This is a genomic window from Paenibacillus radicis (ex Gao et al. 2016), assembly GCF_014641555.1.
Taxonomy (GTDB): Bacteria; Bacillota; Bacilli; order Paenibacillales; family Paenibacillaceae; genus Pristimantibacillus; species Pristimantibacillus radicis.
Genome location: NZ_BMHY01000001.1, coordinates 173,015 through 230,685 on the forward strand (window position 1 = coordinate 173,015; position 57,671 = coordinate 230,685).

Consider the following 57,671-nt stretch of genomic DNA (forward strand, 5'->3'; position numbering starts at 1 on the left):
ACGATTACGAGCCGGTCGATTACTGGAAATTTGCTGAAGCTTTCGATTTCATCTCTTGGGATGCTTATCCGACTTGGCATGATGCGGAAGACGAGAGCGGCCTTGCGGCAGCTTACGCGTTCAACCATGACTTCTTCCGTTCCGTGAAGGGCGGCAAGCCGTTCATGCTGATGGAAAGCACGCCAAGCACGACGAACTGGCAGCCAATCAGCAAGCTGAAGCGTCCAGGCATGCACTTGCTGTCGTCGCTGCAGGCCATCGCTCACGGCTCCGATACGGTTCAATATTTCCAATGGCGCAAAAGCCGCGGCTCCAGCGAGAAATTCCACGGCGCAGTTGTCGATCATGTCGGTAATGAGCATACGCGTGTGTTCAGCGATGTGACGGATGTCGGCAATGCGCTGGAGAAGCTGACCGAAGTTGTTGGCACATCGGTACGCCCGCAAGTTGCGCTTATCAGTGATTGGGAGAACCGTTGGGCGATCAAGGATGCGCAAGGTCCCCGCAACAGCGGCATTCATTATGAAGAAACGATTCAAAGCCATTACCGTCCGTTCTGGGATCTTGGCATTCCGGTAGACATCATTAACTCCGAGAGCGAGCTGGATTCGTATAAAGTACTCGTAGCTCCAATGTTGTATATGGTTCGTGCTGGCGTAGGCGAAAGAATTGAGAAATTCGTCGAAAACGGCGGTATCTTGATCACAACGTACTGGTCAGGCATCGTCGATGAGAATGATCTTACGTTCCTCGGCGGCTTCCCGGGTCCACTGCGCAAAACATTGGGCATCTGGTCGGAAGAGATCGATTCGCTATATGACGGCGAGACAAACCGTGTCGTTACGACTCCGGGCAATGTGCTTGGCCTGAGCGGCGAGTACGAAGCACATGAGCTTTGCGACCTGATCCATCTGGAGGGCGCGGAAGCTCTGGCTCATTACGGCGATGATTTCTATGCAGGCCGTCCGGCTCTAACGGTTAACCGCTTTGGCAAAGGTAAAGCGTACTATGTAGCATCCCGCAACAAAGAAGCGTTCTTTACCGATTTCATCTCGGCAATCGCAGCGCAAGAAGGTATCGAGAAGGTCATTGACACGACGCTGCCTAAAGGCGTGACGGTTCAGCTTCGTACGGACGGTGAGCATGATTATGTATTCGTTCAGAACTACAACGGAGCTGAAGCAACAATTACGCTGGACAGCGACTTGTATGAAGACATGCTGGAAGGCGGGAAGGCTCCCCTTCAGCTTCCATTGTCCGCTTACGGCGTTCGCGTATTGAAGCGTACAGCACGTTAATGAAATAGAGGCTGCACCTCGAATTAATTGTGCAGTAATTGTAAAGATCGAGCAGGCTTATGCCTGTTCGATCTTTTTTTTGCGTAAATTAACATTCTGTTAACATTTCCAAGCATTGGAGTTGATGCTTTAGGCCTATATTGATGTCGAGAGTATTCGAATGAAGAAGGGTGGAACCATTCAGATGACGATATCTGTGCTGGACCTTCAAATGGAAGGCGTCTCGACAAGCGCTGACCGCAAAGCCGGAGCGGTCGGGGACAAGCATGTACAGGACACGAAAGCGAACCCTGGCCGAAAGCAGGCAGCAACGTCCTCTGTGAGACTTGCTGATTTTATTCGTGAAGTGCCTATTCTGCACGCCGATCAGAGCTGCAAAGAAATGATCGCGTCATTCAAGCGGAATGAGGAGAGCGAGTGTGCCATCATTTGCGGCGACGACGGAGCTCCGGTCGGGTTAATGATGAGAAATCAGTTTTTTATGCGGCTCAGCCACCGTTTTGGAGCCGATTTATTTTATGAGAAGCCGATAGCCGGGCTGATGGATTCCGCGCCGCTAATCGTCGATAGCGAGCAGGAGCCTCAATTGATTATCGATCAGGCGCTAAACAGGCATGAAAGCCTATTGTACAACTGCGTTATCGTCACACACGGAGGCAGGACGCTAGGCACGCTGACGGTAGCAGACATGCTGCGCATTTCCAGACAGCTGCAGCAGGAAGCGATAGATGGACAAGTACAAATGATCCACGGCGTAGGCCAGCGGATTAAAGATATTGATGCGGCGTTTACCGTCGTCCGCGAGTCGTCCAAGCAGGGGGAAGCGACTTCGGCGGAGATGGTCGATATGACCTTAAGCGGGAAGAACGAGCTGGACAAAGTGACGGATGCCTTCCGCCGTCTGGCAGACAATTCGAAGCAGCAGGAAGAGCAAATGAGCGGTCTTCAGGCGGAAGCCGGTTCGATTAGCCGCGTATCCAGACTCATTCGAGAGCTGGCGGAGCAAAGCAATCTATTAGCTATCAACGCTTCTATTGAAGCGGCAAGAGCGGGCGAGCATGGCCGAGGATTTGCTGTCGTAGCCAGCGAAGTAATGAAGCTTGCCCAGGAAACGAAACGTTCGGCAGAAGAAATTACAGAATTGACAGGCACGATTCTGGACGCTATCGGACGTACGGCCGCGGTTGCCCATGATGGTAAGGCGGAAGCCGCTGCAAGCGAAATATGCGTACAGGAAGCGGGGCGCGTCTTTGCAGATCTGTTCCGGGCTGCTGCGGGCAGCAAGAGCAGTACCGAGCAGATTGGCCAGCAGTCAGAGCAGGCGTACGGTCAGATGAAAAAAGTGTCGGAAGAAATCGACAAATTGCTGCAATCTTATTTTTTACATGAAGTTAACAAAACAACAATACTCGATTAACAAACGACTAGTAGGATAGAGTTCGTAGGGAAGATACAACAAGAAGAAAGTTAAGAGGAGTGGTTGAGTTGTTGAAAGGTAATGGCTTCAAGGGGATCTTAATGTCGGGTATGGTAGCAGCTCTCGTATTTGCAGCAGCATGCGGAAATGGCGGAGCGGGTACAAATAACGGTAACAATAAAGGTGGTTCGGAGCAGCCTGCAGCTACAGAAGGTGTTAAACTGTCAGGCGATGTGAAAATCGACGGTTCCAGCACAGTGTTTCCACTGACGGAAGCAGCGGCAGAAGAATTCAATAAAGAACACCCGGACGTTCGCGTACCGGTAGGCGTATCGGGTACAGGCGGCGGCTTCAAGCAGTTCTGTGCAGGCGAGATTGCAATTGCAGACGCATCGCGTCCGATTAAAGACGAAGAAGCTGCTACTTGTAAAGCAGCAGGCATCGAGTACACAGACCTTTCGGTTGCATTTGACGGACTGTCCGTCGTTGTGAGCAAAGACAATGATTTCGTTGACCACTTGACTGTGGAAGAGCTTAACAAAATCTTCACAACAGGCAGCACGGTATCGACTTGGAAAGACGTTCGTCCAGAATGGCCGGCTGAGAAAATCGTAATGTTCTCCCCTGGCGCTGATTCCGGCACTTATGACTACTTCAATGAAGCGATTCTTGAAAAAGCAGGCATTCGCAACGATAAGCAAATCAGCTTCAGCGAAGATGACAACACGCTTGTACAAGGCGTTTCCGGCAGCAAAGGCGGCATTGGCTACTTCGGCTTCGCTTACTTCGAAGAGAACCAAGACAAGCTGAAATTGGTTCCAATCGATAGCGGCACAGGCCCAATCGCTCCTTCGCATGAAACGATCAAAGACGGCACTTACGCTCCGCTGTCTCGTCCGCTCTTCATCTATATCAACAAAAAAGAGCTTGAGCGTCCTGAAGTAGATGCATTTGCTAAATACTACATCAACAATATCGGACCTTTGGCAGACGAAGTTGGCTACATTGCCCTTCCAGATGAGCAGTATGCAAAAGAAGCAGCTAAACTTCAATAAAATAATTAAGTAATCGCGACTCTTGGTGTGAATGTGGTGTCTCGTGGGACATCACATTTTTCACGCCGCATATGTTAACGATTTGTAAAGGCAAGGAGAGGACGCCGACATGCAGAGCGATACGCCGCAGGCAAACCGTAAGGTGCTGAACACTAGTACGTCCATAACAAGCCCGAATGCGTTCAAGAATAACCGGGTAAGCGTAATGAACAAAATGATGCCAATCATTCTGTTTCTATGCGCATCCGTCTCGATCTTAACGACAATCGGAATCGTCATCACTCTATTCTCGGAAACGATTCAGTTTTTTCAAAAAGTACCGATTCTTGAATTTATATTCGGCACCAAGTGGTCGCCGCTCATTACGCCAAAAAGCTTCGGTGTCCTTCCGCTGCTGAACGGTACGCTTATGATTACGCTTATCGCCTGTCTCGTAGCGATTCCGCTGGGACTTGCGAGTGCCATCTACTTATCGGAATATGCGCCGAAAAAAGTGCGCAGTGCCGTTAAGCCAGTACTTGAGGTGCTGGCAGGCGTTCCGACAATCGTCTACGGTTATTTCGCGCTTAGCTTTATTACCCCTCTGATCCGCGATATTTTTCCCGGAGCGGGCGTGTTCAATGCATTAAGCGCAGGGATTGTTGTCGGTATCATGATTATACCGATGGTCTGCTCACTCAGCGAGGACGCGATGTCATCTGTACCGCGTGCTTTGCGGGATGGGGCGTATGCCCTTGGTGCAACGCGGCTTGAAGTCGCACTTAAAATCGTCGTACCGGCAGCTTTCTCAGGTATTGTCGCATCCGCCGTTCTGGCATTCTCCCGGGCAATCGGGGAGACGATGATCGTAACGGTAGCAGCAGGCGCTACGCCGACGCTTACCGGCAATCCGCTGGACAGCATCCAGACGATGACCGCTTATATCGTGCAAGTCAGCCTAGGCGATACGCCGCATGGCACGGTGGAATACGGAACGATCTTTGCTGTCGGCATGACGCTGTTCGTTATCACGTTCCTGTTAAATATTCTTGCCCAATATGTTGCGAGACGATTCCGGGAGGAGTATTAAGATGAACTCGATATTTCAAGACGCAAACCGCCAGCAAATCGCAAACCGCCGCCGCAAGGATGTCATCATACACCTGGTGTTCATTGTTGCGACATCTATCGGCGTCTTAGCCCTTTGCGCATTGATCATTGATATTCTGATGGACGGCTTGTCCCGGCTTCAGCCGGATTTGTTCACCAACTTCCCTTCGCGGAAGGCGGCAGGCTCAGGCATGAAGTCGGCAATTGTCGGCTCTATCTATATGCTGATTATTATGCTTCCGGTATCTTTCATTCTCGGGGTAGGCGCAGCCATCTACCTGGAGGAATATGCCGGGAAAAACCGCTTCACCCGTCTCATTCAATTGAACATCAGCACGCTCGCCGGCGTACCGTCTATCGTTTACGGTATTCTCGGTCTCACGCTGTTCGTCCGGCTGCTGGCGTTCGAGCGAAGCTTGCTGGCCGGGGCATTCACGATGACGCTGCTTGTGCTGCCGATCATTATCGTATCGGCCCAAGAAGCCATTCGGGCCGTACCGAAATCGCGGCGTGACGCTTCGTTCGCCCTAGGCGCAACAAAGTGGCAAACCGTATCGCGATCGGTCATTCCTTCGTCCATCTCTGGTATTCTGACTGGCGTTATTCTCGCTATGTCTCGTGCCATCGGTGAAACGGCACCGCTTGTGATGATCGGCGCGATGACGTATATCAACTTCTTGCCAACCAGCTTGAAGGATTCGTTCACCGTTATGCCGATCCAAATCTACAACTGGATATCGAAGCCTCAGCTGGAGTTCAAGGAGCTGGCCGCTAGCGGCATTATCGTCTTGTTGGCACTGCTGCTCATTATGAACTTCTCAGCTATTCTGCTTCGTAACAAATACCAGAAGAAATATTAATTCAACTCTTGGAGGAGATTGAGCCATGGCAACGGCAACGCAAGTGCAAGTACAGCCTTTAATCAGCATCGAGAAATTGAATCTGTTCTACGGAAGCTTTCATGCCTTGAAGGATGTATCGCTGACGATTCCGGAGAAGGCGATTACCGCATTCATCGGACCTTCCGGCTGCGGCAAATCGACGCTGCTCCGTACGCTCAACCGGATGAACGACATGATTCCGGGAACGAGAATCGAAGGAAGTATCGCCATTGGCGGAACAGAGCTGTATTCCAATGAGGTTGATGTGGAGACGTTGCGCAAAAAGGTCGGAATGGTGTTCCAGCAGCCGAATCCTTTTCCCAAATCGATCTACGACAACATTGCCTACGGACCTCGCCTTCATGGTATCCGCGGCAAACAGCAGCTCGACGAGCTCGTCGAGACCAGTCTGAAATCGGCTGTACTTTGGGATGAAGTGAAAGACCATCTGAAGCGCTCGGCTTTCAGTCTATCTGGCGGTCAACAGCAGCGTCTATGTATTGCACGCGCGCTTGCTGTAAACCCGGATATCCTGCTGATGGACGAAGCGACATCCGCACTTGACCCAATCTCCACGCTCAAAATCGAGGAGCTTGCGCAAGAGTTGAAAGACCGCTATACGATCGTCATGGTTACGCACAATATGCACCAAGCTGCGCGCGTATCCAATCAAACCGTATTTTTCCTGAACGGCGAAGTTGTGGAATATTCGGATACAGAGAAGCTGTTCTCGAATCCGACGGATCAACGTACGGAAGATTATATTAGCGGACGCTTCGGCTAAGCTTAGGGGGATATTGGCGATGATGACGACAAGAAAAGAATTCGATCACGGCTTGGAATTGCTTCACAATTTGCTGGTTGAGATGGGACATTTCGTAGATAAGGCGCTTGAGCAATCGATGAAAGCTTTAAGCGAAACGGATACACAGCTTGCCCAGCAGATCATTTCGGAAGATACGAAGCTGAACCAGTTGGAGCATGACGTGACCGAGCTCGGCTCGAAGCTGATCGCTACCCAGCAGCCAGTGGCAAAGGATTTGCGCCGCATTTTGTCCGCTTTCAAAATCGCTTCTGATCTGGAGCGGATGGGCGATCTTTGCGTTAACATCTCGAAGCTGGTCATTCGATTGGACGGTCAGCCGCTAATCAAGCCGCTTATCGACTTGCCTAGAATGTCGGCAATCGTACAGACGATGACCTACGAGTCGATTCAGTCATTCGTACAGGAAAACGTCGATCTTGCTTACAAAATGGCAGCAGACGACGATCAGGTTGATGCGCTTTGCGCACAAATTTCCCATGAGCTGCTTGCGCTGATGATGGAGAATCCGCGTAACATCTCGCAGGCATCTATACTTAACTTTGTAGCGCGCCATATTGAACGGATTGGCGACCATGCGACGAATATCGGCGAGAGCGTCGTTTATCTCGTGACGAACAGCCGTCCGGATCTAAACCGATAGTCCTAGGAAAAAAGCAGCCTTTCGCTTCTCAGCGAAAGGCTGCTTTTTTGTCGGCTTTGGCAGCGTAGCGCCTGTGCTAACGTGGAAATCAGCCAATACGCGCCTCCGGCCTCCCTGTATGCGAAACAAAATGTAAAAGTGCAGGTTGAGGAGGCTCAAAAGCTCCAAAATCGCGTTCAAAATGTAAAAGTACATTTGAGATTGCTCAATTTCGCCCAAAAGAGGCCTTTTAGGTCAATCAAACTGCACTTTTGCATTTTGATGCGATAAATCGACTAATAAGTGGAAAATGAAATGCAGTTTTGCATTTTGTTGAGATAGATCGATCAGAAATAGATGAACAAAATGTGGTTTTAACTTTTGACTACTTTTCACAGTCAACAGTCACCGTAAGTCTCGAAAGAGATTGAAAAAGGGCATTTATGTACGATGTGTACATGGGCAATCTCCTCATAAGGGGATATTTCCACTCAGGAGCAAAAAGCCTTTTAATTGTTCAAATGCCTTTCGCTCTTAGGCGAAAGTCTATTAATTGCCTAAAAGCTTTTCGCTTTTAAGCGAAAAGTCTTTTAACTTACTAAAGCCTTTTCGCTTTTAAGGGAAAAACTTTGTAGTGGTTCAAATGCTTTTCACTTTTAAGTAAAAAGTCTTTTAAATTGCCTGAAAGTTTTTCGCTTTGTAAGGGAAAAAATTTGTAATGATTCAAATCCCTTTCGCTTTTAAGCGAAAAGTCTTTTAATTGCCTAAAAGCTTTTTGCTTTTAAGCGAAAAGTCTTTTAATTTACTAAAAGCTTTTCGCTTTTAAGCGAAAAACTTTTTTGTTTTTGTAAAAGTTTTTTTACGTAAATTTTACGAAGCGTTATTCTTGTCCGTACAAAGTTTAGGTAATATGTACCATATAAGCGATAAGCACGATAATTGGACATCGAGGGGAGCCGTATGGGGGATATCGGGAGCGGTCTATTCAACCGGCAAATGATTCGGGCCATAGCGAGAATGAGGGAGCAGGGCGGTTTGCTGGGCGTATTAACCTTGCAGTATGCCAAGAAGGACAAGCAGGCGGAAGCGGAGGTGCAGCGCTGGGCGAAAGAGCAGAAGCGTCTGTTCTGGCAGCAGCAGCTGGGCGAGAGCCAATTGCTCTTGTTTTGCGGCAAGCCCAAGGGCGATCCGATAGACAAACTCATGAGTCAAGCCATGGAGGAGCTTCGCTCCCGGCTCGGCGAGAAGCTGCGACGCAGCGAAAGCGCCGTTCTTCCTTCCGGCTCCACAGGAGGGGAGATCGAGGCTGCGTTGTTCGCGGTGCTGCGAGAGACGGCAGCCGGCCAGCGGGCCGGTCAATCGGGGATGGCGATGGGGACGGGGAGTGAGCTGGCGCATACAATCGGCCAATTAGCCGCCCCTTTCCCCGTATTCCCTTCGCGGATGAAGGTGTCGGAGGTCGCCCATTACTTCGAGCTCAATCCGAAGGCTCAGGGCGCAGTCATAGCGGACGCGGGCATACCGAAAGGGCTGTTGATGAAAGAAAAGCTGCATCAGCTATTAGCCGGCCAATTCGGCCAGCCGCTGTACTGGACCCGGCCGGTCGAGAAAATTATGAATGGCAGTCCGCTCATGGTAGATGAGCATACGCCGATCGAACAGGTCTCCTATCTAGCCATGGGGCGCGACTATGCGCAGCTGTATGATGTGGTCATCGTAACGAGCCGGGGCGAGCTGCTCGGAGCGGTCTCCATTCGCGCCATATTGGAAGGGATTACCGCCCTTCGGACTAAGGCGGCGCGGGAGGCGAATCCGCTGACCGGCTTGCCAGGCAACGCAGGCATTCAGCAGGAGCTTCGCCGCCGCATTGAGGGCAATGAATCATTCGCTGTTATTTATGCGGATCTGGATTACTTTAAATGGTTCAATGACTGCTACGGCTTTGGACAGGGAGATGAACTCATTCGCTTCCTTGCGGAGCTGCTCCGGCAGGAGAAGGAACGCAGCAGCTGGCCCGATGATTTTATCGGCCATATTGGCGGGGATGATTTCATCCTCGTAACAGACGCGGGCAGCGGGGAGCGGCTTTGCGAACGATTGATCGAGCGATTTGATCTAGGCGTCAAAAGCTTCTACGGGGACGCCGGTGTACATGCTGTAGAGGATCGCCATGGCAACGTTGTGGATCAGGAGGGAGTAACCCTCTCGTTATCCTTAATGATTAGCCACCATCCGGCTTCGTTAACGCCGGATCTCATATCACGTCATTCCGCAAGGCTGAAGAAACGGGCAAAGGCACACAGGGGAAGCATTTACGTGAAAGAGACGTTAACCATACCGCAGCATAGAGAGGAACGGAATTAAGGTGAGAGTAAATCGGATGCAAGTGCGTAATCGGGTGCGTCATGCACCTATGGAATGGCGCGGAGGTCGCGGCGTCATTTATCTATCCTGGCATTCGGTTGCACCCGCGGGCTGGAGACGGTTTGCGGAGGAGGCGGTCGCCGCAGAAATCGAGAGAGCCGCGATTGAAGTAGAGGAGAAGTACTGGATACATAATGATCTGTTCCTGCTGCTTCGTCTTCCGACTGGAGGGCGAAGCAAGCTGGAGGGCTGGCTGCTGGAGCAGGCCATTAAGCAGCAGACCGAATGGGAGTCGCGGTTGCGGGCAACCGAGGCAACGGAAGCCCGGTTGCTGGCCGGCGTTTCTATCATAGAAGCCGAAGTCCCAGGTTCTTCAGCGCAGCCGGAAGAAGACGCCGATCGGGTCTATGAAGCGATGAAGCGCGCTATGGTGCATGGACAGCGGGACGGTTCGCTCGTAAGAAGCATGAAGCTGCGTGCCTTGGAGCAGCTGATCGCGGAGCATGCACTCATGTCCGTCTATCAGCCCATTATGTCTCTGCAATCAGAGGAGCGGCCGCTCTTTGGCTACGAAGCGCTGGCGAGATTCGCCAAGCAGGACTGGTTTCCCGGTCCCCAGCAGCTGTTCGCTTTCGCTGAGCAGGAAGGGTTGGCATACCGGCTGGACAGGCTGGCCCGGCGCAAAGCGCTGGATGGCATAGGCTCGCTCAAGCCTGAGCAGCGGCTGTTCATTAACGTGCAGGCGCAGATCATGAACGATCCGCATTTTACACCGGGACGGACGCTGAGCATGCTGGAGAGGAGAGGCCTGTCGCCGCATAACGTCGTGTTTGAAATTACGGAGCGGACATCGATAGACGATTTTGGGGCGATGAAGAAAGCGCTCCAGCATTATCGCAGCCAAGGCTTCCAGATCGCGATCGACGACGTTGGCGCAGGTTATTCATCTCTTCAATCCATTGTCGAGCTGCGCCCCGACTACATTAAGGTGGACCGTTCTATAATTGACCGGATCGACGAGGACGACGTGAAGCTGCATATTTTGCATACGCTGGTGCAGTTGGCCTATAAGCTGGATGTATCGATCATCGCCGAGGGCATCGAGCGGGAAGCGGAGCTGGCTGCGGTGAAGATGCTTGGCGTTCATTATGCGCAAGGCTATTTGCTTGGTCGTCCGGGCGGTATCCAAAGCTGAGATACTGCTTGGCGCACAGTTTTGAACGGTGAGCTTTTAGCCAAATTTAAAGTGTGAATATGTATTGTGACTAAGCTGAAAATCGGATTTCAAACCCCCGGACGGATGTTTTCCGTTTTGGGGTTTTTTTGCAGCCGCAGCAGGCCTTGCGCAGAGCAAGCAGGCTCCGCTTATGGTATGATAAGGAGTAGTAGAATCAATAGGTGAGGTGTCGGAATGGACAAGTGGATGTTGATAGACGGCAATAGCATCATATATCGGGCGTTTTTTGCAATGCCGCCATTAACCAATTCAGCAGGCTTGCATACGAATGCCGTATTCGGCTTTACAACGATGCTTCTAAAGTTGCTTGCAGATGAGAAGCCGACGCATGTACTGGTCGCTTTCGATGCGGGCAAGGCGACTTTCCGTCATGAGGGCTACACGGAATATAAAGGCGGCCGTGAAAAAACGCCGACGGAGCTTTCTGAACAGTTTCCTGTACTGAAAGAGCTGCTGAGCGCTTTCGGTATTGCCCAATATGAGCTGTCCGGCTATGAAGCGGATGATATTATCGGTACGTTGACGAAGATGGCGGATGAATCCAAGGTGGAGACGTTAGTCATTACTGGAGATAAAGATATGCTGCAGCTGGCATCTGAGCATGTGACAGTTGCGATTACGCGCAAAGGCATCAGTGAGGTGGAGCCATATTCCCCTGCTGCAATTCAGGAACGCTACGGCCTCAAGCCGCTGCAAATTATTGACCTGAAAGGGCTGATGGGCGATGCGTCCGACAATATTCCGGGCATTCCGGGTGTTGGCGAGAAGACCGCTCTGAAGATGCTGCATGAGTTCGGCTCCGTTGAAGAGGTACTGGCCCATACAGATAGCTTGAAGGGGAAAATGAAAGAGAAGGTTGAGGAGCATAAAGAGAGCGCCATTATGAGCAAAAAGCTGGCGACGATTTATCGCGAAGTACCGCTCGACAAGGGCGCAGATGAAATCCGCTATGCCGGGTACGAGGACGCAGCTTTGGCAGAAGCGTTTCGCAAGCTGGAGTTCAAATCGCTCATCGAACGGCTGGATCTGGGAAGCGCAGGCAGCGGGGGCAGCGAGAAGGAAGCGGCCGAAGCGGCAGCCGAGCTGAAGGTTGCGGTCATTGCCGGAGAGGACGATGCGGATACGCTGCGTGCCTTGCTGGATGATTTGAGCGGAGAAGAGGCGGCGAAAAAGTCAGCCGAAGGCGATGCTGCAGTTGAGGCTGACGCGATCAGCCACGGCTTTTATGTAGAAGCAATTGGAGACAATCCGCATCATGCCGAAGTGATCGGAATGGCCATTGCGGTCGGGGAGCAGGTCTATGTGATTGCCGCTGATGCGGTGAAGCAGCCGTTCGCAGAGCCGCTGCGGAAGTGGCTCGCGGATGCGGACAAGCCGAAATACGGCTTTGATACGCATAAGGCCGAGCTGGCCTTGGGCTGGAATGGCATTGTCTTTAACGGCGCTGTCTTTGACGTTCAGCTTGCCGCTTATTTGCTTGATCCGACGGATGCGAGCCTTACGCTCAGCGGAATGAGTCAGCGTTACGGGCTTACTGCTATAGCGGCTGATGAAGCGGTCTACGGTAAAGGCGCCAAGTTCAGAGTGCCGGATGCGGAGACGCTTAACCGTCATCTGGCGGTTAAGGCTGCTGCTGTACAGCGGATTGCGAAGCATCAACAGGGCGATCTGGAGAAAAGCGGCATGAGCAAGCTTTATTACGAGCTGGAGCAGCCGTTGTCCCGCGTGCTTGCTGCGATGGAGCAGCAGGGTATTCAGGTGGAATCCGCTGAGCTTGAACGTCTGGGCAGTGAATTGGAGCGTAATCTGTCTCAGATTATGAGCGATATTTATCGTCATGCTGGCATGGAGTTCAACATTAACTCGACGAAGCAGCTTGGCGATGTTTTATTCGAAAAGCTGGGTTTGCCGGTTATGAAAAAGACGAAGACGGGTTATTCCACCGACGCCGAGGTTCTGGAGCGGCTGGAGCCTTACCATGAGATCGTACCGCTTATTTTGCTGTACCGCTCGCTCGCAAAGCTGCAATCGACTTACGTGGAAGGTCTGCTTAAGGAGATTCGCCAGGAGACGGGCAAGATTCATACGTATTACCGGCAGACCATTGCCGCTACCGGCCGTCTGAGCAGCCAATTTCCGAATTTGCAGAACATCCCGATTCGGTTGGAGGAAGGCCGCAAAATCAGGAAAGCATTCGTGCCGTCCGAGCCGGGCTGGTACATTCTCGCAGCCGACTATTCGCAGATCGAGCTGCGCGTCCTTGCGCATATTTCAGGCGATGAGCGGCTGAAGGAAGCTTTTATCCAAGACATGGATATTCATACGAAGACTGCGATGGACGTATTTGGCGTAACAGCCGAGCAAGTCGATTCCAATATGCGCCGTTCCGCCAAAGCGGTTAATTTCGGTATCGTATACGGCATTAGCGACTTCGGCCTTTCGCAAAACTTGAATATTACGCGGAAGGAAGCGGGAGCGTTCATTGCGCAATATTTCGAGGTGTTCCAAGGCGTGCGCAAGTACATGGATGATATTGTCGCCCAAGCCCGTCAAGACGGCTATGTGACGACGCTGCTTGAACGCAGACGTTACTTGCCGGATATTAAGGCATCTAATTTCAATATTCGCTCCTTCGCAGAACGGACCGCGATGAATACGCCGATCCAAGGAACGGCAGCGGATATTATTAAGCTGGCGATGGTTCGTATGGACGAGACGCTGCGTGAGCGCAAGCTGAAGAGCCGCATGCTGCTTCAAGTACATGATGAATTGGTATTCGAAGTGCCGGAGGACGAGCTGGAGCTAATGAAGGAGCTTGTACCGACGGTAATGGCAGGTGCTCTTAAGCTGGATGTTCCGCTCAAAGCCGATGTTAATTACGGTGTGAACTGGTATGAGGCCAAGTAAATCATCCATGTAAAATGGTTGTTCAGTGATAGTAATGATGTGATTTGTGTGTATATACAGGAAGGACGTACGGTTGGTACAGCCTTCCTGTCCCGCTGCGGGTGAAATCGGGTATAATGGGATTGAGGTGAATAGCTATGCCTGAATTGCCAGAGGTAGAGACAGTTAAACGAACATTAATCGAGCTGGTCGCCGGTAAGCGGATTCAATCCGTAACGGTTAGACTGCCGAGAATTATACAGCGCCCGGAAGAGCCGGAACAATTCGCTGCCGCCTTAGAGGGCCACACGATTCAGACGGTGGAGCGCCGGGGCAAGTTTTTACGCATTATTTTGGACGGGCTGGTATTGGTGTCGCATTTGCGAATGGAAGGCCGTTACGGCGTATTCCCGAGCGAAGAGCCCATCGAGCTTCATACGCATGTTCTATTCCATTTCGATGACGGAACGGATTTGAGATATAAGGATGTCCGGCAGTTCGGCACGATGCATTTGTTCGAGACCGGCACGGATTTGGAGATGCAGCCGCTCAAGAAGTTGGGACTGGAACCGCTGGATAATCCGGACTTCACGCTGGATGCGCTCCGATCAAAGCTCGCCAAGCGCTCGACGAAAATTAAGCCGTTGCTGCTTAATCAAGAATATATCGTTGGCCTTGGCAATATTTATGTAGATGAAGCGTTGTTCAGCGCCGGCATTCATCCGGAACGTTCCGCGAATGAACTGAAGCCGGCAGAGTGGAAGAAGCTGCATGAATCAATTGTCAGCACGTTGTCCAGAGCAGTGGATGCGGGGGGATCCTCCATTAAATCCTATGTGAATGGGCAGGGGGAGATGGGGATGTTCCAGCAGCAGCTGCTGGTGTATGGCCGGAAGGACGAGGCTTGCTCCTCTTGCGGCCGTCCCATCGAGAAGTTTGTTGTAGGCGGCAGAGGCACGCATATTTGCAAGCATTGCCAGCCGCTTCCGAAAGCTCGTCAAAGCAAATAACGATTTTTATAGAGACTTGTACAACGCACCGTCATCCACCGCCTGCATATGCTGTTGTTAATATGAACAATAGGCGAATGTCTATATCGCAGCTGCTGTATTTGGAATTCATGCTGCTGCTGACGTTCGATATGCGGGGAGTGATGCGATTTGTTGGCGCATATTGTATCTTTGCTGGTGCTTGCTTTCGCTGTAAGTGTAGACGGTTTTGGCGTAGGTATTACGTACGGATTGCGGAGAATCCGAATTCCGTTGTTTTCCGTCCTTATTATTGCATTATGCTCGGGATTGATCATCTGGCTGTCTATGCAGGTTGGCTCGTGGATTACCGGCTACTTGCCGCCGATTGCGGCAAAGCTGACCGGCTCCATCATACTGATCGCCATCGGGATTTGGGCGCTGCTGCAATTGCGGCGCAACCGGAAGGAAGAGTCAGATGAAGCGATCAAGGACAATGCGGGTGTAGAGGGAGCGAGTGACGCTGCATCCGCAGAGCCAGCAAACCCTGTACTTGTCGTCATTGTAGAGCTGAAGCGTATCGGTCTGGTCATTCAAATTTTACGAACGCCGCAAGCTGCCGACGTCGACAAGTCGGGGACGATATCCGCATCGGAAGCTGTTATGCTCGGTTTTGCCTTGTCGCTTGATGCATTTGGCGCGGGCATCGGAGCGGCGATGATCGGTCTTCCTGCTTTGTGGACGGCAGTCGTTATTGCAGCGGCGAGCGCGTTGTTTCTGTTAACCGGGATCCGGTTCGGCTTCCGTTTCTCCAATTGGAAGGGAATGCGGGCGTTGTCGGTGCTTCCCGGCATTTTGCTCATCTTGATTGGCATTACGAAGCTTTTATAAGAACGGGGTGAAGGCTTATGAAGATCGGTTTAACCGGCGGTATTGCTACCGGCAAAAGCACCGTTGCCTCCATGCTAGTGGAGCGCGGTGCGCTGCTGGTCGATGCGGATCAGGTGGCGAGAGAGGTTGTTATGCCCGGTGAACCGGCTTTGGAGGCGGTCGCCTCTAAGTTCGGACAAGCCGTTATACATAAAGATGATGGCACGCTGAACCGTAAGGCGCTGGGTGCGATCGTATTCAATAACAAGGATAAGCTGGCGCAGCTGGAGGGGATTCTTCATCCCGCTATTCGTACCAGAATGCAGCAGCGGATTAAGCAATACGAAATCGACTTTCCGCAAAAGCTAGTCGTAGCGGATATCCCGCTCTTGTACGAAACGGGACAAGCATCGTTATACGACGGCATTATGGTCGCCTATGTACCGGAGAAGCTGCAGCTGGAGCGTCTTATGCTCCGCAATGCTATTGAAGCGGATGAGGCGCAGCGCAGAGTCAAGCTCCAAATGGATATTGAAGAGAAAAAGCGGCTCGCGGATTGGGTCATCGACAACAGCGGAACGCTGGAGGAGACAAGCCGCCAAATCGATCTTTTCTGGAAAAGCCAGGGTCTGCTATGAGATGGCTGCTGAAAAAACGGGTGTTTCTCGTATTGCTCATCGGCTTTATCGGTATGCTGTTTCTGAATTCGGATTGGATGGCGAGATGGATGTACCCGGTTCAATACCGCGAGGATATCCGGGCCAGCGCTTCAAATTATAAGGTTGATCCGCATCTCGTAGCAGCCATTATCCGGGCTGAGACTAATTTTTCGAATGGCAAGGTATCTTCTAAAGGCGCACTGGGCTTAATGCAAATTATGCCGGATACGGCAGACTGGATCGTTGAAAAGGCTGGCTTCGAGAAGGTAACGCCAGATATTCTGAAGCATCGGCCGGATGTGAGCATCGAGATTGGCACATGGTATTTGCAATCCTTGCATAAGCAATTTGGGCAAAATAAAATCGCAGCCATCGCCGCATATAATGCCGGTCCTGGCAATGTGCGCAAATGGCTCGACTCCGGGCGCTGGGATGGGCGCGAGGAAACGGTAAGCCTCATTCCTTTTGGCGAGACCCGGCACTATGTACAAAAGGTTATTTATTACTATAATAAGTACAAAGACCTTTATCCCGAAATGTAGCGTTTATTCCCTTTGCAAATAGAAGAAGCTTCGGCTTATCCGCGCCGCTTCAGGACGGGACAAGCCAAAGCCTCTAGTTATACATGACTGATGAAATCATTATTTACCGGCAAGGGATTGCTCGGCGATTTGCACCAGACGACGAGTGATGTTGCCGCCGATGTAGCCAGCATCTTTAGTCAAAAGGTTACCGCCGTATCCGTCTTGCGGAAACGCGATTCCCAGCTCTTGAGCGACCTCATATTTCAGTTGGTCAAGCGCTGCGGATGCTTGTGGTACAACTAGTTGGTTGCTGTTGCTCATTGTTTGTCACCTCCTTGCGGTTGGTAAAAGTATTATGTGCGAAATTTCGAACTTCATTACAGGTAAGGTTTGGAAAAAAGTAAATCTAGTCCAGAAGGAAGTGATGGATATGAAATGCCCTTATTGCGACAACTCCGGCACGAAGGTTCTTGACTCGCGTCCGGCTAACGAGAACAAGTCGATCCGACGCAGACGCGAATGCGAGCGGTGCAGCCGCCGTTTTACGACGTTCGAGATGATTGAGGAGACACCGCTGATCGTAATCAAGAAGGACGGCAGCCGCGAAGAATTCAGCCGCGACAAAATTTTGCGCGGATTGATCCGCGCCTGCGAGAAGCGCCCGGTATCGGTAGAGAACCTGGAGGTTATCGTCTCCGAAGTGGAGAAAGAGCTCCGTACCACGGCGCTGGCCGAAGTGGAAAGCCGTGATATCGGCGAGATCGTCATGGGCCAGCTCTATCCGGTCGATGAAGTTGCCTACGTCCGCTTCGCGTCCGTATACCGCCAGTTTAAGGACATCGATATGTTTATGAAGGAATTGAACAGCCTGCTGTCTAAGCACCCGTTGAATGGGAATGGCCAGGTTTAGTTGACTCTTACTTGTGTGGACCGGTGAGGTCCGTGGGAAGAGTGGAGAGTTAGAGTACGGCTAAGAGTAAGCGAAGAGAAGATGATGGAGATAAGCAGCATGCGATGCGCATGGTGCTTATTTTTGTTGTGTGCGGGTGTGGGAAGGGGGATTGTTGGAGGAGAGGGTCAGGGAGGTTAAGTTGGCGGGAAAGAGAGGGCAGTCATTGTAGGAGATGATGATTGCTTTCGTGTCTTGTGTAGCTTTGAAGAGATGATCTTTGCCGGTGGACTTTGTTCGGGTGACAAGACTATGGTCGTGAATATAACCTTTAGTTTCGCCGATGCGCTAAAGTAACTTATTTCTCTGTTGAGTAACTAATTTCTTTATTTCTTGTGAAAAAAGCTCTCCAATTGAGGATAAGGATTAAAAGTTCATAAGAGCGGAAATGAATTTCGCAATAAGGAAAATTAGTTGCTTAGTTGAGTGGGAGGGTGAATCAACTTCTCCTCAGAGAGAAGTTTTATAGCACTATTGACTTCGATAATGGCAGCGTGCTAATATAAAACTTGTCGCTGCTTTCGTGAGAAGATAAGCGGTTACACTACTAAATTCCTTGAAATTCGGGGCCTTAGCTCAGCTGGGAGAGCGCTTGCATGGCATGCAAGAGGTCAGGGGTTCGATCCCCCTAGGCTCCATACAAAAAAAAACGTCATCACATATCGTGATGGCGTTTTTTGTATGGATTGCCTGGGGGAGATAAACCCCTGAAGGGTTCGCCGCGCGGACGTAGCGAATGCGGAGGAGCATGACGTCTGAATCTACCTCTATAAGTCTTCGTCGAGTAAGCATCGTCAGCTATTTGATCAGAATTCATACATCCCAAGATGAATAGACGAGCAAGCGCGAGGCATTTCCCCTAGGCTCCACCATACTTTAAATCAGAAATGGCAGAAGTATCGTTTATGTATTAGGAGATAACTTGATTGCTTTTATACAGTCACAGAGTCTTGAAGTGGCAAGAGGCATAGACTGCGTCGCGGGAATAAAACAATTTCCTTATCCGATTTGAATAGAATAGCAAAAACTAGGGTGCCGTAGATCAGCAGCCTAGTTTTTTGGAGAAGATTTGAATTACGCATTCATCTTAATGAGGTTGCATTTCAGTTCTTCGCGGCGTTTGCGCGAGTAGGAAATACGGAAGAAGGTAGCGGCAGTTGCAGCAGCTAGAATGACGCTCGTTGCGCCGATCCAACTGATGTAGCTCAGTGATGCCTGCTCGACGACAACACCGCCAAGACCAGCACCAACGGCCATGCCAAGATGCAACACGGAGGTATTCATACTAAGCATAATGCCGGATGCCTCTGGAGCAAGTGACATTAGATGAAATTGTTGAGTAGGGCTGGAAGACCACACTGTGAAAGACCAAAACATCAGAAGCGGGAATACGATCAACGGCGATTGTCCAGCTAGTGAGAGCAGAACTAGAGCAATGGTATTAAACAGCATTCCGATGACTAATGTGCGGGGAGCTCCCCATCTATCGGTGCTGTAGCCGCCGAATTTAGAGCCAAACAAGCTGGCGATACCGAAAGCGAAAAGTGCGATGCTTACGCTTTGCTCGCTTAATTTGGTTATGGTCAGCAAGTAGGGCGAAATATAGGAGTAAACAACAGAGTATCCGCCAATCCACATGAAGGCGACAGCCAACGCGATCGCAATTTCAGGTTTCTTCAACAGTGTAAACTGTTTGCGAATCGGAACAGGCTCCTCGCCATTGGATTTGGGAATGGCAATAAGGATTAACAACATGGCAAGCACACCTAGTAGACCGATAACACCGAAAATGAGCTTCCAATCATAAACCGAAGCGGCGACTCTTCCAAGTGGAACTCCGATAATTAAGGAGGTACTGAAGCCCATTATAAGTGTTGCAATCGCACTACCTTGTTTGCCAGGTGCAGCGAGCTTGGCAGCAACCGTCAATGAGGTAACGAGAAACACGCCGGTACTAATCGCGAGAACAACACGCGATAAGAGCAAGAATGTAAAGCCGGGTAACGCTAAGGCAATTAGGTTGCCTACTGCAAATACACCAAGCGCATAAAGCAGAAGTTGACGTCTCTCCATACGTGCAGTGACGGCTATGACGATCGGTGTGCCTAAGGCATAGGCCAGTGAAAAAACGGTAATCAGCTGACCTGCGACCGATACGGAGACACCTACATCTACAGCCACCTTATCCAAAATCCCTGCAATAATAAATTCGGATGTCCCGACTAGAAAGCTGATAATAGCCAGCATATAAATTTTTAATACGTTCGACATACCAGTAAAGCTCCTCTCGATACTTTAATATTTTTATATTTCTAGTTCTATAGAAATAATGAAGAAAAAAATTACTCCAGCAAATAAGGCGCATATTTCTGTGCCATTTCGCGGTTTACGCTGTAGTAGATATATGTTCCGTCCTTGCGGAGGTTCAGCAGTCCACAGTCTGTCAATTGCTTTAAGTGATGGGAAAGCGTTGAACTGGCCACCGATTCCAGCTTGGACTCGATATCCGAGCAACACAAAGTTGTCTCCTCCGTAAGGAGCAGAGCAATTTTGATTCTCGTGGGTTCTCCGAGCGCTTTGTACACTTTAACAGCTTGACGTACGTTCGCATTTTCTTCTACCATCGTAAATTCACCTTTTCCAACTGTGGTTATTTCTATATGCGTAGAAATAATGTAGCATACCTTTATTTGTATGTAAACAAAGAATGTGAAGGTGTAGTTTATTTTAACAGATTAGTGGCTTGGGCTTTCCGTGAAATAACTATCAACATGCCAGGCTCCTATGTTGAATTAGTCTTCATTAGGAGGACGCTATTTTTCTTTTCATCTGAAGTGGTTTTTCTTTTCTTAGTGGGATCTAGGGTTCGTCCGAGCGCGCAGGATTCCGGTGTTTAAAAAACAATCGCCATTCTCTAATTTATAGAGAACGGCGATTATTTTATATGTTTATTTAATTTTACTAATTATAACTCGGCAACCCCCACAGGAGTTTCTGTACGATCGGCAGTGGTGCGTTTGAGCGTTACGGCTAAAAGCAGGCTGACTGCTGCAAGCGCGGCAAGTAAAACATAAGCATTATGATAAGCATGCGTCATGGCAGCAGACATTACGGTTTCACCTTGGCTTACATAATGGCTGGTACGGCTCACAACAAAGGTGGTAAGTCCGGCGACTGCGAATGAAGTAATAACCTGTTGAGCCGCGCTAGTTAGAGATGTAACCCGACCGACAAGTTCTCTTGGCGCGTTTTGAATCAGATGGGTGTTCAAAGCCAGGAACGACATGCCCATTCCAAGTCCGATCAAGGCTCGAGGAGCGAGGAACGTCCAAGGGCTATTGCTCGGGTCGATGAACGAGAGCAGAAAAGCTCCGATTCCCGCAAACATTAGCCCGGTAAAGACGAGAGGCCTTGCGCCAACCCGGTCGTATAGACGGCCGCCGATTGGCATCGCGATTCCTGCTGCAATCGCGTGAGGCAGTGTCCATAAACCGGCTTTTAGAGCGCTCATTCCCATTAATTGCTGCATGAAATACGGTACGGCAAACACAATTCCAAACATCGTGAACTGCAAAGCCCACTGCAGCAGAATTCCTCGTGTAAATTGGGAGGAACGGAAAACTCTCAATTCAAGTAAAGGTTCACTTTTGCGGGTCAGTTCGACAATGACAAACAAGATTAATGCGGCTGCGCCAACGGAAAGACCGATGATTGTCTTCGCGGAATGCCAGCTTGTGCCTCCCTCGCTTATGCCGTAAGAAAGGCCTCCAAAAGCAAGCGGCGCGAGCGCCATGCCGAGTAAATCAAGCGGAGCCGAAGCTTTCTTTGCCAAATTCGGAAGCGTCGTCATACACATGATTACGCCAATGATACCAATCGGAACATTAATCAGAAATATCCACTGCCAATTGACATAGTCAATCAAATAACCAGAAACAATCGGCCCAAGAGCTGGTGCAAGCAGAACGGGGATGCCCATCATGCCCATGATGCGGCCGACTTTATCGGGAGGGCTGAAGCGATACGTCATCGAAAAGGCAATTGGCATCACCATGCCTCCGCCAAGGCCTTGCAAAACCCGGAAAAAGATAAGCTGCTCAGCTGAGCCGGCAAACGCGCATAAGATCGAACCAAGCGTGAACAAAATGATGGAAATAATAAATATTCGTTTAGCGCCATATCGGTCCGACATCCAGCCGGCAAGCGGGATAACCGCCGCTTGTGCGAGCGCATATCCGGTAACTGTCCATTGAATGAGGCTTAGCGTGCTATTGAAGTCTTTTGCGAGTACAGGAATGGCGACATTGACGGCCGTCGTGTCCAGAATAACCATAAACATGCCGATAATTAAAGCGATCAATGGGGCAACTAACGATCGCATGGACAAGGGCTGTTCGGAGCCAAGCGACTCGGATGTAGACATGATGATCTCTCCTTATGTGTATTGATTTCATATGAGTAATTTAGCACAGACCTCGAACTATGTAAACTAAAAACGTAAAATTAGTTTATTTCGTTTAAACGGTGTACATATTGTTGATTTACGATATACTTGTTTACATAGGCAGGAGGCGGGATTATATGATGGATTGCGAAGGTTTGGATGAAGCAGAAGCCAAGAAGCAAACAAATAAATTGAAATTTATTATTAAAATACTACCTTATATTCAAAAAAACGGGTTCAATTCATTGAAAATGGATGATGCCGCTAAATATATGGACATAAGTAAAGCAACGATGTATAAATATTTTTCTTCCAAGGATGAAATCATTGAATCCTTGGTTCTTCAGAGCGTTACCTACATCGATCAACTGTTGCTGGAGGAAGTGCCTTCAAAATTAACGGCACAATCGGAACCTACACATAGGGAGCTGATGCTCTATGGAGAAACATTCAACATCACTTTTAAAATATCGATGAAGCTGGCTTATTATTTAAGTGATGCTCTTCTTGATGATTTAAACAATGCTTATCCTGAATTAGCGGCAAAGCTTGCAGAAGGATTGGAGCGTTGCCGGAAAAAGCTTATGTCTTATTATGACAGCGGGATGGAGCTTGGTGTTTTTCATCGGTTGAATTCTAGAGTCTTGCTTATCCAATTAGACGTCGTATTCAGAGAGTTGCTTGATCCTAAGCTTCTCATGCTGCACAATATGACATTAAAGCAAGCTTTGCTCGATTTCTATCAAGCCATGAAGTGTCAGGTATTTAAAGAACAATGGATTCACGAGGATCAGCCTGGGATTGAGCCTTACATCCATGAATTCATTTTAAGAAAGTTTTCCAATGAATAGCCCCTAACAATTAGTTAACGATGACACGCCAACTAGGCGTGTTTTTTTGTATGGTGGACTCTAGGGGAGATTAGACCCGCATGTCGCAATTTCATACATGAAAGGCATCAAGTTATAGTAAACATTATCGCCGCTATATGCTATTGTCATTTCATATACATTCATAGAAAGAAGGACTGGATAATGAGCAAAAATTTGCGTATAGGAATTATTGGAACAGGCGGCATAGCTAATGCCCACGTTGCCGCTTATAAAAAACTGCCATATGTAGAGATCGTAGGTGTGGCGGACGTGATTCCAGATAAAGCTGCTGCTTTCGCACAGGCGCAGGGCTTGACGGAAGCGGCTTCATTCGACAGCCATACTGAGCTGCTTCGTATGGAGCTTGATGGCGTCAGCATCTGTACGCCAAACATTTCCCATCATCGGACAACGGTCGATTCCTTGCGCAGCGGCAAAAACGTGCTGCTTGAGAAGCCGATGTCGATCACTTTGCAAGAAGGAATCGAAATGACGCAGGCAGCGAAGGAAAGCGGGAAAATGCTGACACTGGGTTTCCAACCGCGCTACGATCCGAATATGAAGCTTCTGCAAACGATTGTGCAATCGGGGCGTCTCGGCAACGTATACTACGTTGAGACAGGCGGCGGACGCCGTCGCGGCATGCCGGGAGGCACATTCATCAGCAAAAAGCTCGCGGGTGCCGGCGCTATGGCCGACATTGGCTGCTACTCACTGGATATGGCGTTGAACACGCTTGGCTATCCTCGTCCGGTTTCCGTATCTGCGTTCACGTCGAACCATTTCGGGACCAATCCCTTGTACCATCCGGAAGCGAGCAAGTTTGAGGTTGAAGATTTCGGCGTAGCTATGGTTCGTTTCGAGAATGATCTCGTGCTGCAGTTCAAAATTTCTTGGGCCATGCATATGGATTCGCTCGGTGCGACGATGTTCCTCGGCACGGACGCAGGCCTGAAAGTAACACCGGCTGGAACTGGGCCATGGTCGGGCGTATGGGATGGATCTGTTGGTTCTATCACGTTGTATCATGATGAATACGGCACTCAAACCTCAACGCCGATTCCGACCATTGGGCATCAATTGAATCTGTTTGACCGGAAAGTACATGATTTCGCAGAAGCAGTTAGAGATGGCAGAGAGGCTCCAATTCCAGGCGAACAAATCCTCATCCAGCAAGCAATTATCGACGGGGTGCTGCGCTCAGCGGAAGCCCGCCGCGAAGTATCGATCGAATTGCCTGATTTCCGTTAAGCCTATAATAAAAGCAAAAGAACCGGCTTCGTGAGAAGCGGGTTCTTTTGCTTTTGTCAGGATATTGTATATTCAGTCCATATACGGACTCAGCAGCGTGGCAAGCTTTTCTGCAATTTTGACATGTCCGGCATCGCTTGGATGCGTACCGTCTACCGTATCCGCCGCCGTGATCCAGCCGGTTGTATCGATGTAATGCAGCTTGTTGTCCCCTCCGTTATGGACGGTATTGAAGGCCAGTAGTGTCGGTAAAGACATGGAGCCAATGAACGTTTTCATTACAAAAATGTCCGCCAACGGATACTTGGCTCTTATATTTTGCAAGAAGGTGATATACGTTTGTTTGAAGTCGTTGTCTGTCACATTAAAGCCGCTATCGTTCGTGCCGAGATTGATCACGACTGCACGCGCTTGATAAGTATTGAAATCCCATAGCGTGGAGTCATTGTCATATACGGATCTCATCTTAAAGAACTGATTGCTCATGCCGACACTGTTCGGCGAATGGCATTGGATGTTATCCACCAGGCAGATACCCGGAAAAGCGATCTGGGTGTGCTCCGCACCGAGCTGTTCACCGACTAGCCATGCGTAGTCTGACAAGGCAATTTTCGAATTGAGGTAGCCGGATGTGATGGAATCCCCGATAAATTCAATTAAATGGCTGCTCAGTGCAGTTGCCTGTGTGTCTGCTCCCGCATCCAGCTCTAGGCTCTGAATTTCCAGCATATCATTCTCGGAGGCTGAGGTAATTCGCAGAGAGTGCGAGCCGCTTGCCAGGGCCGTTGGGGTCAAGTACACCGTGCCTGACACTTGGCTAAACAGAACATCCTCTCCACCGTCGATAGAAACGTAGATGCTGGCCGATCTGGCAAGCTTAACGGTAACATGAGTACCCGTAAAATTCGTTTTCATATACGAACCGCCCCAATAGCTCTTGTACACGGAACTTGAGCTCTTATCCCATCTGCCTACGAATTTAAGATTGGGGTCGGTAACGGAAATCTCTTTGCCGGGAAGCGGCTTGATTTTCTTGACAACGTTCACTGAAGCGATTTTCAACTCTGCGCCGGGATTACTTCCTCCCTGAATTGAAAATCGAAAGTCTGCCCCGTTTGCCCGGTTTCCAAAGTAAGCGTTCGTAAGCAGGTAGGTTTGTGTTTTCCAGGTATCCGTGCCGGTGAAGGAAATCAAAGGTGCATTTGTGAAGGCTGCCGTCGAGGAATCATATTGCATGATTAATTTCCCGTTGCCCGAATCGAAAAAGGTAACACTAACCTCTACATCAAATTCTGTATTGTTCTTGAGATACGTATCGCTGACGTTCATATACAAATAATTTGTGCGAGGCACGTCGGAATTTTTGTTCGTCTGCCAGTAGCTTTTTCCAGCTATTGTGCCCGTGATGAGTCCGGCCGGATTGTCTCCGGCAAAGGGATGAATGCCGTTCTCGATGGGGGTTCCGCCCAGTATGACGCTAACTTCTTCTACTTCTTCTTCGTTAGATGTGGCGTTGATTAGTTGATGCTGCGTGCAGGAGACGAGAATGAGCATGGAAATGATCAGAAGGCTGTTCACCCAAAAATGAATAGTGAACCGCTTGAAGCCGTAATGCTTAGTTGCCATTGAATTGTCCTCCTTTAGGGGAAGTGGTATTACCTTTCTACTGAAGTTCGTGTACGCCTTGTAGGTGTTTTACACTCTTGGTTATGGTATTGTAAACCATAAATGTAAGAATTCATATGCGATGTTTATAAACTATTATAGGGTAAAAGGAGTCAGGAAAAGTTGATGATCAAATTTGGTCTTGAACCTTTTAAATGGGAGCTTGCCATAGATTCGGTTGATTATTTGCTTTCCAGCCTGCAAGAGGATATCGATTTGGGGTTTAGGACGGATAAAGATATTGAAGCAATACAAAACAAAGCATATAAGTGCGAGACTGTAAAATTAAGCCCCGGTGAGGATACTGTTTATAATGTAAAGGTCGGAGATGTTTGGTTAGGCGAACTTGAATAGCAAATGAAAAGCCTCTAAGGAAATATTATAGGAATGATTGTTAAATTATTACTGTTAAAAACCGATATATATGGATATTAGAATCTGTTCTGAAGGAGCAACCATCATGTCAGTGTCAGGAATACAGCCAACCACAATTTATAACAAAAGTTCAATCTCAAACCCTCAGACCCCGCCAACAACTCAGATTAATCAATTGACGCAAGAATCTGGCGGCGATAATTCTGTAAATACGGATCCGGTGCAGTCCACGTCTTCCTATGTTTTTGATAGCAGCAAGATTACGCAGGAACTAAGAGACGCAGCACTTGGTCCACTTAGTTCAAGTTCATATTGGAGTATAAAGCTCGAGAACTGGACCAGCAATTTCGTTGTGAAGCAAGCTTACCTGCGTGATCAGATTATTAAAAATACAGACGGTGAGGAACAGAAGAAGCAGCTTCAACGTTTTGATTATGAAAGTGAGCTATATGTTGATTGGATCGCCAATGTGGCAAGTAATTCGATCACCGATATTATGAATGGTGATGCACGGGTCATATTCAATGAGATTGAAAGCGAGAGGGAAAAGTTCCTTGAGAACTTCACTCCTATTTTTAATAAAGAAGGGCTAAAGCAGCAGTTTGTGGATATGATTCATGCTGAGCAGGAACTGTTTAGCCAGTCCAAGCCGAACGATGCCGAGTGGGACAAAATTTTGACTTCAGGCGGCGTGGGGTTAGAGCAGCTAGAAAAGAAACTTAAAACAGAAATGCTTAATCAACAAGCGGGGGATTCTGTTTCTTTTGATAAGCTGAATTACCGTGATCTTGTTGGAACATTTAATGCTTTTAAAATGGGTAGCTATGGATTATCCACTATAGGCTCAACAGAACTTATTTTTCCTAGAATTGGGCTTGATCAGGCCATGGTTGGTCTATATCTAGCGAATACATCAATGAGCTCGTTTGTCAAAAACAAAATTACTGAAACGCTCGACAGAGCAGTAGACAATAAAATCAAAATTCAAAATTTCCAGGATGCAATGTGGTCACTTCGTCTAGGAAGCGGAGGGAAGGAAAGATTTTCTTTTAACCAGCCCCTAACGGATGAATTGCGTTTGAAAGTAGAACGTTATATGAAGAGCGATGACTATAAAGCTTCCCCGTCCCAGATCATTCAAGAACAGCTTGCAAAGTTGAGCACCATCAATTCTAAATTGTTCGTACAAAATTTCCTCAATTTACAGCAACAAGTCAAGCAAAGTCTGCTTTCAGGTCCAGAGATTCTGGGGGATGTCGGGAAAGATAAGAAAGTAGCTTTTGCTGACAGCATCACTCGGGGCTATACTGACGATTGGAACAAATTCATTGATTACCTCTCTATAGATGAAAGTGCGAAAAAGGATTATTACGTACCGACACGCATTGGAGATACATTGGATGTAAAGGTCTAACTTGTCTTGAGTAGAATAACAGAACTCTACATATCTTAGATGCTTCGTAAAAAATAGATGAGATGGTATACTATATCTGTATCTATAGTGAGAGGATTTGAGTATGTAGTGTCCAACAATTTTTGGCGTGATTTACCACGGCCATTTTTTATACTTGCACCGATGGAGGATGTGACGGATGTTGTTTTCCGGCATGTAGTAAGTAAAGCGGGCAGGCCCGATGTGTTTTTTACAGAGTTTACAAATACGGAAAGCTACTGTCATCCTGAAGGGACTTACGGTGTACGAGGACGTTTAACATTTACGGAAGATGAACAACCAATGGTTGCACATATTTGGGGGGATAAGCCTCAATATTTCAAGGAAATGAGCATTGGCATGGCTAAGCTTGGCTTCAAAGGCGTAGATATCAACATGGGTTGTCCCGTGCACAATGTTGCTACGAAAGGCAAGGGAAGCGGCCTTATTCTGCATCCCGATCTTGCGGCAAATATTATTCAAGCTGCCAAAGCGGGAGGATTGCCTGTCAGTGTGAAAACTAGGCTTGGCTACAACGATCTAGAGGAATGGCGGGGCTGGTTAACTCACATTTTGGAGCAAGATATTGCGAATCTGTCTATTCATCTCCGTACAAGAAAGGAAATGAGTGTAGCAGATGCACATTGGGAGCTGATTCCGGAAATTAAGGAGCTTCGTGATCGTATAGCACCAGATACTCTTCTGACAATCAATGGAGATATTCCTGACCGGCAAACGGGCTTAAAGCTTGCGGAGCAATATGGTGTGGATGGAATCATGATTGGGAGAGGGATTTTCCATAATCCTTTTGCCTTTGAACAAGAACCGAGGGAGCATAGCAGTGACGAATTGCTTGATCTGTTGAACTTGCATCTTGATCTTCATGATAAGTATGCAGCAGAACTAACGCAGCGCCCATTTAAAGCACTTCTGCGGTTCTTCAAGATATATGTCAAAGGATTCCGCGGGGCAAGTGAACTGCGAAATCAATTGATGAGCACGAAGTCAACGGATGAAGTGCGTGAACTTCTTAGTACCTTTGAACAGAATGTTGATGCTGTGATTGAAGCGGATGCAATGAAGAATCAGCTTTAAGCATCCGCATTTATCTGTTTGAAAAGCCAGACAGCCTGAATTCCCTTGAATTCGGGCTGTATTTTATTCTAATCCTCATCCTGATCGATTTACTCCACACGTGTTAACTCCCCGTATATAGCGAGCAAGCGTTTTCATGAATGTAATATTGCCCCCGTAAAGGATAAGACTACCTCATTGGAACTCCATTACAACACTCGTATGATAAGGATATGGTAAGTCCACAATTTATAGTTTGCGTTTCGGGAACAGGGTTAAAAGAAGTAGTGAGATTACGTTATTTGCACGTACGCTTATCGCTTTTTGAATCCTGTTGTTTTTTTGAGCTCATGAAAACGCTAACATGGAGTCAATTGTGGACGAATGCGCTTTTACAAGATTAGACATATGGAAGAGTAGAGGTGATGCGGCGGCGAGCAAATAGGCGTGATAGTGATAGTTTCGCCTTAGTAATACTTTGAGCCACTGATAGATATGCAATCGTACATGTGTAGCCCTGTTTCTGCCTTTCATTCTATTGTAAAGGATCTTTTTTGTGTCTACATTTTATGCAACACTACAGGAGGTTTGATATTGAAGTGAAGAAGGTTTTAAAGAGTTAGAGGATATCTTCAAAACCTAAAAATATTAGTTATGGAGGAAATTTGAGAATGATAAAAAGACGGTTTTTAGCACTTTTACTCATGACGTCTATGCTATTTACTTTGGCTTCTCCGCCTATCAGGGTCAGCGCGGCATGGGGAGATAACATATCTCTTTTGACAGTAAATGCAGGAACGGATGGCAATACGGCGACAAACGCCGATGCCCCGGACGGACAGAAAGCATGGAGCTTAAACACTGGAACCTCAAAGGGTGGAGGCCCTTGGGATAACCTCTTCACGCCGAGTGTGGCTCCTCTGAAAGATGTATCCGCTTATAAAGACGGCTACTTCGTTTTCGAGATGTATATTCCGAATGCCAGCTTTAAAAACATGCAAGGGAACAACTGGCTCGTCATCGTAAGTGACAGTAATCCCGCTGTGGATAAATTTAACAATAACTCCCGTCTCCAATTGGATACGAGCGGGGTTGCGAATGCAGCAGTGGGCACATGGGCGACAGTCTATACGAAGCTGTCTTCGTCAAGCTCGGCAGTCGGGAATAATTTCAATGATGCCTGGCTGGACAAAGTAACTCAACTGGCGATGCATCTGCAATGGGATCCTAATGTTCCTAGTACTGAAGTTTTCATTAAAAACCCGCGTTTCCAGAAAAGTGCGCTGGGCGTTCCGGCATCCCCGTCAACGTCTCCAACACTTGATGTAGGAACACGAACAGTAACGGCGAATGCACCCGCAAGCGGGCAAGCGGTGGAATTCGCAATTAGCGAAGACGGTAACGCTCCTGCATCGGGTTGGGTGGATGGAAGTGCAACTGGCGGTGTGTATTCGCATCAATTTGCCGCATTACCTTCTGTAGACACCTATTATGTATTCGCTAGAGCGAAAGCAGACAGCAATTACAGCTTCATCGGCGCCTCAACAAGAACGACTATAACTTTTATTGATGAACAAACACTGGTCAATGATGCGGCGGCATCTCTGACATGGAATACGATTAAAGGCAGTAATACCGGGGAAAACGATGTAAAATCACAACTTAATCTTCCAACAGCAATCGGAACAACAAACGTAGCATGGTCTTCGGATAATGCAGCAATAAGCACTAGCGGAAGCGTAAATCGATTGTTGAACAGAGAAGCAGACAAAACGGTAGTACTCACTGCGACAATTACTAAGGGTAATGCAAGTGCTGTGAAAACTTTTACTGTGACGGTGAAAGCTGTGCCTGCGGCGGTAAACGCCCAGGCTGCGACGTTTTTCCCTAATATTGAAGAGGGAACGGTCACCACTGCTGCTCCTGACGGAAACAGTGCAGTTAAGCTGGGCGCTGGCAAAATAGGCGCTGGCGCTGAACGGCTTTGGGATGCCCGCTTTATTAATAGCAGCGGCAATCAGAATTTATTAGGCTACGCGAATCAATATTTTGTTTTTGATATGTATGTGACGCATGCCGATCTTTTGAATTTCAACGGTAATAACTGGGTTGCAATGGCGGCTGGCGGCAACAGCGTTGATACCAATTCACGTCTTAACTTTAATGTTAGTGAAATGAGAAATGGCAAGGTTAATGAATGGTTTACAGTGTATGCGCAATTATCATCAGCAAATTCTCCGAATGGTTTCAATCCCGTTAATTTGGATACGGTACAGGCAGCGAGACTGCAAATGCAATGGTCATCTGTGCCTCAAGGGGATATTTATATTAAAAACCCGCGTTTCCAAAGCTCCGCGGATTCGCCGAAGCCTGTTCCTGCAGCTGTTGAAGCAGCCGGCAACGTTACGTTAACGTCAGCAGCACCGGCAAACGGTCAGGCTGTTCAGTTTGCAATTAACACCACCGGCAGCGCTCCGGCAGAAGGAGATTGGACGACCGGTACTCTTAATGCAGGTGTTTATACTGCTACATTTACAAAACCGGCAGGCAGCACTTATTATTCATTCGCACGCACAGCTCAAAATACGCAGTATCCTTTCGCAGGAACGTATACAAGAGTTAAAGCGGAGCATCTTGACGACAATCAAGCAGTAGCTGATGCAAAGACGAAGCTGACATGGGACACGATCAAAAAATCGAACACACTTCAATCCGAAGTAAGAACGGAGCTGACGCTTCCGGCAACGGGAGCGAATGATACGGCTATCGTATGGTCGGCAGCGCCGACAGGTATTATTAATACCACAACTGGCAGTGTAACTCGCGACCCTGACGACAATAAAGCCGTAACCCTTACGGCGACAATAACGAAAGGCAATGCAACGCCTGTTACTAAAACTTTTAATTTGACAGTAGCCAGTATTTCGAACGAACTTGCTGAAGTGTTCATTGACTTCAACAATTCTGGAACATTCAATGCGGTTAATGCGATTGGAAGCGGGTTCGGCGACGGCGGAGATCCTGCCGGACCATTCCCAGGGCTTCAAGGAAACGGCATAGGCGTCAGCCTTACCGGAGACGGCGGCACTGCAGTGGAGACAGTCACTCAAAGCGGTACAGGTGCTGTGAAGATTGGCAACTTTATGTACGTCATTGTTGACAATCCTAAGCTTAAGCAAGCCAACAAGGTGGAACTAGCGGTCACATACTGGAGACCAAGCGCAGCGAGCGGAATTTCGCTGCAGTACAATACCATTTATCCTGGCAATTTCTCCGGATATGAAGCGTATCGATCCGCGAGTCTTCCGGCTGCAGGAAGTGGCAACGCTTGGGTAACGTCTAAAGTTGTGCTGAGCGGAGCTAATTTTGCGGTAGGCGCACAAAACCAAGGCGCGCATTTCCGCCTCGGCACAGCCGGAGCAATTATTCAGAGCATACGGATAACCGAAATTCCTCCAACGGATGAAGAAGCGGTACAGTTGGTCGCAAGTGCGCTGACATGGGATGCGATCAAGGGTACGAATACGAGACAGGATCTAGTGGAAACGGCTTTGACTCTGGCTAGCGCAGGCTCGTCGAATACGAGCATTGTATGGACATCGACCAATAACACGGTATTAAACAAAGACACTGGAGCAGTAGTTCGTCAGCAAGCCAATACGTCCGTAACCCTCACGGCGACGATAAGCAAAGGTGGGGCAGCACCAGTTGTCAAAACCTTTAATATAGTCGTTCGCGGTATGGGTGCCGGAACTGACGAGGATGCGGTAAATGAAATGTTGAACAAACTGACATGGGATTTAATCAAAGGCGTGAACGCGTCTGAAACGAATGTGACGACGAACCTCGTGCTTCCGTCAATGGGTGATAATATGACGGACATCACATGGACGACATCTGCGGCTAACCTCATTACAACTGCAGGCGTGATCCCGACAAACCGTCCGGACGGCGGCGGTAATGTAACGCTTACGGCGACGATAGCAAGAGGTCCGGTAGGGGCTCCGGTAACCAAGACCAAGACATTCGTCTTGACCGTTCCGGACCGGTATGATTATGCCAAACATATGAGAACGGCAATTACTCAGCAAAACGCTGCTAAAGATTGGGCAGTATCGGACTTTAACGTACTTGCTTTCGGTGCGAAAACAGTAGCGATGGCAGAAGCGGAAGGCTTAGTTGAATTCGATAACAGAGAGGCTTTCCAAGCAGCCATTGACGCAGCTTATAATGATGGCGGCGGTGTCGTATATATTCCGGCGGGAACCTATGCGTTCTATTCGGAAACTACCGGCACAATAGGCGTTAAGAGTACGACTGGAAATACAACCTACGAATACAAACAAGTATTGAATTTGCGGGCAGGCGTACAGCTTCGCGGTGAATGGGATAATCCGGATGCGAGTAATTATGACGGTAAAATCGACGGAACCATTCTCGCAGTTTACGCCGGACATAATTCCGCCAATTATGACACGTATGTAGATTCCGATGAGAGAGAAAATCAGACAGGCGGCAAAAAAGTAGCTAACGTGTCCGACAGATTTATTGACATGGAACAAGGCACGGGTGTAACTAATCTTTCCGTATGGTATCCGAATCAGGATATTAATGCTGAAACTGTTGTTGAGAAGAGAAACGCAGACGGCCAGAAGACTGGAGAATTTGAGACGATACATGGCATTCCGTATCCATGGACGTTCTATCAAAGAACCGGAAACAGCGCAACGCTGGATAACGTTACTCTCGTAAATGCATGGGGAGGCTTCATTTCCCTGCCGAGTGAAATGCATTATGTGGTGAACAGCAATATGACGGCTCTCTACAAGGGCATCGTCGTTCACACCTGTACCGATATCGGACGTATCGAGAACGTTAGTATTGATCCGAAATACTGGGCGAATTCAGGACTTGACGGTGCTCCGTCGCTGTCGGAAGTGAAAGCTTATACAAGAGCGAACGCTACCGGATTCATGATGCACCGCTCCGACTGGGAGTATGTAGCGGGTCTGTACGTTTCCGGATATAAAACGGGGATGTGGATCGGAAGAGAGCCTGGCGGCGACGAAGCTCCGAACGCACAATTCTACGGATTGAAAATAGAAGATAGTGAAACGGGTATATACATTGACAATGCTAACGGTTTCGGCCTGCTCTTCTCAGGCTCGGAGTTCGGGGGCGACACGGCTGTATATTTCAACGAACGTTTCAATACTTCGGTTCAATTCAACGGAGTTAAATTCAATGGTCCGATTGTGAGCGACGCCAGAGGCGGAGTAATATCCTTTGAGGATAGCACGTTCGACCAATATGATGATTTTGCGCTGAACTTCCGGGGCAAAGGCAATGCATTAGTCAGCCAAAGCAACTTTAAGAAGGCAAGCAATCACGTCAATCTCGGAGCAAACTTCGGAACGTTTAAATCGGTAAATTCCGGTTATAACCTGAACATCGAGAGCGCCAACCTTGCCGAGCACATCAATAACCTTAATCTTGACGTTCAGGGCGGCGGTACGAGCACCACCGTACAGGTCGTTAATGACGTGGAATATCTATTTGAACCGATTCCGAAAAACGTAAAAACAGATATTGACGTGCACCCAAAACCGGCATCAAGCGCTGTGCTCAGACTTGACTTCCCGCGCTCGTTAACAGGCAATGCACCGACCGTGGATATAGCTGCAAAATTGCAGGAAGCTCTTGACTATATTAAAACGAATCACGGCGGCGGTACGGTCTACCTGCCGGGCGGAAGATACAGGCTGAATAATCCTGTCATTATTCCAGAGGGTGTTGAGCTAAGAGGAACATGGGACGTACAGCACCATACACAAGGCGGCGGTACGGCCATATTTACAGCTTACACCGGCGGGGCTCAGGGAGAAAACGGAAGCTCTCTTATACAGCTTAAAGCAAATGCAGGTCTCAGAGGACTTAACCTGACGCAAGCGAATTTAACAAGCGTCAACCTGGATAACCCGAACCAGACGCTTAAAACTCCGTTCATGGTACAGGGACAAGGAGCAGGCGTATATGCAATCAACTTAACCATCCCGATCGGGGACAAAGGTATCGATTTGGCTTCCTATAAAACCGATGGCCATTATGTCGATTATTTAGGCGGCACGCTCTTGAGAGCAGGCATCTGGGTCGGCGGCGGCGCAGAAGGCGGATTTATCCGAAATATGCAATTCAATCCGCATTACGCGTTGAGACTTCCTGGAGGTCAAGGATACACGGCGCCTAGCGGCGATTTGTACGCTTTCGTACAAAGGTACAGCAGTGCGCTCAAATTCTCCGACGTGGAAGACCAGACGATTTTCAACAATTTCGTGTTCGGTTCGGTATACGGCATACACTTCCTGAAGAGAGATTTGGGTAATGGCCAATTCGCCTATCCAGGAAAAATGACGATGATCGGTCACGGCTCGGACGGAACTACGTACGCTTTGCATGTGGAAGACGCGGACGAACACACCAAAATAATTGCGATCAACTCGGAATTGGTTAATACGAATATCACGACGGAGCCGAACCGGGCGTATGTCAAAATGGGCGATGCAGCGAATCCTGGAAAAATTCATCCTGACGCTGAACTTGTCCTGTACAACAGCGCGTTCTGGGGAAGCCCGACAGTAGCCGGAGCAGTCGTATATAACGGTAAGGTTCGCTTCCAGCAAGCAAACTTTACTCAGCTGCCTGGCAATAATCCGGGTATAGACGTTCAAGGCGGAAAAGCGTACGTGTACTCGTCTTACTTCCAGCCGACGAAAAACGGCCAGAATAATAATGTGTATGCCATGCTGCGCGATGGCGGCACATCGATCGAGCTAAGCAACAACTATTACGCATCCGGTCTGAGAAACAGTACACCAGCGGGCAATCCGTACGGAATTTACGGCTCGGATTTATTGGCGGAACCGTTTGTATTTAACCTAACTAAAAACGGAGATAAACAACAATTCAGCGTGAAGTATAATGTCGGAGGAAAATCTTCTTCACCTGGGACATTAAAAATTGTTTCCCCGGGAGCTTATGCTAAAGATATCACTCCCGTCAAATTTAATGCGCTTGCGGCAGGCGAATCCGTAACCGTAGATTTACCGTATTATATTGCAGGTCTGGTCACATTCGAGGTTCATCTCGAAGACGGAAAAACATACACCTATACGGCAAAATTTGACACGGCATACGCTGAAAAGGCAAGTAATGCCGGCGCGGAAAATCCGGCTAAAACTGCCGCAACTCCGGCCTATGTCATGGACACCAAAGATTATGTCACTTCGGGAACGTGGGATGGTCCGCAAGACCTCAGCGCAGCATCGCATTTCGCATGGGATGACAGCAATTTGTATGCGTACATTGTCGTTACAGACGATGTGCACTACAATAACCAAACTGGAGGGAATATATGGAGAGAGGACAGCTTGCAGTTTGGCGTTGATTTACGGAATCCTGCAACTAATAGTACAACGCGGAATGAATTAGGATTCGCGCTTACTAATAACAAAGAAGTTATAAAGTGGGCTTGGACTCGTCCTACAGGCGCTAATGCACCGACAGCTCCGATAACGGATATCGTGGCAGATGTTACGAGAGATGAAAATGCTAAAACGACGATTTACAATTTGAAAATTCCGTTTAATACCGTTCTTAATAATCCTGCATCGGAGCTAGCGAACGGAAGAATCGGAATATCGATCATGCTCAATGAATCGGATGGCTCACAAGAATCTGACGGCAGCAGAAGTACATTTGAAGTTGAAAGCGGACAATTAAAAAATTCAACTTTATTTACAGATTTATATCTGTTAGGAGCAGGCAAATACAATGAAAAGCTTGAAGCATCAGCAAGAGCGGCTGTTTCAAAGGCTCTGGAGTCTGGTTCTGCTGCCGATCTCGCTACGGCTCACAACTTTGTCATTATTTTGGCAGACGGCGAAGTGAAGACAGAGCTTCTTAACCAAATCAAAGTTACCGATCAGGAGAACAGCGAAATCAGTCCAACTGCTGCTGAGTTTGATTTGAACACTAGCAAGCAGCAGGCAGCTGTAATACAACTGGAGCTTAAAGGGAATACGCTGACGGCTATTAAGAACGGCAGTACCCTGCTGCAGGCTGGGACAGATTATGTTGTGAATAACGATCAGATTACGATTACGAAAGCTTACTTGGCGACATTGTCAAAAGGTACTGCGCAGCTGACGTTTGAGTTTAGCGCAGGCCAGCCGAAGGTGCTGACGATTACAGTCGTTGATACTACGCCTGGCAACAACGGCGGAAACAATGGCGGTAATGGTAACAACGGTAATAATGGCGGTAATAACGGAGGCAATGGCAACAATGGAGGCAGCAACGGTGGCAACACCGGCGGTAATACAGGCGGAAATCAAGTTGAACTGAAGGATATTGCCGGACACTGGGCAGAAACTGCAATTCGCAAGGCAGTGGAAAAAGGCTTTGTGCTGGGCTACCAGGATCATACCTTCAAGCCAAATGCGGCGGTTACCCGTGCGGAATTTGCCGTGATGTTAACCCGCGCATTGACTGTACAAGGCGATGGAAAGCAGCATACCTTCAAAGATGATTCAGCCATTGCTTCATGGTCGAAAGAAGCGCTTGCTCAGGCAGTAGAAGCGGGGGTTTTGAGCGGCTACTCGGATGGAACATTGCGTCCAAATAGCGGTTTGACACGCGCTGAGCTTGCAGTAATGATTGCTCGTGCTTTGAAGCTGGAAGACCAGAAGGATAAAGCGGCAAGCTTTACTGACCAAGACAAACTGCCAGAGTGGGCAAAAGGCGCGATTGGCGCAGTAGCTGAAAAAGGAATTATGCAGGGCAAGGAAGGCGGCAAGTTTGACTTCAATGGCGTGGCAACCAGAGCGGAAGTCATCACCATTCTGCTCCGTATTTTGGAGCTGGAAGAGAAATAAGAATTAAAAAAGGATGTCAGCGGCGATTAGCCAAGCTGACATCCTTTTTAAATGCCTTTAAACAGAATGACTTCGACCAGTTGCTGAATTAATTGCTGCAGCTCACTCGAATTTTTAGCGACGATTTTGAACCCGCGCAAAGAGCTTGTCAGGAGATAAGCCAATTGTTGTGGATTTAGCCCTTCGTGTTTTTCATGATGTTCGAAGTGTTCTTGTATCAGTGACGCCAATATCTGTTCGAACTTCTTATAGCTCACGTCTAATGCTTCGCGGGCAAATTCATAAGAGCTGTCTGTGATTTCCCTTATTTCCGGTGAATGAAGTGCCTGGTCGAATATATTGATCGCCCAAACTTCAAAAGCATAAAAGATTTTTTCTTTGGGTGTGCCGCTCTGCGGCAGCCCTTTTTGTATTTCCTCTATAAGGCTGTCCCCATTAAAAAGGATGGCTGAATTAAATATCTCCTCTTTACTCTTGAAAAATAAGTAAAGACCGGCACGCGAGATTCCAGCGGCCTGAGAAATATCATTCATCGATACACGCTTATATCCGTACTTGTAAAATACCTCAAGCGCGGTTGAAATAATGTGATGCCTCTTTTGATCGTCCATTCAACACTACCCCAGTCTTGATTTTCTTTCATTTTATTATATAGACACTTTACAATATCTGTCCACTCGTATATTATAGGCATATATACATTTATCGTATTTTGTCTAATTGTACAAATTGATTTTAAAAGGAGAACACAATAACGATGAGTACAGAACAAAAGCCGTTGCAATCCGGTTTCGGATTTCATACTACAGCACAGGAAGCCTTAGCTGGTCGTGATCTTAGCGGGAAAATCGCTATTGTAACAGGCGGCCATGGAGGCATTGGACTTGAGACGACAAGAGTACTCTCGAAGGCCGGTGCAACCATTATTGTCGGAGCCCGAAATGTAAAGCAGGCACAGCAGCAAGTCAGTCAATTGAGCAATGTAGAAGTGCTTCAACTAGATCTTTCCGATCCAGCATCTATTGATGCGTTTGCTGCCGGATTTCTGAAGTCCGAGCGTCAGCTTGATATTCTAATTAACAATGCGGGCGTTACAGCACCACCGGAAATAAAGGATTTCCGCGGATATGACACGCAGTTGGCAACTAATTATTTGGGTCATTTTCAATTGACCGTCAGACTCTGGGAAGCATTGAAAAAGTCCGGCAACGCTCGGGTAGTTTCGCTTTCCTCCATCGGTCATATGGATGGGCAAGTCGACTTGAGTGATCTTAATTTTAACAACAGGCCTTATAACACAGACATTTCATACGGACAATCCAAAACGGCATGCTCGCTTTTTGCTATTGAACTAGATAAACGAGGGAAAGAGCATGGCATCCGCGCATTTGCCGTCCATCCTGGAGGTATATTGACAGGCTTAACCCGACACTTATCGGACGAGGTGCTCGCACTTTGGGGTGTTCATCGTGATGCTGCGGGTAACTTTATTTCCCCTGAAGGGTTTAAGACCGTCGAGGAAGGTGCCGCGACAACCATCTTTTGCGCAGCTAATTCCGCATTAGAAGGTAAGGGCGGCGTGTACTGTGAAGACAGTGATATAGCGGAGCTGGTTCCTGATGACTACACTGAGCGCAGAGGTGTTCGCGGCTGGGCAATTGATCCGGCGCTTGCAGCGTCACTGTGGGAACAAAGCGAGGAGCTGCTTAACATTCCTCACGGAACGATCCCTCAATAAATAAGCTCTCGGGACTTTCTCGACAGCCTAAGGGGCAATCATCGATTGCCCCTTACTTTATGTATTCAGAAGGCATAATAACTGAAGTGCTAGTCATATCCTAACAAACACTTGACTTAAAGTTCACTTTAAGGTTTAAAATAGAGACTACCATTTTTTAATCAAAGATCTAGAAGGAGAAGCCTCTGAATGTGGAAGTTTATCATTATTGTTGCTGTCATCGCTTTACTCGTTTATTTGGTTATCGCTTATTATCCACCGCTGGGCGGTAAAAGCTCGGCAGAGAGCCAAAAAAGAATTCAACGATCCCCTAACTTTGCCGACGGGAAGTTCCGTAATCAGATTGACACACCAATGAAGTATGGTTTTAAGGATACGGTCGAAGCTTTATATAAAACGGTGAAAGGAACGCCCAACAGCCGGCCAAAGAAGAGCAATCCGTCCGTTCCGTTTGATGCAAAGGCTTTCTCGGCTAGCAGTGACGATCAAGTCATCTGGTTCGGTCATTCGACCCTATTGCTGAAAGTCAGCGGAGTCAAGCTTTTAATTGATCCTGTATTCAGCAACTATGCAGCTCCGGTCCGGTACTTTGGTCCAAAACGCTACAGCTACGAGCTTCCGGCAACAATTGAGGAATTGCCCGTGATTGATGCCGTTCTCATCTCGCATGATCACTACGATCATCTTGACTATCGCTCTATTCGCAAGCTGAAAGAGAAGGTAAAGCAATTTATCGTACCGTTAGGGGTCTCGGGCCATTTAACGAAGTGGGGGATTGATCCGGAACGTATTGTGGAGCTCGATTGGTGGGATGAGCAGTCCTTCCAGGGACTTACGCTAGTAAGTACGCCTGCCAGACATTTCTCTGGCCGCAACGTGAATGACTCAGGCTCAACCTTATGGAGCTCCTGGGTCATTATGGGGGACAGATCGAAAATCTATTTTAGCGGGGACAGCGGGTATGCGCCTCATTTCAAGGAGATTGGCAGCAAGTACGGGCCTTTCGATCTTACGCTGATGGAAACAGGTCAATATGATGAGAAATGGGCAAACATTCATATGACGCCCGAAGAGTCACTGCAGGCTAATCAGGAAGTGCAAGGGAAACTAATGGTTCCGATTCATTGGGGAGCGTTCACGTTAGCTTTGCACAGCTGGACGGATCCAATCGAGAGGGCCAAGAGGGCTGCCGATCAGCTCGGCACTGCCCTGGCGACTCCGAAACTGGGCGAACCGGTCATTATCGGAGCCGAGGAGTTCCCGTCTTCAACATGGTGGGAAGAATAAACGGGATGAGAATAAGCAATCGCTCTGGCACATAATGGTGACGGAACGATTGCTTTTATTTTTATGAAGAAAGAATTCGAAAAGTTCAGAGCCGTATATGGGTGTAATAACGCACCGCTGCTATCTCCTGATGTTGTAGATATTGGTCTAGAAACACATGAAGACTACAGACAAAGGGGCTATGCTCTTTCCAATCCCTGCAATGACGCGAAAAGACATTGTGTCTGAGTGTTACGGCTTTATTATTTGTGATTTAAATGTGCTGTAACTTTTCGATAAAAGAACGGAGTGTAGGGGTCAGATATGAATCTTTTTTACAGATAAATATTGTTGTGACCTCATTATAGGGTTTAGGTATACTGTAGCCGCTAATTGTTCCGTCATCAATTAGTCGACGAACGGATGATTTCGGAACAATCGTAACGCAAATTCCGGCAGTTATACTGCCAATAATGGTGTCAAACGATCCGAATTGCATGATTTGCTTAGGAATGATTCCCTCGCCTTTCAGCCAGCTTTCCAATCTTTCACGATAACCGCAGCCTTTGTTGAAGAGCAGCAACGGTTTCTTCACAATATCATCCAATGTAGAATTCTCATTTTTTGAAACAAGTATAAGCTCTTCCCGGAAAACCTCATAACAATCAATGAGCGGATGCTTCACAGGACCCGTAACAAATGCCCCGTCTAATTTCATGCTCGTTACGTCTTGGAGCAGCCGTGCGGTCACACCTACCGTCAGCGATAAATCTACATGGGGGTGCTTCTCGAGGTACTCGGACAGTAATCCTGGCAAACTGAAGATGGGTTCTACAACTCCAATATTAAGAATCCCAGAAGGATCGTCACTTCCTTGAAAAGCACGTTTGATTTCTTCCATTTTTCCTAATATATCTTCTGCATATTCAAGCAATCGTTTGCCTTCTGCGTTCAATACCATTCCGCGTTTATGGCGATAGAACAGTTCGGTTTGAAGCTCCTTTTCCAGTCGTTTGATTCTCGCTGTTACATTGGACTGGACATAGCTTAATTCAAGGGCAGCTTGGCTTACACTGCCGAATTCAGCAACCGCTTTGAAGATTTTTAAGTCGTTGATTTCCATTTTACTTCCCCCATGTACCATGTACCATATAGCTTATTCCTATATGATTGAATAACTATCATTTTAAATGATAATAAACTCTATTTTCAATCGTTTTACTAAGAGATATCGTTCCCCTTATGATTAATAACGTTATAGAGATCAGACAGCATGGGGAGATGAAGAGAAGTGGCAAGCAAGCAAGTTTTATGGGGTTCAGCATTATGTCTGACCGCCAGCGTTTCATGGGGAGCGATGTTCCCTGTTGCAAATATTGCACTACATAGCATAGATCCGTTTTATTTTTCGATGATTCGCTATTTGATCGTAACCTTAATTCTAGTATGCATTCTCTGGATAAAAGAGGGGAAATTCGCGTTTCGTTTTGAAGGAAAAGGACGAAAGCTCCTCTTTTGTGGGATAATGGCATTTACAGTGTATAATCTTTTTGTATTCTCGGGTCAGAATCTTATGGGAGATTCAGGTACAATTACAGCTTCAATTATGGAAGTGCTTATGCCATTGATTTCAATCCTCATTCTTTGGTACAGGACGAAGAAAAGACCTGCTAGAGCTACGTTAATCACGATAGGCATCGCTTTAGTAGGCACAATGCTCGTCATAACGAACGGGAACCTTTCATTTTTTACAATGGCTGTTCAGCATCTGCTTCCTGTATCCCTTATATTTTTCGGTGTCGTGGGCTGGGTGCTTTATTCTCTGGGAGGCAGCGAGTTTGAAAAGTGGTCAACACTGAGATACTCAACTTTGACCTGTCTGCTGGGAACGTCTGTGTCTGTAGTTATCGTATTGTTGGCAACCCTATTCGACCTAATTCCTATGCCAGATTGGAACACGTTAGTCTCCGTTAGATACGAGATGTCGTTCATGGTGCTTATGCCAGGACTGCTGGCATTATTGAGCTGGAATGCCGGTCTGAAGAAACTGACTCCTGTAAACGGAATTTTATTCATCAGCTTAGTTCCGGTCACCACGTTTGTCATTATGATTTTTCAAGGCTATACAATTAGCATCTATGAGTTTTATGGCGCTCTGCTGGTGATTTTCGCCTTGATCCGCAATAATATCAATCAGCGAAAAACAGGGAAGACGCGCGTACAAGCGGAACGGCGAAAGGCCATTCAAAAGAATGCTTATGAACGTTAAGGAAGTGTAGCAAAATGGATTTCCAATATTCCTATCAAAAATCAAGTAAAGATTTTACGCCGAAGAACAATAAACCACCGCGGAAGAGAAAAATAAATTACCGAAAAATGATCATCGTTATCGTTGCGTTGGCACTCCTAATCTTTGGGACGATTTATGTGTCAGTCGACCTGGTAACGACGTGGAGAAAGCATGATTTAAAGACAGACATACCTGTACGCGAATCCTTACAAAATCAACCCCATATAGATGCATCGCCAACACCAAAAGCGGATGAAAATCAGGCAGCTCCGCTTAAGGTGGTATACCTCACCTTTGATGATGGTCCAAGCAAATATACGAATGACATCCTGAACATTTTAAAGGAGCATGGGGCGAAAGCAACCTTTTTCATGATTGGCTCTCACTTGAACCGGCACAAAGACGAGGTTAAGCGGATCGTTGAAGAGGGGAGCTACCCTGGACTTCACAGTATGTCGCATGATGTTAATAAATTGTATAAAAGCGGCGGTTCGTCCCGTTTTATTGAGGAGTTCAAACAGGAACAAGAGCTGGTGAAGGACATTGTCGGTTTTGCTCCGGATCTGATTCGTGCGCCATATGGAAGCAAACCGCATGTGGATGAAGTGTTTCGCGGGGATATTGCCGAGGCTGGCTTTCGGATGTGGGACTGGACGGTGGATTCATTGGATTGGAATTTGCCGGACAAACCCGATAAAATAGCGGAGCAAGTCAGCCAAAGCATTCATCGGGATCTGGAAGTCATTTTACTGCATGAGCGGGAGCAGACAGTAGAAGCATTACCGAAAATATTGGATATTCTCCATGATTGCGGCTACGAGTTTAAAGCATATGATTCCAGTGAACATGTCATAGCAAATTTTAGCGGTGATTCACGATTATAGTATTACATGAGGGTTCACACGCCTAAGTGTGGTAATATTTAGGTAGGATGATGAATGAAAATAAGAGAATGCAGGTGAGAGATTGAAGAAAGTTTTCATAAAACGATTTTTGATAGCAGCAGCCGTTCTTTTCATCTGGTTTATCATTCACACGACTGTCGTGATCATAGACGGGTTAAATGATGAATTGAAGCCCGTTGACGCAGCTGTAGTATTAGGCAATAAAGTAGAAACGAATGGACAGCCTGCTGACCGGTTAAAAGCAAGATTAGATAAGTCGGTAGAGCTTTATGCGGAGAACTATTTTACCTATATCATTGTAAGCGGCGGTATTGGCAAGGAAGGCTTCGATGAGGCAGAGGTTATGAAGGCTTACTTAGTAGATAAAGGAATCCCGGAAGGTAAAATTATCGAGGATAATAACGGGTACAACTCCTATATGACCGCCCAAAATACAAGCAAAATTATGGATGAATTAAAGTTGGACTCCGTCATGATTATTACGCAATATTTTCATATATCGAGGACCAAATTAGCTTTTAGCAAAATGGATATGAAGCACGTGTATTCCGCCCATGCTAAAATCTTTGATTTTAGAGATATTTACTCCTTAATAAGAGAATTCCCGGCCTATTATAAATATCTTCTTAAATAAGGAGGAAGAGATGATTAAAGCAAATGGTTTGCATAAGGTTACTTATTATAAGAAGATAACAACCGATCATAGCCCCAGTTTTTCAGGAATAGCTGCCGGTGTATGCAAGGGAGAATTATGGGTTGATCATTTAGAAAATGCTAATATTGCGATTGCAAATTCTTATGCAGTTGGAGGCTTTGCGTTTTTAGGAGAGATTACATCCGAAGAACAATACAAGAAGTTGAAAGGTTTATCCATGAAGAGCAAGGGGATAATCCGTTCTCACAAAAAAGCCCCAGCCGTAACGGCGGGGCATCACAACTTCCCTTTACTTCTTCTTGCCAGGCGTCCACTTAAATCCGCAATTCATACATCCATTAACGAGTTCATTTCTGCCGATAAACCCTACCAATATACCTACAGGCAAGGATAAGCTAATCGAAATCCAACAAATAATAGCAATGATAGCTACAAGACCCTCACTTATCCCTACTCCATTTCCACCAGACATCATATTCATTAGCATAAATTGAGCTGCAAAGACACCGATAATTACTACTAATAGTGGAAGCAATGCCATCCACCCTAAAGTCTTAAACATTCTTGAGAAGCTGTAGCCTTTTTTACTCGCTACTATTTGAGTTGATTTGCATTTCCGACAGGCAACAGGGCTAATATTTCCTGATACACTCGCAGGGCTGCCCGCTCCCCCTGCAGTAGACTGACTCGTTGTAGTTCTAGTAGTACGTTGCACTTCTTATGACTCCCCTCAGATAGGTGTAAAGCACTATTCTATTATTCGGCATAGTTTTCCAAAATTCCTTTTTTAACCCCTTATTTTTGGTTCTCACTTTATCAAGTATAATGAAGGCAACGCCAATCTAAACGAAACGGCAACGGATATGTGGAGGGAAGCTGCCTTGAATAAATTACATCACCCCTGCAGGGAGATCCTGTATATTAACGATATCCAATCCATTGATATTACTGCAAATGGAGAGCGGAGCTATGCAAGCTCAGACGCATACACACTCATTATTTGCTTACATGGCCAAGGAGTGCTGGAATGGGGGCAAGAAACTCTCTCTTTAGCTGAAGGTGATATCTGCATACAGCCTCCAGGCCGCGAGCTGAAGCTGCATGCAAGGGACGGTGCTCCCTTAAAAGGATGGCGGATTGCATATGACTCCTATGTTCGGCAGGATCAAGGGATGCCAGTGAAGCCAGCCATCACTCGTCATGAGTGGCTAACTGTTCAAGCTATTAAGCCGTTGACTGATCTATGCGATAGTTTGCATCATACCTTCAGCATGGAACAGCCGAATGGGTACAGCATACAGAGCGAGTTTTACCGGCTAATGGCTTATATAGAGGATTCGAGGCTAAGCGGGGACATAGAGGAGACGACGGCCGAAGCGATTGTTCGCGTATCCAATTTCATGCAAGAGCGCATCGATCAGGACTTTACCCGAGCTGAGCTGGCCCGAATGGCTGGGCTAAGTCAGGGTTATTTCTCCCGCGCCTTTCAGGAACAACTGGGGATAACCCCGACCAAATTTATGATGGATTTGCGGATAGCGAAAGCGAAGCAGATGCTGCTCTATGGAAATAGCGTTAAGGATACAGCTGCTCAGGTTGGCATTGAGGACGAGTTTTACTTTAGCAGAAAATTTAAGCAGCATGCGGGACTATCACCGGTATCTTACCTGAAGAGCAGGAGAAGAAATATCGCCAGTGTATCCGAGCCTATATCAGGCAGCTTGCTCGCCTTGCAGCTGTTGCCAAAGGCAGCTGCATTTTATCCCACGCATACGAAGTACGCGCAAATGCTGCACTTGCATGCGAATGAAGCGGGAATCGGACAATCCTGGCATAAAAATGTGGAAATGCTGCAAAATGCTGCTCCTGAGCTTATTTTCTGTACCGATTTTTTGTCGTATGAAGCGCAAAATGATCTGGAACAGGTCGCACCTGTAATCCGTGTGCCTTGGCTTGAAACGGATTGGCGGGAACAGCTGCTTCTTGTAGCCGAAGCAACGGACTATAGGAAGGAAGGCGAACAGTGGCTTGACGAATATGAGCGAAAAGCAGATCGGATCAGCCGAAAAATACGCCAGATTTGGGGGAGTGCGACGATTAACATTTGCCGCATTACGGAGCAAGAATATCGGATATATGGGGATCGGAATGCAGGAGCAGTGCTCTATCAGGATTTGCGGATATCTGCAACCCATGAATTGAAACAGGTTGATGTATATACTACGGTCAACGAGCAGGATCTATCTGCTTACGATGCTGATGCGTTAATTATTATGGTGGACCCATCGCCGAAGGCAGCTATGGCGTGGCGGTCGCTGCAGAGCAGCAAGGTATGGCAAACAATGAACGCTGTGAAAAAGCGTAATATTTATGAAATCGGAACAGAGAAGCTATTCGAGTATTCGGCTTGGTCGCATGATCGCTCGTTATCTTTTTTTGCAGAGCTATTTGGGAAACGATAAGGCTAGTCCAGAGTCAGGTAACAAAAGTACAAAATAGAAGTTCTTATTGTCCATGTTCATAGAGGGCACGAAGTGCTATCTTTTATTGAGAAAGAAAATCATTTTCATCATCGAGAGGAGGTCAATTTCATTCCAGACTCTCCTTGGGACCTTGCACGATTAAGCCAAATGCCTAACATCTATCCGCTGTTTGAGGATGAGGCAAGCGGCATAAAAGCCATTTTTTATGACGGGGTTTCATACAAAGGCAATAAGACACGTGTGTTTGCCTATTATGGCGTACCAGAAGCAAAAGGGGAACGACCTGAAAATCCTCCATTGGTGCCAGGCATCCTATTGGTTCATGGAGGTGCAGGGAGTGCATTTGCTCAATGGGTAAAGCTGTGGAATGACCGGGGTTACGCTGCGATTGCAATGGATTTGGAGGGACAGATTCCTTTTTCCAGCTATGAAGAATTAAGCGGGGAAAGCCGCATTGATACAAATACTGTCCCGACGGAATTCTCTTCACACCCATGGAGTGGTCCAGCCAAACAGGGGGTATTCGCAGATTATGCAGAGCCGCCGCAGGATCAATGGTTCTATCATGCGGTTGCCGCTGTGTTGTCCGCGCATACGATTCTTCGCAGCTTGCCTGGCGTAGACCCGGATCGGATCGGTGTAACCGGTATATCTTGGGGAGGCATCATTACAAGCTTAATGGCCGGTCTGGATAAACGGCTTAGGTTTGCTATGCCCATTTATGGATGCGGGTATTTGTATGAGCCCGGAACCTTTTACGGTGCTGGATTTGCAGCTATGCCGCCGGATTATGCAGAAAAAATTCGAAGACTCTGGGACCCGTCATCGTATTTGCAACACAGCCGAATCCCTATGCTTTGGGTGAACAGCAATCAGGATACCCATTTTCCGCTATCCATATTTATGAAGTCCTATGCGCATTATGAGCAGAACAATGCCGATGCTCATTTGCACAGCAGAATTAGCATTCAGCATGGACTGCCGCATAGTTACTCAGCCGCTTGGTCTTGCCCAGAAAGCTATGCATTTGCCGATAGTATAACAGGAGCAGGTCCTCCATTGATTCGGATTACGCAATCGGAGCAATGCGGTGAATCGCTGCAAATAAGCTTTGATTCACAAATCGAGGTCACGGAGGCCGTTTTATACTGGTGTGAGGAAGCTGCGGATTGGAGAAGGACAAGCTGGAATCGTGTACAGGCTGTAGTAGTACAAGAAGAAACAAACGTAGAACAAGGCACGGCAACCGTTGCTTTGCCCTATGGAAATTGTGCTTTTTATATGGAGCTTGCCAATAATAATGGCTGGAGAACAAGCACTGCCTTAATGAAAAAAAATTGAACCGATTGAAGGAGAGCTATACGATGTCACGTACGCTGTTAAGAACTTTTTGCTCCGCATTTATTATTATATCTTTGCTGGTGGTCGCAACTGCATGCGGGAAGGCTAACACGAATTCAATGCCAGACCCAACGGCGAGTCCTGAAGCTAGTCCAAGCACCTCACAAGAAGCGGCATTTACATTCAAGGATACGAAGGGTGAGCAGACACTGGATAAGCAGCCTGCTCGTATCGCAACAACGGTTACTTATTTGACAGACCATATGATTGCGCTGGGCCTTACTCCGGCATCTACAGTGAAATCGCAAAATCAGGATTTTCCACTCTATCTAAAGCCATTTTTGAATCAGGTAGATATTATTGGGGAGCAAGGCAAAGTAGATTTTGAGAAGCTGCTGGATCTGCAGCCTGATCTGATTATAACCGATACAAACAGCAGTGATATTTATGACAAATACGCAAAAATCGCTCCAACCGCTATTTTGGAAAATGGCTATGTTGCACCGGATTGGCAGACCGCTTTCCGTGCAACCGGTGCTGCATTTGGGCTGGAGGATAAAGCGGAGCAGGTCATTCAGGATTACGGCAAGCATATGGATGAGGCGATAGCTCAAATCCATGATAAGGTTGCCGGTAAAACCTTGATGGTGCTTCGTATACGAAATGATATTCGCTACTATGGTGATATGGATTATAAATGGCTGTATGATCAATTTGGATTCTCACGGCCAGCTGTTTTTCCAGTAACGAGTCCGGAGAGCCGTTATGAAGTGTTGTCTAAGGAAATTTTGCCGGAAGTTGATCCGGATTACATCCTGCTCATTAACGACAATGATGATATTTACAGTGAGTTGACAGGTTTTTCGCTGTGGAAAAATTTAAAGGCTGTTAAAAATGATCAGGTGTATTCGGTTGCTTCCGACTCCTGGTTTGGCGGCTATGGTCCAAACGCTGCAAACTCTATGATTGATGATTTAGTTAGATTATTCGCGAAGTAATGAATAATGAGCTATGGGAGCAGCTAGGTACGCTTTTTGGCATCCATTTGCAGCAGGAGAAAGAGGCGGTTTGCACCCTTACCGGGGCTGAACTGACGGATCGGGAGGCTATGAGGCAGTTTTTGACCTTGTACAGCCAACTTATTGAAGGAGAAGATCTGTCTGTTGGCGCGGCATATTTCTGCAGCTGGTTTGGAGATTTGACTGCAGCCTTACTTTATAGTGTGGCTATACATCGGTCGGCTCCAACTATGTCGCTATCCAATATGAGCGTACATCTTATTCAAGAGAAGAACTTTGTACGTATTGCCTTTCAATTCGTAGAGGATGAGGTTCTAACTGCGGGAGGAAGTATGGCTGATTGGCAGACTTGGCGTGAGGAGGTATTCCGTCGCTTTTACAGAGAATCTGTCCAGCCCTTGTTGTCATGTCTCGCTGAGGCTAGCGGGTTGAAGGCAGGGATCTTGTGGGGACAGTTGCCTACCGCCCTTCAAAACTATCGCGAAAAGCTGCAAGCCATGTTGACCGAGCGGAGGATGGATAAAGAATTAAGCCGGCTGGCTGAGGCGGACCACTATTTGTGCCATGTACTTGAACCAGAAGTATTTGGTCTTAAACGGAACCCTTTTCAAGTGAAGGTTCGATTGATTGATCATCCCTTAGCGGCAGGGCAGAAGCTGGCCATCAAGAATACATGCTGCTTGCAATATAAGCGGACAAATCGATCCTACTGTTATACTTGCCCTAAAGTAACAGCGCAGGAAAGAGCCAATTGGAAGTCTTAAGCGGGATTTATCTCGGATGGAGCGAAGCGTCATCTCAACCGTGCTGTGTGCGGGAGAGGTGGCGTTTTTTGCTAATACGTTATAAATAATTATATACTGTATACTATCAATTCGTAGTCAGGGGAGAAGATGGAATGAATCAAAGCAAAAAACAAACCTCGGCACCAGTAAAAATAATTTCAAAAGTGCTGTTGGTTATGATCGGAGCTTTTATTACGGCATACGGTCTAGAAGCGGTATTAATACCTAACAACGTCTCGGATGGTGGCGTTACGGGTATCAGTATCGTTGGCTCACAATTGTTTGGATTACCATTAGGGATGCTGATTGGAATCATAAACATTCCTTTTGTATGGTTAGGCTATAAGCAGATCGGTAAAAGCTTTGCCATTTATTCGGTTATCGGCATCGCCTCACTGGCAGTCAGCACTACACTTATGCATCATGTTCCTACGATTATTGAAGGGGATACCCTGTTAATTACCGTTGTTGGCGGGATTATCATCGGTTTTGGGATGGGACTAGCCTTGCGTAACGGCGGAGCATTGGATGGAATAGATATGCTAGCGGTGCTGCTGTCACGGAAATTGCCTTTTGGTACGAGTGACCTGATTCTGTTCTTAAATATGTTTGTATTTATTATCGTTTCAACGGTGTTCGGCCTTCAAGGAGCTATTCTGTCGGCACTTGCTTACTTTATTGCATCTAAGGTTATACATATTGTTGAAGAAGGCTTGAGCGGCTCTAAAACGTTTAAGATTATTACGAAACAGCCAGATATCATCATTGAGACGATTCGTGACCGTCTGGGCCGCGGGGCGACCTATACGGATGTTTACGGTGGTTACTCAAATGAGCCGTTTAAGGAAATCACTTGTGTCATCAACCGGATGGAAGAAAGCAAAATTAAAGATATTATACAGCAGATCGATCCTAACGCCTTTATCATCGTATACGATGTAGCTGAGGTTAAGGGCGGTACCTTTAAGAAGAAGGATATTCATTAGTTGTATAGGATTAGCTCATTGAAAATGTGGAAAGCCGCTGAATTAGCGGCTTTTCTTGTTATTAGGCCAATCAGTTATATGATATAATCGCCATGACAATGACACCATGAAGAAGGGTAGGGACAGCCAATGCTTCAAGATGAGAAGTTTATAAAAGGAGGGCCTCTGTCCTGGAAGCTCTTTTTCGGGCTGAAGCTCATACTTGGCTTGCTCGTCTCCGGTTTTTTTTATTTTGAGACGTCGATTGAGGCCTTTTGGCGGTTCAGCTTCCTAGTGTTTTCGGTTGTGGTGTTTCTGCTCGTCAATCTGTTCTATTCCAATGTAGAAAAGCGGAAGAAATGGCTGTTTCATCTGCTCATTCTGGATTTTCTAGTATCCGCTGCTTATGGCTATATCTTCATCGGGGGACACTTTCCGAATCAGCTGTTCGTTGGCATTACGGCATTGGCGATTCTTATGTTTTTAAACAATTTCCGCATGCTGATCCTCACTTGCGTGTTTTTGCTGGCTCTCTATCTGGTGACGATGGGCAGTGTCGATTGGTATTTATATAAGCAGTTTGATAGTATGAGCTACTTTATTACCTGCTCATTCATTATATTCGCAGGTATTGTCAGCTCGCTAATTCATTTCTACCAGAAAGCGCGCAAGGATACACTGAAGTTATACGAGCAGCTGATGGAGTCTCATGAGCGTCTACAGGAGTACGCCATTAAGGCTGAAGAATGGGCAGCTTCCAGAGAGCGTGTACGAATTGCCCGCGATATTCATGACACGGTCGGCCATAAGCTGACGAGCCTGATTGTGCAAATGCAGGCCGCTCGCAAGCTGAGTCAGGTAGATGCGAAGCGCAGCGGGAGTGTCTATCTGGAGTGCGAGGATTTGGTTCGTTCTGCTCTTCAGGAGGTCCGCCTTACAGTCCGGACGATCAGAGACGAGCCGGTTCAGCCGATGTTTCTGCATGAAAGTCTGGAAAAGCTGTCGGAAGAGTTCACGAAGTTTACGCAGGTTGTGACTCGCTTTGAGGTTGAAGGAAGCACGGTGCCGCTGCCAGGTGAGCTTCAGCTCGCTGCATATCGCATCGTACAGGAGTCGCTCACGAATGCAAAGAAGCACGCAGATGCGGAACATGCCCGTATCCGAATTGTCTATTCGGAGTCCGGTTTATCGCTTCACATCACCAATGATGGCAGCGTACCTGACGAAGTGAAGCCAGGCTTCGGATTATTGAATCTGCAAGAGCGAGTAAAGGAATGGAATGGCCGGGTATCCTTCGGGAAGGTTGACCGTATGCAGTTTGCGGTGCAAGCAGACATTCCTTATCCAAATACAGAAACGGAGGTGCCGCTTCTTGAGAATTCTGGTAGTTGACGATCAGCGCCTCATGCGGGAGGGTCTTGCGACCATCCTCAATCTGGAGTCTGGTATGGAAGTGGTTGGGACAGCCGTCGACGGACGGGATGCGTTTGCTAAAGTAACCGAATTACGGCCAGATGTCGTATTAATGGATATTCGTATGCCCGGTATGGACGGGGTGGAAGGCTCTGAGCTGATTCTTAGACACTTTCCAGAGATGAAAGTATTGATATTGACCACCTTTGATGATGCAGAGCTGATTCTGCGAGTGTTGGAGAAGGGGGTGCACGGCTATTTGCTGAAGGACATGCCCTCCGAGACTATCGTCAGCGCTATCCACACGGTATACAATGGGGGAACGGTCCTTCAGCCGGATATTACAGCCATGCTACTGAAGGAATTGAAGAAAATGCCGGCTGCCCCGTCCGTGCAGACTCCTCTGCTGAATGAGAATGATGAAAAGCTGTTAGGGAGTCTGACTGATCGGGAGAAGGAAATTTTGGCTTTATTGGGCCAAGGCCTGAATAATAAGGAGATAGCTGACCGGCTGTTTATTTCAGAAGGGACGGTCAAGAACCACGTATCCAGTCTTATGTCCAAGCTCGGACTGCGTGACCGGACGCAGGCGGCTGTATTTGCCGTCCGTCATTATAAGTAATTGAATAGTATGACTTTTGGCAGGGGGTGAAAATATTCCTGTCAGTTCACTAAAAATGCATACATAAATCCATGACAACCCGCACATTTGCTGCGGGTTTTTTGTTGTTAAAATTCATATTAAGAAAGGCGAGATCATACGGAGGTGGCAGGAATGAAGTTTAAAAAATACCGATATTTCGTATTGCCGGTTGCTCTAGCTGTCGTCATGGCCTATTACTTCTATAATGGGCCTAACCAAAACACAATGATGATGGAGGGACATAAGTCGGTGAATATCGCACATGCCGGTTCCGTAACGAACTATGAAACCGCCGTTTTTGCAGGAGGCTGCTTCTGGCAGTTTGAGCCGTACTTTGAGGATCTCACAGGCGTTCTCAGCGTTTCAACTGGTTATACAGGAGGTCATACCGAGAATCCGACCTATAACGAAGTATCCTCAGGAGGAACTGGACATCTAGAATCTCTAGAAGTTCGTTTTAACCCGAGCCAGATTTCATATGAGAAGCTGCTGCAAGTATTCTGGCATAGCATTGACCCGACAACTGCAGACGGCCAGTTCGACAACCGCGGCCCACAGTATCATACAGCTGTGTTCTACAACAGTAAGGAGCAAGAAGCTGCAGCCGAAGCTTCCAGAGATGCACTAGCAGCCTCCGGAAAATTCGACAAGCCCATTGTGACCGAGATTGCGGCTGCAACTGAATTTTATATGGCAGAAGAAGAGCATCAGGACTATTACAAAAAAAATAAATTTCTCTATAAGCTTAACCAGTATATGTCGGGGAGGGATTCTTTTTTGAATAGTACTTGGGGATCAAACAGGAAAGAAGAGGCTGCTAATCAAGAGGCGTCCCGGAAGGACTTCAATAAGGCGGAACGGCTGAAAGCATTGACCACGCTGCAATATAATGTAACCCAGAACGGCGCAGATGAGCGGCCGTTCGAGAATGAATATTGGGATAACCAGCAAGAAGGTATCTATATAGATATTGTTTCTGGTGAGCCGCTGTTCAGCTCCAAAGATAAATTTGATGCCGGAACAGGCTGGCCGAGCTTTACACAACCGTTAGACAAGGATCATGTTGTGCTGAAAGAAAAAGGCGGCTTTTTCTCTAAGTCCACCCAGGTCAGAAGCCGGGATGCCGATTCTTTCTTGGGCGATTTGTTCCACGATGGCCCTGAGCCTACGGGACTTCGCTATTGCATTAACTCTGCAGCTTTGGCGTTCATTCCGAAGGATAAGCTGGAGGAAAAAGGCTACGGTGATTATGCAGCGCAATTCAAAGAGCAGTAATTCTAGAGAGATGTGCATCTTAGGTTGACCAATATGAGGAGGTATGAACCATGAGAAACGATTTTATTTTCAGCATTTTGAAGAACCGTCACAATCAATTGATAGAGCTGGCTGCCCAGTGTCCGGAGGACAAGCGTAATATTGTGCCGGAAGGCTTCAAGAACAGCCTTCATTGGCACATTGGACATGTGCTTACAGTGACAGAATTCCACGTATTTGACCTTTCGGAATTTGAGCTGAATCAGAAGCTTCCTGCAAGCTATCAGGACTTTTTCGCTTATGGAACGAAGCCCGCAGACTGGCAAGGCGAGCCACCCGCATGGGATGTGCTGATCGGTCAATTAAGGAAACAGCCGGACGAGATCCGGGAATTGCTGGAGGGTAAGCTGGACGTACCGGTAAAAGAAAACTTTTTGAAGGCGGAGACGTTCGGAGAGCTGATTGTCTCCACGGTGCAGCATGCGGCCGAGCATATCGGCTTTGTCTCCGCCATGCTGAAGGCATTGAAATAATTTACCGATTCTGACCATAACAGCAGTTCAAAGGGGACTTTGGACTGCTGTTATGGATTATACGGCTATGGGTTTACTTTAACGGGGGGATCATCATGAAAGGAAAGACAGAACGGAACAGAAGACAATGGCGGTTTACGATCCGGAATAAATTGCTGATCACCTCGCTCGCAATTCTGATCATTCCGACATTGCTGGTAGGAAGCATGAGCATCTGGATCTCAGCCCGTGAAGGCGATCGGCAGACGGAGACCAATCTCCGGAACACAGTTCAAATGGCTTCGGAACTAATCGTTTCGTTCGAGGATGCCGTTAAGAAAGGTTCAATAAGCAAGGAAGATGCACAGGAGAAGATGAAGCAACTGCTTCTTGGGCCAAAGCAGGGGGATGGCACACGGACCATTAATACAAATATAGATATTGGCGAGCATGGGTATTTTTTTGTTCTAAACGATCAGGGTGACCTGGTTGCCCATCCGTCGCAGGAAGGTGAGCCTTTTTGGGACAAGCAGACCAGTGACGGCTTTTATCATATCCGGGATATGCTCCAGAAAGGGAAGCAGCCGGGCGGCGGTGTTACTGTATATAGATGGCCGCTGCCGGATTCGAAAGCAGACGCTATGAAAATTGCCTATTCGCTAAGGAACCCGGAATGGGGATGGACGATTGTAGCCGGCTCTTACATCAAGGATTATAACGCGGGACAGCAGCGAATTGTTCAGGGTATTGTATATACACTACTAGGGGGTATTGCAGCCGGCGGGATTATCGTTATCTTGTTTGCAATGCGTCTTACCCGGCCGCTTATCCAGTTGACACAGCAGGCCAGACAGGTGGCTGCAGGCGATTTGTCACAACGAGCGATTGCCATACATAGCCGAGATGAAATTGGCGACCTATACGACTCCTTTCAGATCATGCATAGCGGATTAAGGGAGCTGTCGCAGGGGCTGCTCTCCCATGCGGATGCCTTGTCTTCGGCCTCTCGCGACTTGTCCGTCACTTTCGGTGAGACAACAGCGGCGACAGACCAAATTTCCGTATCCGCACAAGAAGTGGCTTTAAGCAATAATACGCAAAAACGAAGCCTGCAAGAGAGCACTTATGCGATGGAAGAGCTGTCAGTCAGTGCGCATCGAATTGCATCCACCTCGTCGACCGCTCTTGAGGCTTCACAGGTTACTTTAACCCAAGCCGAACATGGAAACGGGCTGATTTCACAGTCAACAGAGCAAATGGTTGCTGTATCTACAACGGTGGGCGACCTCTCTCTAATTGTCAATCAGTTGAACGAGCGGTCGCATCAGATCGGTGAGATTATTGATGCGATGACGGCTATTTCGTCGCAAACCAATCTGCTTGCGCTTAATGCAGCGATTGAGGCTGCACGGGCTGGCGAGGAGGGCAAAGGATTTGCAGTTGTTGCGGATGAGATCAGGAAGCTGGCGGAGCGCTCCAGAATATCTGCAATGGAGGTCACCGAGCTGATTCAAGCCATTCTCGCCGACATTAATAAAGCCGCTATTGCCATGGAGCAAGGCGAGCAGGAGGTGCAAGCTGGTGTTGATTCCATCCGGCATTCGGGGGAGGCATTCCAGCGAATTCTGATTGCAACCCGCAGCGCCGTGTATCACGTAAAGGAAACTTCTACTGCGGCTGAACAAATATCTGCTAGCTCTCAGGAGTTCAATGCTTCCCTGCAGGAGATCGATCATATGGCGGTTCGGTCCAATGATCTGGCACAGACGATTTCCACTGCCACTGCCGGACAGCTTGCAGCAGTGGAAGAAATTTCTGCATCGGCGGACTCGATGAGACTAATATCCGAAGAGATGCTTCTGCTCGTAAAGCGATTCAAGCTATAGCGGCCGAACTAGAACAAGCCATGCGAAGTATGATTTTCGCATGGCTTGTTCTTTTTTTTGAAAATAAAAGTTGATTCTCAATTCAGGTGTTTGTCAAGATCAACAGCGTAAACTTTTAAAATAAAATAGAAATTTATATAATAACTTTTATTTATTTGTAGAAGCATCAATATGCCTATACTTATCTATGTAAAGTCGGGGTGTTAGATTTTATAATAAATGTGTAGCAATTAAACAACAAGAGACCACATCAGGGAGGAATGCTTCATGAAAAATTCATTGCGCCAAGCTCATCGTTTGTTTAAAGATCATTTGCCTAGCAATCCGGCATCTATTGAAGAATTGAGGGCAGGTGTGGAGGCGATGTTTGGCCTGCTTCCTGTAGCAAGCGATTTAGTTACAGAGAAGGTAGATATAGATGGAATGGAAGCGGAGTGGCAAATACTACCGGAATCTAAAGATGACCGCGTGCTTCTATACTTTCACGGCGGAGGTTTTATGTACGGGAGTATCCAATCTTATCGGATTGAATCCAGTGAAATGGGGAGAGCGGCCCAAGCACGCGTGTTGTCTGTCAATTACCGCTTGGCACCTGAACATCCGTTTCCTGCACCGATTGAAGATGCGTTGAAAGCTTATGACTGGCTGTTGGATCAAGGGTATCAGCCTCATAATATAATTATTGGCGGGGTATCGGCAGGAGGGAATTTAACAGCAGCTTTATTGATGAAAATCAGGGATACCAAAACGGCTATGCCTGCCGGAGGGGTCATGGTTTCTCCGTGGATTGATTTGGGACAAACAGGAGATACCTATGTCACGAAAGAA

General features: G+C 47.5%; 45 protein-coding genes and 1 tRNA gene (2 of these 46 running past the window's edge). 39 read left to right on the forward strand and 7 right to left on the reverse strand.

Annotated features, from left to right (window positions below):
* From IEX98_RS00735 to IEX98_RS00800, 14 genes are all read left to right on the forward strand, one after another.
* A protein-coding gene (locus IEX98_RS00735; RefSeq protein WP_188887040.1) for a beta-galactosidase crosses the window boundary here: on the forward strand, positions 1 to 1,298 show its 3' portion. Its footprint begins 769 nt before the window's first position; only the last 1,298 of its 2,067 coding nucleotides appear in the window; the start codon falls outside the window, past its left edge; its stop codon occupies positions 1,296 to 1,298.
* Between the two features lie 160 nt (positions 1,299 to 1,458).
* On the forward strand, positions 1,459 to 2,715 hold the full coding sequence (locus IEX98_RS00740; protein WP_229691918.1) for a methyl-accepting chemotaxis protein: 1,257 nt from the start codon (positions 1,459 to 1,461) through the stop codon (positions 2,713 to 2,715).
* Positions 2,716 to 2,783: 68 nt separating this feature from the next.
* Positions 2,784 to 3,770: a PstS family phosphate ABC transporter substrate-binding protein gene (locus IEX98_RS00745; protein WP_374705303.1), complete on the forward strand. Its 987-nt coding sequence runs from the start codon at positions 2,784 to 2,786 to the stop codon at positions 3,768 to 3,770.
* Between the two features lie 109 nt (positions 3,771 to 3,879).
* The gene (pstC, locus tag IEX98_RS00750; protein ID WP_188887041.1) at positions 3,880 to 4,839 is read left to right on the forward strand and encodes a phosphate ABC transporter permease subunit PstC; all 960 of its coding nucleotides are present in this window, start codon (positions 3,880 to 3,882) and stop codon (positions 4,837 to 4,839) included.
* 1 nt (position 4,840) lies between these two features.
* Positions 4,841 to 5,719, forward strand: coding sequence for a phosphate ABC transporter permease PstA (pstA, locus tag IEX98_RS00755; RefSeq protein WP_188887042.1), 879 nt, complete (start codon positions 4,841 to 4,843; stop codon positions 5,717 to 5,719).
* Positions 5,720 to 5,744: 25 nt separating this feature from the next.
* On the forward strand, positions 5,745 to 6,524 hold the full coding sequence (gene pstB / locus IEX98_RS00760) for a phosphate ABC transporter ATP-binding protein PstB (protein WP_188887043.1): 780 nt from the start codon (positions 5,745 to 5,747) through the stop codon (positions 6,522 to 6,524).
* Positions 6,525 to 6,546: 22 nt separating this feature from the next.
* The gene (phoU, locus tag IEX98_RS00765; RefSeq protein ID WP_188887908.1) at positions 6,547 to 7,206 is read left to right on the forward strand and encodes a phosphate signaling complex protein PhoU; all 660 of its coding nucleotides are present in this window, start codon (positions 6,547 to 6,549) and stop codon (positions 7,204 to 7,206) included.
* 939 nt (positions 7,207 to 8,145) lie between these two features.
* Positions 8,146 to 9,549 carry a GGDEF domain-containing protein gene (locus IEX98_RS00770; RefSeq protein ID WP_188887044.1) on the forward strand — a complete coding sequence of 468 codons (1,404 nt, stop codon included), beginning with the start codon at positions 8,146 to 8,148 and terminating at the stop codon, positions 9,547 to 9,549.
* A gap of 1 nt (position 9,550) precedes the next feature.
* Complete coding sequence (locus IEX98_RS00775) at positions 9,551 to 10,744, forward strand: EAL domain-containing protein (protein ID WP_188887045.1); 1,194 nt, start codon at positions 9,551 to 9,553, stop codon at positions 10,742 to 10,744.
* A gap of 216 nt (positions 10,745 to 10,960) precedes the next feature.
* Entirely contained in the window at positions 10,961 to 13,693 is a 2,733-nt protein-coding gene (gene polA / locus IEX98_RS00780) for a DNA polymerase I (protein WP_188887046.1), read from the forward strand.
* Positions 13,694 to 13,830: 137 nt separating this feature from the next.
* Complete coding sequence (mutM, locus tag IEX98_RS00785) at positions 13,831 to 14,682, forward strand: DNA-formamidopyrimidine glycosylase (RefSeq protein ID WP_188887047.1); 852 nt, start codon at positions 13,831 to 13,833, stop codon at positions 14,680 to 14,682.
* Positions 14,683 to 14,832: 150 nt separating this feature from the next.
* The gene (gene ytaF / locus IEX98_RS00790) at positions 14,833 to 15,531 is read left to right on the forward strand and encodes a sporulation membrane protein YtaF (RefSeq protein WP_188887048.1); all 699 of its coding nucleotides are present in this window, start codon (positions 14,833 to 14,835) and stop codon (positions 15,529 to 15,531) included.
* Between the two features lie 17 nt (positions 15,532 to 15,548).
* Entirely contained in the window at positions 15,549 to 16,148 is a 600-nt protein-coding gene (gene coaE, locus IEX98_RS00795) for a dephospho-CoA kinase (RefSeq protein WP_188887049.1), read from the forward strand.
* A complete protein-coding gene (locus tag IEX98_RS00800; RefSeq protein WP_188887050.1) occupies positions 16,145 to 16,711 on the forward strand; it encodes a lytic transglycosylase domain-containing protein in 567 nt (188 codons plus the stop codon). Before coaE ends, IEX98_RS00800 begins: the two co-directional genes overlap by 4 nt.
* A gap of 99 nt (positions 16,712 to 16,810) precedes the next feature.
* Here IEX98_RS00800 and IEX98_RS00805 read toward each other — a convergent pair whose 3' ends face one another.
* Positions 16,811 to 17,014, reverse strand: coding sequence for an alpha/beta-type small acid-soluble spore protein (locus IEX98_RS00805; protein WP_042163543.1), 204 nt, complete (start codon positions 17,012 to 17,014; stop codon positions 16,811 to 16,813).
* Positions 17,015 to 17,123: 109 nt separating this feature from the next.
* Between IEX98_RS00805 and nrdR the strand changes: the two genes are divergently transcribed.
* The gene (gene nrdR, locus IEX98_RS00810; RefSeq protein WP_188887051.1) at positions 17,124 to 17,603 is read left to right on the forward strand and encodes a transcriptional regulator NrdR; all 480 of its coding nucleotides are present in this window, start codon (positions 17,124 to 17,126) and stop codon (positions 17,601 to 17,603) included.
* 604 nt (positions 17,604 to 18,207) lie between these two features.
* Positions 18,208 to 18,280, forward strand: a tRNA-Ala gene (locus IEX98_RS00815).
* Between the two features lie 436 nt (positions 18,281 to 18,716).
* Here the strand turns inward: IEX98_RS00815 and IEX98_RS00820 are convergent.
* The 3 genes from IEX98_RS00820 to IEX98_RS00830 all read right to left on the reverse strand — a co-directional run bounded on the left by IEX98_RS00820 (position 18,717) and on the right by IEX98_RS00830 (position 22,065).
* The gene (locus tag IEX98_RS00820) at positions 18,717 to 19,913 is read right to left on the reverse strand and encodes an MFS transporter (protein WP_188887052.1); all 1,197 of its coding nucleotides are present in this window, start codon (positions 19,911 to 19,913) and stop codon (positions 18,717 to 18,719) included.
* A 71-nt stretch (positions 19,914 to 19,984) separates the two neighbouring features.
* Entirely contained in the window at positions 19,985 to 20,266 is a 282-nt protein-coding gene (locus IEX98_RS00825) for an ArsR/SmtB family transcription factor (protein ID WP_188887053.1), read from the reverse strand.
* Between the two features lie 341 nt (positions 20,267 to 20,607).
* Positions 20,608 to 22,065, reverse strand: a complete 1,458-nt coding sequence (locus IEX98_RS00830) for a DHA2 family efflux MFS transporter permease subunit (protein WP_188887054.1) — start codon at positions 22,063 to 22,065, stop codon at positions 20,608 to 20,610.
* Between the two features lie 158 nt (positions 22,066 to 22,223).
* On the opposite strand from IEX98_RS00830, the gene IEX98_RS00835 reads away from it, so the two are divergent.
* Positions 22,224 to 22,937 carry a TetR/AcrR family transcriptional regulator gene (locus IEX98_RS00835; RefSeq protein WP_188887055.1) on the forward strand — a complete coding sequence of 238 codons (714 nt, stop codon included), beginning with the start codon at positions 22,224 to 22,226 and terminating at the stop codon, positions 22,935 to 22,937.
* A 183-nt stretch (positions 22,938 to 23,120) separates the two neighbouring features.
* Positions 23,121 to 24,209: a Gfo/Idh/MocA family protein gene (locus IEX98_RS00840; protein ID WP_188887056.1), complete on the forward strand. Its 1,089-nt coding sequence runs from the start codon at positions 23,121 to 23,123 to the stop codon at positions 24,207 to 24,209.
* Positions 24,210 to 24,281: 72 nt separating this feature from the next.
* Here the strand turns inward: IEX98_RS00840 and IEX98_RS00845 are convergent, their stop codons facing one another.
* Positions 24,282 to 25,835 (reverse strand): SGNH/GDSL hydrolase family protein, encoded by a 1,554-nt coding sequence (locus IEX98_RS00845; protein ID WP_188887057.1) that lies wholly within the window; start codon positions 25,833 to 25,835, stop codon positions 24,282 to 24,284.
* Between the two features lie 162 nt (positions 25,836 to 25,997).
* On the opposite strand from IEX98_RS00845, the gene IEX98_RS00850 reads away from it, so the two are divergent.
* The 4 genes from IEX98_RS00850 to IEX98_RS00865 all read left to right on the forward strand — a co-directional run bounded on the left by IEX98_RS00850 (position 25,998) and on the right by IEX98_RS00865 (position 37,688).
* Complete coding sequence (locus IEX98_RS00850; RefSeq protein WP_188887058.1) at positions 25,998 to 26,228, forward strand: hypothetical protein; 231 nt, start codon at positions 25,998 to 26,000, stop codon at positions 26,226 to 26,228.
* 106 nt (positions 26,229 to 26,334) lie between these two features.
* The gene (locus IEX98_RS00855) at positions 26,335 to 27,663 is read left to right on the forward strand and encodes a hypothetical protein (protein ID WP_188887059.1); all 1,329 of its coding nucleotides are present in this window, start codon (positions 26,335 to 26,337) and stop codon (positions 27,661 to 27,663) included.
* Positions 27,664 to 27,720: 57 nt separating this feature from the next.
* Entirely contained in the window at positions 27,721 to 28,776 is a 1,056-nt protein-coding gene (locus IEX98_RS00860) for a tRNA dihydrouridine synthase (protein WP_188887060.1), read from the forward strand.
* Between the two features lie 758 nt (positions 28,777 to 29,534).
* The gene (locus tag IEX98_RS00865; RefSeq protein WP_188887061.1) at positions 29,535 to 37,688 is read left to right on the forward strand and encodes an immunoglobulin-like domain-containing protein; all 8,154 of its coding nucleotides are present in this window, start codon (positions 29,535 to 29,537) and stop codon (positions 37,686 to 37,688) included.
* A gap of 47 nt (positions 37,689 to 37,735) precedes the next feature.
* Here the strand turns inward: IEX98_RS00865 and IEX98_RS00870 are convergent, their stop codons facing one another.
* Positions 37,736 to 38,299, reverse strand: a complete 564-nt coding sequence (locus IEX98_RS00870; protein ID WP_188887062.1) for a TetR/AcrR family transcriptional regulator — start codon at positions 38,297 to 38,299, stop codon at positions 37,736 to 37,738.
* A 146-nt stretch (positions 38,300 to 38,445) separates the two neighbouring features.
* Here IEX98_RS00870 and IEX98_RS00875 point away from each other — a divergent pair, with 146 nt between their 5' ends.
* A complete protein-coding gene (locus IEX98_RS00875) occupies positions 38,446 to 39,426 on the forward strand; it encodes an SDR family NAD(P)-dependent oxidoreductase (RefSeq protein ID WP_188887063.1) in 981 nt (326 codons plus the stop codon).
* Between the two features lie 189 nt (positions 39,427 to 39,615).
* The gene (locus IEX98_RS00880; RefSeq protein ID WP_188887064.1) at positions 39,616 to 40,713 is read left to right on the forward strand and encodes an MBL fold metallo-hydrolase; all 1,098 of its coding nucleotides are present in this window, start codon (positions 39,616 to 39,618) and stop codon (positions 40,711 to 40,713) included.
* A gap of 253 nt (positions 40,714 to 40,966) precedes the next feature.
* Here the strand turns inward: IEX98_RS00880 and IEX98_RS00885 are convergent, their stop codons facing one another.
* The gene (locus tag IEX98_RS00885) at positions 40,967 to 41,815 is read right to left on the reverse strand and encodes a LysR family transcriptional regulator (protein WP_188887065.1); all 849 of its coding nucleotides are present in this window, start codon (positions 41,813 to 41,815) and stop codon (positions 40,967 to 40,969) included.
* A gap of 168 nt (positions 41,816 to 41,983) precedes the next feature.
* On the opposite strand from IEX98_RS00885, the gene IEX98_RS00890 reads away from it, so the two are divergent.
* From IEX98_RS00890 to IEX98_RS00960, 15 genes are all read left to right on the forward strand, one after another.
* Entirely contained in the window at positions 41,984 to 42,961 is a 978-nt protein-coding gene (locus IEX98_RS00890; RefSeq protein WP_188887066.1) for a DMT family transporter, read from the forward strand.
* 14 nt (positions 42,962 to 42,975) lie between these two features.
* Complete coding sequence (locus IEX98_RS00895; RefSeq protein WP_229691919.1) at positions 42,976 to 43,866, forward strand: polysaccharide deacetylase family protein; 891 nt, start codon at positions 42,976 to 42,978, stop codon at positions 43,864 to 43,866.
* 82 nt (positions 43,867 to 43,948) lie between these two features.
* Positions 43,949 to 44,521, forward strand: coding sequence for a YdcF family protein (locus tag IEX98_RS00900; protein ID WP_188887067.1), 573 nt, complete (start codon positions 43,949 to 43,951; stop codon positions 44,519 to 44,521).
* Positions 44,522 to 44,531: 10 nt separating this feature from the next.
* The gene (locus IEX98_RS00905; RefSeq protein ID WP_188887068.1) at positions 44,532 to 44,936 is read left to right on the forward strand and encodes a hypothetical protein; all 405 of its coding nucleotides are present in this window, start codon (positions 44,532 to 44,534) and stop codon (positions 44,934 to 44,936) included.
* Positions 44,937 to 45,423: 487 nt separating this feature from the next.
* The gene (locus IEX98_RS00910) at positions 45,424 to 47,004 is read left to right on the forward strand and encodes a helix-turn-helix domain-containing protein (RefSeq protein ID WP_188887069.1); all 1,581 of its coding nucleotides are present in this window, start codon (positions 45,424 to 45,426) and stop codon (positions 47,002 to 47,004) included.
* A gap of 72 nt (positions 47,005 to 47,076) precedes the next feature.
* Entirely contained in the window at positions 47,077 to 48,366 is a 1,290-nt protein-coding gene (locus tag IEX98_RS00915; protein WP_188887070.1) for an alpha/beta fold hydrolase, read from the forward strand.
* Between the two features lie 23 nt (positions 48,367 to 48,389).
* On the forward strand, positions 48,390 to 49,364 hold the full coding sequence (locus tag IEX98_RS00920; RefSeq protein ID WP_188887071.1) for an ABC transporter substrate-binding protein: 975 nt from the start codon (positions 48,390 to 48,392) through the stop codon (positions 49,362 to 49,364).
* A complete protein-coding gene (locus IEX98_RS00925; RefSeq protein WP_188887072.1) occupies positions 49,364 to 50,149 on the forward strand; it encodes a (2Fe-2S)-binding protein in 786 nt (261 codons plus the stop codon). Before IEX98_RS00920 ends, IEX98_RS00925 begins: the two co-directional genes overlap by 1 nt.
* Positions 50,150 to 50,283: 134 nt before the next feature.
* Positions 50,284 to 51,156: a YitT family protein gene (locus IEX98_RS00930; RefSeq protein ID WP_188887073.1), complete on the forward strand. Its 873-nt coding sequence runs from the start codon at positions 50,284 to 50,286 to the stop codon at positions 51,154 to 51,156.
* Positions 51,157 to 51,285: 129 nt separating this feature from the next.
* Positions 51,286 to 52,527, forward strand: a complete 1,242-nt coding sequence (locus tag IEX98_RS00935; protein ID WP_188887074.1) for a sensor histidine kinase — start codon at positions 51,286 to 51,288, stop codon at positions 52,525 to 52,527.
* Positions 52,528 to 52,540: 13 nt separating this feature from the next.
* On the forward strand, positions 52,541 to 53,170 hold the full coding sequence (locus tag IEX98_RS00940) for a response regulator (RefSeq protein WP_229691982.1): 630 nt from the start codon (positions 52,541 to 52,543) through the stop codon (positions 53,168 to 53,170).
* 252 nt (positions 53,171 to 53,422) lie between these two features.
* On the forward strand, positions 53,423 to 54,466 hold the full coding sequence (gene msrA / locus IEX98_RS00945) for a peptide-methionine (S)-S-oxide reductase MsrA (protein WP_188887910.1): 1,044 nt from the start codon (positions 53,423 to 53,425) through the stop codon (positions 54,464 to 54,466).
* A 50-nt stretch (positions 54,467 to 54,516) separates the two neighbouring features.
* Positions 54,517 to 54,978, forward strand: a complete 462-nt coding sequence (locus tag IEX98_RS00950) for a DinB family protein (RefSeq protein ID WP_188887076.1) — start codon at positions 54,517 to 54,519, stop codon at positions 54,976 to 54,978.
* Positions 54,979 to 55,073: 95 nt separating this feature from the next.
* On the forward strand, positions 55,074 to 56,843 hold the full coding sequence (locus tag IEX98_RS00955) for a methyl-accepting chemotaxis protein (RefSeq protein WP_188887077.1): 1,770 nt from the start codon (positions 55,074 to 55,076) through the stop codon (positions 56,841 to 56,843).
* A 267-nt stretch (positions 56,844 to 57,110) separates the two neighbouring features.
* A protein-coding gene (locus tag IEX98_RS00960; RefSeq protein WP_188887078.1) for an alpha/beta hydrolase crosses the window boundary here: on the forward strand, positions 57,111 to 57,671 show its 5' portion. The gene runs 336 nt beyond the window's last position; 561 of the gene's 897 nt are visible here — the first part of the coding sequence; it begins with the start codon at positions 57,111 to 57,113; the stop codon falls past the right edge of the window.

Coding starts and splice junctions, on each gene's coding strand:
- IEX98_RS00825 (WP_188887053.1), bottom strand. CDS start 20,266: ATGGTAGAAGAAAATGCGAACGTACGTCAAGCTGTTAAAGTGTACAAA.
- IEX98_RS00835 (WP_188887055.1), top strand. CDS start 22,224: ATGATGGATTGCGAAGGTTTGGATGAAGCAGAAGCCAAGAAGCAAACA.
- IEX98_RS00885 (WP_188887065.1), bottom strand. CDS start 41,815: ATGGAAATCAACGACTTAAAAATCTTCAAAGCGGTTGCTGAATTCGGC.
- IEX98_RS00805 (WP_042163543.1), bottom strand. CDS start 17,014: ATGAGCAACAGCAACCAACTAGTTGTACCACAAGCATCCGCAGCGCTT.
- IEX98_RS00880 (WP_188887064.1), top strand. CDS start 39,616: ATGTGGAAGTTTATCATTATTGTTGCTGTCATCGCTTTACTCGTTTAT.
- IEX98_RS00940 (WP_229691982.1), top strand. CDS start 52,541: ATGCGGGAGGGTCTTGCGACCATCCTCAATCTGGAGTCTGGTATGGAA.
- IEX98_RS00740 (WP_229691918.1), top strand. CDS start 1,459: ATGAAGAAGGGTGGAACCATTCAGATGACGATATCTGTGCTGGACCTT.
- IEX98_RS00935 (WP_188887074.1), top strand. CDS start 51,286: ATGCTTCAAGATGAGAAGTTTATAAAAGGAGGGCCTCTGTCCTGGAAG.
- IEX98_RS00930 (WP_188887073.1), top strand. CDS start 50,284: ATGAATCAAAGCAAAAAACAAACCTCGGCACCAGTAAAAATAATTTCA.
- IEX98_RS00950 (WP_188887076.1), top strand. CDS start 54,517: ATGAGAAACGATTTTATTTTCAGCATTTTGAAGAACCGTCACAATCAA.
- pstA (WP_188887042.1), top strand. CDS start 4,841: ATGAACTCGATATTTCAAGACGCAAACCGCCAGCAAATCGCAAACCGC.
- IEX98_RS00955 (WP_188887077.1), top strand. CDS start 55,074: ATGAAAGGAAAGACAGAACGGAACAGAAGACAATGGCGGTTTACGATC.
- IEX98_RS00845 (WP_188887057.1), bottom strand. CDS start 25,835: ATGGCAACTAAGCATTACGGCTTCAAGCGGTTCACTATTCATTTTTGG.
- IEX98_RS00925 (WP_188887072.1), top strand. CDS start 49,364: ATGAATAATGAGCTATGGGAGCAGCTAGGTACGCTTTTTGGCATCCAT.
- pstB (WP_188887043.1), top strand. CDS start 5,745: ATGGCAACGGCAACGCAAGTGCAAGTACAGCCTTTAATCAGCATCGAG.
- nrdR (WP_188887051.1), top strand. CDS start 17,124: ATGAAATGCCCTTATTGCGACAACTCCGGCACGAAGGTTCTTGACTCG.
- IEX98_RS00875 (WP_188887063.1), top strand. CDS start 38,446: ATGAGTACAGAACAAAAGCCGTTGCAATCCGGTTTCGGATTTCATACT.
- IEX98_RS00800 (WP_188887050.1), top strand. CDS start 16,145: ATGAGATGGCTGCTGAAAAAACGGGTGTTTCTCGTATTGCTCATCGGC.
- IEX98_RS00830 (WP_188887054.1), bottom strand. CDS start 22,065: ATGTCTACATCCGAGTCGCTTGGCTCCGAACAGCCCTTGTCCATGCGA.
- coaE (WP_188887049.1), top strand. CDS start 15,549: ATGAAGATCGGTTTAACCGGCGGTATTGCTACCGGCAAAAGCACCGTT.
- pstC (WP_188887041.1), top strand. CDS start 3,880: ATGCAGAGCGATACGCCGCAGGCAAACCGTAAGGTGCTGAACACTAGT.
- msrA (WP_188887910.1), top strand. CDS start 53,423: ATGGAGGGACATAAGTCGGTGAATATCGCACATGCCGGTTCCGTAACG.
- IEX98_RS00770 (WP_188887044.1), top strand. CDS start 8,146: ATGGGGGATATCGGGAGCGGTCTATTCAACCGGCAAATGATTCGGGCC.
- IEX98_RS00920 (WP_188887071.1), top strand. CDS start 48,390: ATGTCACGTACGCTGTTAAGAACTTTTTGCTCCGCATTTATTATTATA.
- IEX98_RS00860 (WP_188887060.1), top strand. CDS start 27,721: ATGAGATGGTATACTATATCTGTATCTATAGTGAGAGGATTTGAGTAT.
- mutM (WP_188887047.1), top strand. CDS start 13,831: ATGCCTGAATTGCCAGAGGTAGAGACAGTTAAACGAACATTAATCGAG.
- IEX98_RS00870 (WP_188887062.1), bottom strand. CDS start 38,299: ATGGACGATCAAAAGAGGCATCACATTATTTCAACCGCGCTTGAGGTA.
- IEX98_RS00855 (WP_188887059.1), top strand. CDS start 26,335: ATGTCAGTGTCAGGAATACAGCCAACCACAATTTATAACAAAAGTTCA.
- IEX98_RS00905 (WP_188887068.1), top strand. CDS start 44,532: ATGATTAAAGCAAATGGTTTGCATAAGGTTACTTATTATAAGAAGATA.
- IEX98_RS00820 (WP_188887052.1), bottom strand. CDS start 19,913: ATGTCGAACGTATTAAAAATTTATATGCTGGCTATTATCAGCTTTCTA.
- phoU (WP_188887908.1), top strand. CDS start 6,547: ATGACGACAAGAAAAGAATTCGATCACGGCTTGGAATTGCTTCACAAT.
- IEX98_RS00895 (WP_229691919.1), top strand. CDS start 42,976: ATGGATTTCCAATATTCCTATCAAAAATCAAGTAAAGATTTTACGCCG.
- IEX98_RS00840 (WP_188887056.1), top strand. CDS start 23,121: ATGAGCAAAAATTTGCGTATAGGAATTATTGGAACAGGCGGCATAGCT.
- polA (WP_188887046.1), top strand. CDS start 10,961: ATGGACAAGTGGATGTTGATAGACGGCAATAGCATCATATATCGGGCG.